The organism is Rhodococcus sp. 06-156-4, assembly GCF_002259345.1.
Lineage (GTDB): Bacteria > Actinomycetota > Actinomycetes > Mycobacteriales > Mycobacteriaceae > Rhodococcoides > Rhodococcoides fascians_E.
In genome coordinates, this window is sequence record NZ_NPGB01000018.1 from 288,357 (window position 1) to 346,027 (window position 57,671).

52 protein-coding genes and 6 tRNA genes (2 of these 58 cut by a window edge) are annotated in these 57,671 nt (G+C 65.6%); 22 read left to right on the forward strand and 36 right to left on the reverse strand.

Annotated features, from left to right (window positions below; all coding sequences use genetic code 11):
• The 9 genes from CH290_RS12100 to CH290_RS12140 all read right to left on the reverse strand — a co-directional run.
• A protein-coding gene (locus CH290_RS12100) for a shikimate dehydrogenase (protein ID WP_020110132.1) crosses the window boundary here: on the reverse strand, positions 1 to 215 show its start. Its footprint begins 595 nt before the window's first position; only the first 215 of its 810 coding nucleotides appear in the window; the start codon lies at positions 213 to 215; its stop codon lies off the left edge, out of view.
• Positions 216 to 218: 3 nt separating this feature from the next.
• The gene (locus CH290_RS12105; protein ID WP_033189681.1) at positions 219 to 1,544 is read right to left on the reverse strand and encodes an endolytic transglycosylase MltG; all 1,326 of its coding nucleotides are present in this window, start codon (positions 1,542 to 1,544) and stop codon (positions 219 to 221) included.
• Entirely contained in the window at positions 1,541 to 2,113 is a 573-nt protein-coding gene (gene ruvX / locus CH290_RS12110) for a Holliday junction resolvase RuvX (protein ID WP_033189680.1), read from the reverse strand. The genes CH290_RS12105 and ruvX overlap by 4 nt, the downstream gene beginning before the upstream one ends.
• Positions 2,114 to 2,115: 2 nt before the next feature.
• Positions 2,116 to 4,785 (reverse strand): alanine--tRNA ligase, encoded by a 2,670-nt coding sequence (gene alaS, locus CH290_RS12115; RefSeq protein ID WP_033189679.1) that lies wholly within the window; start codon positions 4,783 to 4,785, stop codon positions 2,116 to 2,118.
• A 55-nt stretch (positions 4,786 to 4,840) separates the two neighbouring features.
• A complete protein-coding gene (locus CH290_RS12120) occupies positions 4,841 to 6,247 on the reverse strand; it encodes a replication-associated recombination protein A (protein WP_019666403.1) in 1,407 nt (468 codons plus the stop codon).
• Positions 6,248 to 6,254: 7 nt separating this feature from the next.
• Positions 6,255 to 7,433 (reverse strand): protein kinase family protein, encoded by a 1,179-nt coding sequence (locus CH290_RS12125; protein WP_019666404.1) that lies wholly within the window; start codon positions 7,431 to 7,433, stop codon positions 6,255 to 6,257.
• 80 nt (positions 7,434 to 7,513) lie between these two features.
• Positions 7,514 to 8,422, reverse strand: coding sequence for a transglutaminase family protein (locus CH290_RS12130; protein WP_019666405.1), 909 nt, complete (start codon positions 8,420 to 8,422; stop codon positions 7,514 to 7,516).
• On the reverse strand, positions 8,419 to 11,154 hold the full coding sequence (locus CH290_RS12135; protein WP_033189678.1) for a circularly permuted type 2 ATP-grasp protein: 2,736 nt from the start codon (positions 11,152 to 11,154) through the stop codon (positions 8,419 to 8,421). The genes CH290_RS12130 and CH290_RS12135 overlap by 4 nt, the downstream gene beginning before the upstream one ends.
• 48 nt (positions 11,155 to 11,202) lie before the next feature.
• Positions 11,203 to 14,601, reverse strand: coding sequence for a transglutaminase family protein (locus CH290_RS12140; RefSeq protein ID WP_033189677.1), 3,399 nt, complete (start codon positions 14,599 to 14,601; stop codon positions 11,203 to 11,205).
• Positions 14,602 to 14,807: 206 nt separating this feature from the next.
• On the opposite strand from CH290_RS12140, the gene CH290_RS12145 reads away from it, so the two are divergent.
• From CH290_RS12145 to CH290_RS12155, 3 genes are all read left to right on the forward strand, one after another.
• Positions 14,808 to 15,458: an RDD family protein gene (locus CH290_RS12145; protein ID WP_249277808.1), complete on the forward strand. Its 651-nt coding sequence runs from the start codon at positions 14,808 to 14,810 to the stop codon at positions 15,456 to 15,458.
• A 142-nt stretch (positions 15,459 to 15,600) separates the two neighbouring features.
• Entirely contained in the window at positions 15,601 to 16,590 is a 990-nt protein-coding gene (locus tag CH290_RS12150) for a DUF2189 domain-containing protein (RefSeq protein ID WP_033189676.1), read from the forward strand.
• A gap of 143 nt (positions 16,591 to 16,733) precedes the next feature.
• Positions 16,734 to 17,939, forward strand: coding sequence for a DUF2189 domain-containing protein (locus CH290_RS12155; RefSeq protein ID WP_141216244.1), 1,206 nt, complete (start codon positions 16,734 to 16,736; stop codon positions 17,937 to 17,939).
• Positions 17,940 to 18,002: 63 nt separating this feature from the next.
• Here the strand turns inward: CH290_RS12155 and aspS are convergent, their stop codons facing one another.
• A complete protein-coding gene (aspS, locus tag CH290_RS12160; protein ID WP_019666411.1) occupies positions 18,003 to 19,814 on the reverse strand; it encodes an aspartate--tRNA ligase in 1,812 nt (603 codons plus the stop codon).
• A 178-nt stretch (positions 19,815 to 19,992) separates the two neighbouring features.
• On the opposite strand from aspS, the gene ypfJ reads away from it, so the two are divergent.
• A complete protein-coding gene (gene ypfJ, locus CH290_RS12165) occupies positions 19,993 to 20,919 on the forward strand; it encodes a KPN_02809 family neutral zinc metallopeptidase (protein WP_033189674.1) in 927 nt (308 codons plus the stop codon).
• Between the two features lie 21 nt (positions 20,920 to 20,940).
• Here ypfJ and CH290_RS12170 read toward each other — a convergent pair whose 3' ends face one another.
• Positions 20,941 to 21,972, reverse strand: coding sequence for an Rv2578c family radical SAM protein (locus CH290_RS12170; protein WP_033189673.1), 1,032 nt, complete (start codon positions 21,970 to 21,972; stop codon positions 20,941 to 20,943).
• Positions 21,973 to 22,077: 105 nt separating this feature from the next.
• On the opposite strand from CH290_RS12170, the gene CH290_RS12175 reads away from it, so the two are divergent.
• Complete coding sequence (locus tag CH290_RS12175; RefSeq protein ID WP_033189672.1) at positions 22,078 to 22,545, forward strand: DUF3237 family protein; 468 nt, start codon at positions 22,078 to 22,080, stop codon at positions 22,543 to 22,545.
• Positions 22,546 to 22,548: 3 nt separating this feature from the next.
• On the opposite strand, the gene CH290_RS12180 is transcribed toward CH290_RS12175, so the two are convergent.
• From CH290_RS12180 to CH290_RS12190, 3 genes are read right to left on the reverse strand one after another with little or no spacing between them, the layout of a single operon-like run.
• Positions 22,549 to 23,175 carry a hypothetical protein gene (locus CH290_RS12180; RefSeq protein WP_033189671.1) on the reverse strand — a complete coding sequence of 209 codons (627 nt, stop codon included), beginning with the start codon at positions 23,173 to 23,175 and terminating at the stop codon, positions 22,549 to 22,551.
• Entirely contained in the window at positions 23,165 to 24,436 is a 1,272-nt protein-coding gene (hisS, locus tag CH290_RS12185; RefSeq protein ID WP_033189740.1) for a histidine--tRNA ligase, read from the reverse strand. Before hisS ends, CH290_RS12180 begins: the two co-directional genes overlap by 11 nt.
• Before the next feature lie 2 nt (positions 24,437 to 24,438).
• Complete coding sequence (locus tag CH290_RS12190; protein WP_019666418.1) at positions 24,439 to 25,131, reverse strand: MBL fold metallo-hydrolase; 693 nt, start codon at positions 25,129 to 25,131, stop codon at positions 24,439 to 24,441.
• A gap of 220 nt (positions 25,132 to 25,351) precedes the next feature.
• On the opposite strand from CH290_RS12190, the gene CH290_RS12195 reads away from it, so the two are divergent.
• On the forward strand, positions 25,352 to 26,209 hold the full coding sequence (locus CH290_RS12195) for a peptidylprolyl isomerase (RefSeq protein WP_033189670.1): 858 nt from the start codon (positions 25,352 to 25,354) through the stop codon (positions 26,207 to 26,209).
• Positions 26,206 to 27,003, forward strand: a complete 798-nt coding sequence (locus CH290_RS12200) for a peptidylprolyl isomerase (RefSeq protein ID WP_027498532.1) — start codon at positions 26,206 to 26,208, stop codon at positions 27,001 to 27,003. The genes CH290_RS12195 and CH290_RS12200 overlap by 4 nt, the downstream gene beginning before the upstream one ends.
• Positions 27,004 to 27,052: 49 nt before the next feature.
• Here CH290_RS12200 and CH290_RS12205 read toward each other — a convergent pair whose 3' ends face one another.
• The 12 genes from CH290_RS12205 to CH290_RS12260 form a co-directional block, all read right to left on the reverse strand.
• A complete protein-coding gene (locus tag CH290_RS12205; RefSeq protein WP_026347584.1) occupies positions 27,053 to 29,422 on the reverse strand; it encodes a RelA/SpoT family protein in 2,370 nt (789 codons plus the stop codon).
• A 143-nt stretch (positions 29,423 to 29,565) separates the two neighbouring features.
• The gene (locus CH290_RS12210; protein ID WP_033189669.1) at positions 29,566 to 30,111 is read right to left on the reverse strand and encodes an adenine phosphoribosyltransferase; all 546 of its coding nucleotides are present in this window, start codon (positions 30,109 to 30,111) and stop codon (positions 29,566 to 29,568) included.
• Positions 30,108 to 31,820: an ABC transporter substrate-binding protein gene (locus CH290_RS12215; protein ID WP_033189668.1), complete on the reverse strand. Its 1,713-nt coding sequence runs from the start codon at positions 31,818 to 31,820 to the stop codon at positions 30,108 to 30,110. The genes CH290_RS12210 and CH290_RS12215 overlap by 4 nt, the downstream gene beginning before the upstream one ends.
• Complete coding sequence (gene secF, locus CH290_RS12220) at positions 31,820 to 33,013, reverse strand: protein translocase subunit SecF (protein ID WP_019663989.1); 1,194 nt, start codon at positions 33,011 to 33,013, stop codon at positions 31,820 to 31,822. Before secF ends, CH290_RS12215 begins: the two co-directional genes overlap by 1 nt.
• Before the next feature lies 1 nt (position 33,014).
• Positions 33,015 to 34,772 carry a protein translocase subunit SecD gene (secD, locus tag CH290_RS12225; protein WP_170947575.1) on the reverse strand — a complete coding sequence of 586 codons (1,758 nt, stop codon included), beginning with the start codon at positions 34,770 to 34,772 and terminating at the stop codon, positions 33,015 to 33,017.
• 143 nt (positions 34,773 to 34,915) lie between these two features.
• Positions 34,916 to 35,332 (reverse strand): preprotein translocase subunit YajC, encoded by a 417-nt coding sequence (gene yajC, locus CH290_RS12230; RefSeq protein ID WP_019663991.1) that lies wholly within the window; start codon positions 35,330 to 35,332, stop codon positions 34,916 to 34,918.
• 150 nt (positions 35,333 to 35,482) lie between these two features.
• A complete protein-coding gene (gene ruvB, locus CH290_RS12235) occupies positions 35,483 to 36,559 on the reverse strand; it encodes a Holliday junction branch migration DNA helicase RuvB (RefSeq protein WP_019663992.1) in 1,077 nt (358 codons plus the stop codon).
• A complete protein-coding gene (gene ruvA / locus CH290_RS12240) occupies positions 36,556 to 37,164 on the reverse strand; it encodes a Holliday junction branch migration protein RuvA (protein ID WP_019663993.1) in 609 nt (202 codons plus the stop codon). Before ruvA ends, ruvB begins: the two co-directional genes overlap by 4 nt.
• Positions 37,161 to 37,790 (reverse strand): crossover junction endodeoxyribonuclease RuvC, encoded by a 630-nt coding sequence (ruvC, locus tag CH290_RS12245; RefSeq protein ID WP_019663994.1) that lies wholly within the window; start codon positions 37,788 to 37,790, stop codon positions 37,161 to 37,163. The genes ruvA and ruvC overlap by 4 nt, the downstream gene beginning before the upstream one ends.
• A 92-nt stretch (positions 37,791 to 37,882) precedes the next feature.
• On the reverse strand, positions 37,883 to 38,638 hold the full coding sequence (locus tag CH290_RS12250; protein WP_019663995.1) for a YebC/PmpR family DNA-binding transcriptional regulator: 756 nt from the start codon (positions 38,636 to 38,638) through the stop codon (positions 37,883 to 37,885).
• 101 nt (positions 38,639 to 38,739) lie between these two features.
• The gene (gene pdxT, locus CH290_RS12255; RefSeq protein WP_020110149.1) at positions 38,740 to 39,342 is read right to left on the reverse strand and encodes a pyridoxal 5'-phosphate synthase glutaminase subunit PdxT; all 603 of its coding nucleotides are present in this window, start codon (positions 39,340 to 39,342) and stop codon (positions 38,740 to 38,742) included.
• The gene (locus CH290_RS12260) at positions 39,339 to 40,190 is read right to left on the reverse strand and encodes an acyl-CoA thioesterase (protein WP_033189665.1); all 852 of its coding nucleotides are present in this window, start codon (positions 40,188 to 40,190) and stop codon (positions 39,339 to 39,341) included. The genes pdxT and CH290_RS12260 overlap by 4 nt, the downstream gene beginning before the upstream one ends.
• A 121-nt stretch (positions 40,191 to 40,311) precedes the next feature.
• On the opposite strand from CH290_RS12260, the gene CH290_RS12265 reads away from it, so the two are divergent.
• Positions 40,312 to 40,878, forward strand: a complete 567-nt coding sequence (locus CH290_RS12265; protein ID WP_020110150.1) for a nucleoside/nucleotide kinase family protein — start codon at positions 40,312 to 40,314, stop codon at positions 40,876 to 40,878.
• Positions 40,879 to 40,882: 4 nt separating this feature from the next.
• Here the strand turns inward: CH290_RS12265 and pdxS are convergent, their stop codons facing one another.
• From pdxS to CH290_RS12310, 9 genes are all read right to left on the reverse strand, one after another.
• Entirely contained in the window at positions 40,883 to 41,830 is a 948-nt protein-coding gene (gene pdxS / locus CH290_RS12270) for a pyridoxal 5'-phosphate synthase lyase subunit PdxS (RefSeq protein ID WP_019663999.1), read from the reverse strand.
• A 118-nt stretch (positions 41,831 to 41,948) separates the two neighbouring features.
• Positions 41,949 to 42,974 carry an NUDIX hydrolase gene (locus CH290_RS12275; protein WP_033189664.1) on the reverse strand — a complete coding sequence of 342 codons (1,026 nt, stop codon included), beginning with the start codon at positions 42,972 to 42,974 and terminating at the stop codon, positions 41,949 to 41,951.
• Positions 42,974 to 44,098 (reverse strand): glycosyltransferase family 4 protein, encoded by a 1,125-nt coding sequence (locus tag CH290_RS12280; protein WP_019664001.1) that lies wholly within the window; start codon positions 44,096 to 44,098, stop codon positions 42,974 to 42,976. Before CH290_RS12280 ends, CH290_RS12275 begins: the two co-directional genes overlap by 1 nt.
• Complete coding sequence (locus CH290_RS12285; protein ID WP_020110153.1) at positions 44,095 to 45,000, reverse strand: phosphatidylinositol mannoside acyltransferase; 906 nt, start codon at positions 44,998 to 45,000, stop codon at positions 44,095 to 44,097. The genes CH290_RS12280 and CH290_RS12285 overlap by 4 nt, the downstream gene beginning before the upstream one ends.
• Positions 44,997 to 45,683, reverse strand: coding sequence for a phosphatidylinositol phosphate synthase (gene pgsA / locus CH290_RS12290; RefSeq protein ID WP_019664003.1), 687 nt, complete (start codon positions 45,681 to 45,683; stop codon positions 44,997 to 44,999). The genes CH290_RS12285 and pgsA overlap by 4 nt, the downstream gene beginning before the upstream one ends.
• Positions 45,684 to 45,708: 25 nt before the next feature.
• A complete protein-coding gene (locus CH290_RS12295) occupies positions 45,709 to 46,251 on the reverse strand; it encodes an ATP adenylyltransferase (protein ID WP_019664004.1) in 543 nt (180 codons plus the stop codon).
• Positions 46,252 to 46,253: 2 nt separating this feature from the next.
• Positions 46,254 to 48,308, reverse strand: coding sequence for a threonine--tRNA ligase (gene thrS / locus CH290_RS12300; protein ID WP_094620658.1), 2,055 nt, complete (start codon positions 48,306 to 48,308; stop codon positions 46,254 to 46,256).
• 134 nt (positions 48,309 to 48,442) lie between these two features.
• Positions 48,443 to 48,835, reverse strand: coding sequence for a TIGR02611 family protein (locus tag CH290_RS12305; RefSeq protein WP_026347589.1), 393 nt, complete (start codon positions 48,833 to 48,835; stop codon positions 48,443 to 48,445).
• 140 nt (positions 48,836 to 48,975) lie between these two features.
• Positions 48,976 to 49,047 (reverse strand) — tRNA-Val (locus tag CH290_RS12310).
• A 253-nt stretch (positions 49,048 to 49,300) separates the two neighbouring features.
• Here CH290_RS12310 and CH290_RS12315 point away from each other — a divergent pair.
• The 9 genes from CH290_RS12315 (at position 49,301) to CH290_RS12355 (ending at position 51,781) form a co-directional block, all read left to right on the forward strand.
• Positions 49,301 to 49,372: transfer RNA gene (locus tag CH290_RS12315), tRNA-Gly, on the forward strand.
• An 84-nt stretch (positions 49,373 to 49,456) separates the two neighbouring features.
• Positions 49,457 to 49,527 (forward strand) — tRNA-Cys (locus tag CH290_RS12320).
• 40 nt (positions 49,528 to 49,567) lie between these two features.
• A tRNA-Val gene (locus tag CH290_RS12325) sits at positions 49,568 to 49,642 on the forward strand.
• A gap of 109 nt (positions 49,643 to 49,751) precedes the next feature.
• Positions 49,752 to 49,823: transfer RNA gene (locus CH290_RS12330), tRNA-Gly, on the forward strand.
• 16 nt (positions 49,824 to 49,839) lie between these two features.
• A tRNA-Val gene (locus tag CH290_RS12335) sits at positions 49,840 to 49,914 on the forward strand.
• A 123-nt stretch (positions 49,915 to 50,037) separates the two neighbouring features.
• Positions 50,038 to 50,274 (forward strand): hypothetical protein, encoded by a 237-nt coding sequence (locus tag CH290_RS12340; RefSeq protein WP_019664007.1) that lies wholly within the window; start codon positions 50,038 to 50,040, stop codon positions 50,272 to 50,274.
• On the forward strand, positions 50,267 to 50,926 hold the full coding sequence (locus tag CH290_RS12345) for an alpha/beta hydrolase family protein (RefSeq protein WP_033189663.1): 660 nt from the start codon (positions 50,267 to 50,269) through the stop codon (positions 50,924 to 50,926). Before CH290_RS12340 ends, CH290_RS12345 begins: the two co-directional genes overlap by 8 nt.
• A gap of 55 nt (positions 50,927 to 50,981) precedes the next feature.
• A complete protein-coding gene (locus tag CH290_RS12350; protein WP_033189662.1) occupies positions 50,982 to 51,254 on the forward strand; it encodes a ribosomal L7/L12 family protein in 273 nt (90 codons plus the stop codon).
• Positions 51,251 to 51,781, forward strand: coding sequence for a GNAT family N-acetyltransferase (locus CH290_RS12355; protein WP_019664010.1), 531 nt, complete (start codon positions 51,251 to 51,253; stop codon positions 51,779 to 51,781). Before CH290_RS12350 ends, CH290_RS12355 begins: the two co-directional genes overlap by 4 nt.
• Positions 51,782 to 51,783: 2 nt before the next feature.
• On the opposite strand, the gene zapE is transcribed toward CH290_RS12355, so the two are convergent.
• Entirely contained in the window at positions 51,784 to 52,800 is a 1,017-nt protein-coding gene (zapE, locus tag CH290_RS12360) for a cell division protein ZapE (protein ID WP_019664011.1), read from the reverse strand.
• A 34-nt stretch (positions 52,801 to 52,834) separates the two neighbouring features.
• Here zapE and CH290_RS12365 point away from each other — a divergent pair, with 34 nt between their 5' ends.
• From CH290_RS12365 to CH290_RS12385, 5 genes are all read left to right on the forward strand, one after another.
• A complete protein-coding gene (locus tag CH290_RS12365; protein WP_019664012.1) occupies positions 52,835 to 53,626 on the forward strand; it encodes a pyrimidine reductase family protein in 792 nt (263 codons plus the stop codon).
• An 82-nt stretch (positions 53,627 to 53,708) separates the two neighbouring features.
• The gene (locus CH290_RS12370) at positions 53,709 to 55,274 is read left to right on the forward strand and encodes an alpha/beta hydrolase (protein ID WP_020110157.1); all 1,566 of its coding nucleotides are present in this window, start codon (positions 53,709 to 53,711) and stop codon (positions 55,272 to 55,274) included.
• Between the two features lie 102 nt (positions 55,275 to 55,376).
• On the forward strand, positions 55,377 to 56,627 hold the full coding sequence (locus CH290_RS12375; RefSeq protein WP_019664014.1) for a glycosyltransferase family 87 protein: 1,251 nt from the start codon (positions 55,377 to 55,379) through the stop codon (positions 56,625 to 56,627).
• Between the two features lie 15 nt (positions 56,628 to 56,642).
• On the forward strand, positions 56,643 to 57,080 hold the full coding sequence (gene msrB / locus CH290_RS12380; protein WP_020110158.1) for a peptide-methionine (R)-S-oxide reductase MsrB: 438 nt from the start codon (positions 56,643 to 56,645) through the stop codon (positions 57,078 to 57,080).
• 13 nt (positions 57,081 to 57,093) lie between these two features.
• Positions 57,094 to 57,671, forward strand: partial view of a polysaccharide pyruvyl transferase family protein gene (locus CH290_RS12385; RefSeq protein ID WP_033189661.1) — the 5' portion only. The gene runs 322 nt beyond the window's last position; 578 of the gene's 900 nt are visible here — the first part of the coding sequence; the start codon lies at positions 57,094 to 57,096; its stop codon lies off the right edge, out of view.

The following is a 57,671-nucleotide window of genomic DNA, read 5'->3' on the forward strand; positions in this document are numbered from 1 at the left end:
TCGGCGTAGGTGAGGGCCGCGACCTTGCCCGGCATCGTCACCGACAGACCGATCCAGTCGGAGGCGAGCCCGTCGACGAGCCCGGGAAGCTGCTCCCCCGTGCATTCGATTCTCTCGTACGTCCAGTCGGTCAACCCGAGGGCGGCGTACGCAGCACGGTGGAGAAGCGGAGACTTCGAGTGCCCGATGGGGCTCCCCAGAACAGCAGCATGCACCGATCAGCGGCCGCTCTCGAGGAAGCCGTCCTCGACCAGTCCGATGTTCGCAAGGTGCTCGTCGTAGCTGCGGGTGAACAGCGTGTCGCCCGCCGCGTTGATGGTGACGAAGTACAGCCAGTCACCGTCGGCCGGCGCTTCGACCGCTTCCACCGCCGCGACGCTCGGCGCGGCGATCGGAGTGGCCGGGAGTCCTTCCATCGCATAGGTGTTCCACGGAGTAACGGTCGCCCGGTCGAGGTCGGTCGTCGCGACCTCGGTGGTGTCGAGCGCGTAGTTGACCGTCGAGTCGAACTCCAGCTTCTGAGGCTCGGCCAGGCGGTTGATGATCACCCGCGCGACCTTGCTGAAGTCCGCAGGCAACGACTCACGTTCGACGAGGGATGCGGCGACCAGAGTCTGATACGGATCGAGGCCGGAATTGGTTCCGGCGGTCAGGATTCCGGTGCTCTCGTACGTAGCGGCGCTCTCGGACACGAGCTGACTCAGGATCTCGCCCGGCGTGGCGGTGGGATCGATGTCCCAGCTGCCTGCCGCGATCAGTCCTTCGAGTTGACGATCACGATCGGGGACCCCACGTACCTGATCGGTTGCCCATGCCGGGACCCCCAACGCAGTCGGGTCGTCGACGCCACCCGCGGCGTTGAAGTCCTCGTACGAGATGCAGGTGGGGGTTCCGCTTCCCGTCGCGTCGACGCAACTGGCCTCGGACAACAGCGTGTAGATGCCCTTCTTGACCGCGTCGGTGTTGACGTCACGCGAGTCGTGCAGCTGGCGTCCCTCGGAGATCACCACACTTCCGACGCGCGACGCCGGGTCCACCAGAGTGGCGACGGCTTCGGATGCCGGCACATTGCTGGGCAGCAGGTAGTAACCCGGCTGCACCGACGCCATCGCGGAGTTCTGGACTGCGGCGCCCATGAACGCCCCCTCGCTGGCGACGACTCCCTTGGCGACGGCCTCGCCGCCGATCTGCTGCGCCGTGTCACCGGGATGGACCCGGACGACGACGGAGTCTCCGCGGGCACCGGCCGGGTAATCCTCCGCGACGACAGCGCCACCGGAGAACCGGTCGTACACGAAGTAGCCTCCGCCCGCGAGCACGAGAATCAGGACGAGGCCGAGTGTGGCCCCGATGATGCGGCCGCGCTTGCGCCGGCTACCGGCTTTGCGTGCGTGCCTTGTCTGCGCCCTGCTCCGGCCGACCTCCTGCGGCAGGCCTCTGGGGGCAGCGCCCTCGTGTACGGCACGATGGAACTCGCTGCCCTCCCCGGTCGGGTAGCCGATCGGATCGGTGTGGGCCTCGTCCTCGTGCTGCCTGTAGTTCACTCGCCGACCTCCGGGATGCGACTCTGCTCTTCCGACGGGGTGGAAACTGGGTGTTCTTGCCGAGCGAGATGCGCCGAACGTTCGTCCAGCCATCCCTGAAGGATTGCGACGGCCGCGGCCTGATCGATCACGCCGCGTTGGGCTTTCGCGCGAACGCCGCTGTCGCGCAGCGCACGCGACGCCGTCACCGTGGTGAGTCGTTCGTCGGCCATACGGATCGGAACGTCCGGTATGTGCCGTGCGAGTACGCGAGCGAAACCCTCGGCTGCTTTGACGGCGGAGCCGCTCTCGCCGCGCAACGTCCGCGGCAACCCGACGACGATCTCGACGACCTCGTATTCGCGGGCGAGCTCGACGACACGAGCGACATCGGATGCGTCCGCGCCTTTCGCCTTGGCTCTGGCCACGGTCTCGACCGGAGTGGCCAGTACGCATCCCGGGTCGCTCGATGCGACACCGATACGGACACTGCCGACGTCGATCCCGAGCCGTCTCCCTGGTCCCGGGTCGTCGAACCCTGGCCGATCCGGCGTCCGACCGGCGCCGGATCGGGCTGTGGATTCACTCACGATCAGGCGTCGACTGCTTCGGAGATACGAGCACGGACGGCCACGAGGGCCTGGGCGATGCCGTCCGGATCGGATCCGGAACCCTGCGCGGAATCGGCTTTACCGCCGCCACGTCCGCCGATCGCCGGACCGAAACTGCCGACGAGTTCGCCTGCCTTCACGCCTGCGTCCTGAGCGGCCTTGTTGGTGACGACGACGAACGGCACCTTGCCGTCCACCGAGCCGAACAGCACGACGACCGCCGGGTCACTGCCGAGCCTGCCTCGTACGTCGGTCGCAAGGGTCCGCAGGTCGTTTCCGCCCACACCGTCCGGTGCCCGAGAGATGACCGCCCGAACGCTGCCGATCCGCTCCGCGCCGGCGGCCAGATCCCCGGCCGAGGACAGAACCGCAGCAGCCTTGACGGCCTCGAGCTCCTTCTCCGCCACGCGGAGCTTCTCCACCAGCGTCTCGATTCGGGCCGGCACTTCCTCGCTCGGAACCTTCAGGGACGACGCAACTCCCGCGAGAAGCGCACGTTCCTTCGCCAGGTACCGGTACGAATCGAGTCCGACGAATGCCTCCACGCGGCGCACACCCGACCCGACCGACGACTCTCCCAGCAATGTGACGGGCCCGATCTGCGAGGAATGCTCGACGTGCGTGCCGCCGCACAGCTCCATCGAGAACGGCCCGCCGATCTCCACGACACGCACCTCGTCGCCGTAGTTCTCACCGAACAGCGCCATCGCGCCCATCGCCTTGGCACTCGCGAGATCAGTCACGGACGTGTTGACCGCGAAGTCGGCGCCGATCGCATCGTTCGCGACGGCTTCGATGTCGCTTCGCTGCGATTCCGTCAGCGCACCCTGCCACGAGAAGTCGAACCGCAGATAGCCGGGCTTGTTCAGCGAACCGGCCTGAGTTGCGTTGGGGCCCAGAATCTGTCGGAGTGCGGCGTGCACCATGTGCGTACCCGAGTGGCCCTGCGTCGCGCCCTTGCGCCACGCCGGATCGACGGACACACGTACCACGTCGCCTTCGGTGATCTGCCCTGTCTGCACCGTCACCTTGTGCGTCCACACCTTCTTGGCGATCTTCTGCACATCGTCGACCTCGACCGACAGTCCAGGCGCCGTGATGGTGCCGATGTCCGCGATCTGACCACCGGACTCCGCATACAGCGGACTCCGGTCGAGGATCACCTCGACAGATTCCCCGGCAGTGGCCGTCGGGACACGGACGCCGCCGGAGATCAGGGCGAGAACGTTCGCCTCCGAGGACAACTCGTCGAACCCGGTGAACTCGGTCGGCCCACGATCGACGAAATCCTTGTACACCGACAGGTCGGTGTGCGCATGCTTGCGGGCCCGGGCGTCGTCCTTGGCGCGTTGACGTTGCTCGGCCATGAGCGACCGGAACCCGTCCTCGTCGACGGTCAGCCCCGCCTCCGACGCCATCTCGAGCGTCAGGTCGATCGGGAATCCGTAGGTGTCGTGCAGCGCGAACGCTTCGGCACCGCCGATCGTCTTCCTGCCCGAGGACTTGACCGTCTCCGCGGCCGTGTCGAACAGCTTGGACCCCGAAGTCAGGGTCTTCAGGAACGCCGTCTCCTCGCCGACCGAGACGTTGAGGATGCGGTCGAACCCGGAGACCAACTCGGGGTACGACTCGGCCATCGTGTCTCGGACGACGGTGATCAGCTGAGCCATCGTCTGATCCGGTGCACCGAGCAGACGTGCGGACCGCACGATTCTGCGCAGCAGACGCCGCAGTACGTAACCGCGTCCGTCGTTGCCGGGGTTGACTCCGTCGGAGATCAGCAGTGCCGCCGTGCGGGCGTGGTCCGCGATGACACGAAAACGAACATCGTCGGTGTGATCGACGCCGTACGTGCGTCCGCTGAGTTCCTCGGCCTTGGCGATGACCGGACGTACCAAGTCGGTCTCGTACACGTTGTCGACGCCCTGCAGCAGGAACGCGACACGCTCGACGCCCATGCCGGTGTCGATGTTCTGCTTCGGCAGCGGACCGAGGATCTCGAAGTCGTCCTTGCTGATCCCCTGGCCGCGCTCGTTCTGCATGAAGACGAGGTTCCAGATCTCGATATAGCGATCCTCGTCGGCCTCGGGACCACCGTCGACTCCGTACTCGGGGCCACGGTCGTAGTAGATCTCGGAGCACGGACCGCACGGCCCGGGGATGCCCATCGACCAGTAGTTGTCCGCCATGCCGCGACGCTGGATCCGCTCGTCCGGAATCCCGGCGAGTTCCTTCCACAGCGCGATTGCCTCGTCGTCGTCGAGGTACGCCGTCACCCAGATGCGCTCGGGATCGAACCCGTAGCCACCGTCCTCGACGCTTCCCGTCAGCAGCGACCACGCGAACTTGATGGCGTCACGCTTGAAGTAATCGCCGAACGAGAAATTGCCTGCCATCTGGAAGAAGGTGTTGTGGCGCGTCGTGATCCCGACGTTCTCGATATCCAGTGTGCGGACGCACTTCTGGACGCTGGTGGCCGTTGCGTACGGCGGAGTCTGCTGACCCAGGAAGTACGGAACGAACTGCACCATGCCCGCATTGACGAACAGCAGGTTGGGGTCGTCGAGCACGAGCGAGGCACTGGGCACTTCGGTGTGCCCCGCCTTCACGAAGTGGTCGAGGAAGCGCCTGCGAATGTCATGGGTTTGCACTGGTACAGGTTAACCGGAGAACCACGGCGCCCGCGCATGCGCCGCGACCTGCGCGTCATCCACCGCGCACGATCCTGCGGAGCTTGCCGACGCGTGTGCCGATCTCCCGTTCGACTCCGTGATCGGTGGGTTCGTAGTAGTTCACCCCGACCAGCTCGTCGGGCGGGTACTGCTGACGAAGAACCCCACCGGGATCGTTGTGCGGGTACTTGTATCCGACCGCGTTGCCGAGCGCCTCGGCGCCCTTGTAGTGGCCGTCACGAAGATGAGGAGGGACGGTGCCGGACTTCCCTGCCGCGACGTCGGCCATGGCCGCACCGAGTGCAGCGATCACAGCACCCGATTTGGGTGCCGTCGCCAGATGGATGGTGGCCTGAGCCAGCGCCAGCCGCGCCTCCGGCATACCGATCATCTGCACCGCCGTCGCGGCGGCCGTCGCGGTCTGAAGCGCAGTGGGGTCTGCCATACCGACGTCCTCGCTCGCATGAACGACGAGTCGCCTGGCGATGAACCGAGGGTCCTCCCCTGCCGTGATCATCCGTGCCAGATAATGCAGTGCCGCATCGACATCCGACCCACGAATCGATTTGATGAACGCGCTGATGACGTCGTAGTGCTGGTCTCCGTCGCGGTCGTACCTCACCGCCGCCTTGTCCACGCTCGCTTCGACGGTCGCCAGATCCAGCACCGGCCCGGTAGCCGCACCCGCCGCTGCCTCCAGCGCGGTCAGTGCGCGTCGGGCATCACCTGCAGCGAGTCGGACGAGATGTTCCATCGCGTCCTCGTCGATGGACACCGCACCGTCGAGTCCGCGTGGATCGTTCGCAGCGCGGGTCAGCAACATCTCGATGTCCGACGACGCGAGAGGCTGCAACTGCAGCACGAGCGACCTCGACAGCAACGGTGACACCACCGAGAACGAGGGATTCTCCGTCGTCGCGGCGACCAGAAGCACGATGCGGTTCTCCACCGCGGCGAGCAACGCGTCCTGCTGTGTTTTGGAGAACCGGTGTACCTCGTCGATGAAGAGGACGGTCTGTTCACCCGCAGTCAATCGACGTCGCGCGAGATCGATGACCCCGCGGACTTCCTTCACGCCGGCCGACAACGCGGACAGGGCCTCGAACTTTCGTCCGGTTGCGCCCGAGATGAGCGAGGCGAGCGTGGTCTTGCCCGTCCCCGGAGGTCCGTAGAGCATGACCGACGACGCGCCGGAACCGTCGACGAGCCGGCGCAGCGGTGCTCCCGGCTTGAGCAGATGGCTCTGGCCGACGACCTCGTCCAGCGTGACGGGGCGCATCCGCACCGCCAACGGCGCCTCGGGTGGCGTGTACGGACGCGCCTGAAACGACTGTTCGGGGACCGAATCCAGCTCACCCGGGGTGGATGGCTCGTCGGTCGGCGCGTCGAACAGACCGTGTTCGTCGTTGTCGTCGAGACCGGAGCCGAAACTCGCGTTCATTCCCCGATCAGCGATCCCACTTGCTCTCCAGCGCCGTGACGACGCGGAGGGCGAACGCGGCGACATCGGTGTCACCCGTCCGAGTTGCTTGGTCGACGAGGACGTTCCATCGAGAGATGAGCGCATCCGAACGCGGCACCGACAGATGATGCGCGCGCGCAGCAGCGATACGGGTGTGGTCGTTCGGGAGGAACCAGTACGTCGTCAACCAGACCCAGATGAGCTGCGCATCCAGGATCTTCGACGCCAGAACACCGTCGTCGGCCAGATGCGGCCAGATGCCGACGACCTCGGCGCGCCACGCGTCGATCATGGCCTGCGCTCGGTCGGCGGACAGCTCGAAGTGGCACAGGCAGCCGGGGAACGACGCCAGCGCGTACGTGATGTCCAGTGTGGCGTCGCGGAAGCCACCCCACTCGTAGTCCAGGAAGCGGACACCTTCCTCGTTGACGAGGATGTTGTCCGGGCAGAGGTCGGACGGACTGAAAGCACGAAACGCACCGTGGGCGAACAGACGGCCGCTGCGCTCGACACGTTCACGCACAGCATCCGGAGTGTCGGTGATGCCGAGGTCCTCCTCGAGCATCCGGGGGACGGCGACGAGCGCGTCGGGGATCTGCGCCGAGATACCGTCGGCACTGGTCGGTACACCGGCCCGACGGAGCAGTGCCGCGAAATCGTCTTCTCGGCCCACCGTCGCAGCGTGCATACGCCCGAGCGCCTGCGCCATGGCCATCAGCGAGTTGGTGACCGACGCTGCATCGGAGTGCTTCAGTAGCGCCGTGATGGGGCTCGCGTCGCCGAGATCGCTGAGAATCAGCAGACGTGCACCCAGATCGTAGGCGAGCAGATCCGGACCTGGCCTGCTGTCGGTGGCGAGTGCCGTGGCGAATTGATACGACGCGGCTTCCCGAAGAAACGCCGAGGGGCCACCGGACTCGGTGTCGGCCGCCGAGTCGACCTCGGGACCGAGATCGGCAGACGCTTCCCTGACCTGCTTGATCACGAGAGTGCGTGGCAGCTGAAAGGGGTTTTCCGCCACCCGAACTCGGAGGACGGTTGCTTGACCACTGCCTCCGAGATCGACTGGGTCCACCAGCCTGACAGGTGCGCCGGTGCGCCTCGTCAGCAGGTGCTGAGCGGCGGCCACCACCTCGGATACAGGGTCTGCCAATGTTGCGGTCATCGGCTACCAAGATACCCGGTAGTTCCGACAGACTGTGGCGCCTGACGGCACCTACTGGAGGAACCTACGTACCGATTTCGTCACGACGCAGGAAAACCGACCGGAGCGACGTCCACGGACACCGAGATGCTGCTTTCCTCCGCCTCGGTGTAGATGACGCCTCGTAGTGGCGGAACGTCGGCGTAGTCACGGCCCCACGCCACCGTCGTGTACCGCTCGTCGACGAGTTGGTCGTTGGTCGGGTCGAAGGCGAGCCATCCAGCCGCGCCGGTCCACACGGCAGCCCAGGCGTGGGTGGCGTCCACCCCGATCATCCGTTCCTTGCCCGGTGGGGGTTCGGTGGCCAGGTAGCCGGACACGTATCGAGCAGCAAGACCTTTCGCCCGCAGGCACGCGATCGCGAGCCTGGCGAAATCCTGGCACACGCCCGATCGCGCCTCGAGCACGTCCGCGACTTTCGTCGACACCGTCGTGGAGCCGGACTGGTAGGTGAAATCGGTGAAGATGCGGTGCGTCAGATCGACGATCGCCTCTCGGAGTGGCCGACCTGCCGGAAAGCTCGCCTCCGCGTACGCCACGACGCCGTCGGTGATCTCCGGCGTGACGAGGTCGAGAACGAACTCCACGGCCGTGGCACGTGCACCGGACGCGGTGTACTCCCCCGGTGCCTGCGGCCTGGCCGTCTCCCACGGTTCCGTCGCACCCGACTCCAGGTCCCGAGTGGACGGCTCGTCGACCTCCACGAGCGAATCGGCGGTCACGACCAGTCTGTCGTGGTCGCTCGTCACGTGGAAGTACACGTCCTCGTTTCCGAAGACATCGACGCCGTAGGACTGATCCGTCGGCGCCGGCTGCACCTCGACCGACTTCTCGAGGCAACGCTGACCCTCGAACTCCCGCGGAGCGAGAAACCCGCGTCCGTACGACGAGGTCACGCGATCCGAATACGTGTAGGTGGTGATGTGCCGGATTCTGTACCGCCTGCTCATCGGAAATCACCACTTCCCGTCGTCTGACGTTGCGAGAGGTTACCGGCGACCGTCCCCCACAGCGGCTGAGTCCCGCCGGGAAGCACCATGTGCGTCGCAAGCACCACACGAGAGAGTTCCTCGAGCTGATCGTGAATGCCGTCCACCAACTCGACGAGGTCCACCCGCCTGCCCGAGGCGTCGACGCTTTCGAGGTCGCCCGGATCCACGCGTCGCAGCCGCACCGCGATCTGTTCGACGAGTTGTTCCGCCCGCGACGTGCCCGACGCGTCGGGAAGCGCTCCGAGATCGTCCTTGACTCGATCCAACTGATAGACCAACGATCGTGGGTTGTATTCGTCGAACAACAGCAGCTGCGCGACGGCGGCGGGGCGTGCACGGCCCCGGTTGCGGCGACGATAGATCACCGACGATTCCGCCGCGCCGAGCACGGAATCGATGACCGCCTGCTCGGTCGACGGTGTCAACGCATGGCTCAGCGTGGCGGACAGCAGTGCCGTCAGCTGAAGCCCGCGCTCGATCCGGCGGCCGCAGTCCATCAGGTACCAGCCCGCGTCACGCACCATCGACTCGGACGCCAGACCGGACAGTGACAGCAGACCGCGCAGCACCGAAGACTGCGACGCCGCCAGTTGTGCGCCGTCGGCGGTGTCGGTGTCGGCTAGCTCGCCCAGCGCTGCCTCGATCCGGCTCAGAACAGCCCAGGTGTCGTTCGACAGCTGATCCCTGACACCTCGCGCGGCTTGCTGCAGACGATCCACCGACTGTGCGACCGAGCCGAGTCGGTCCACGTCGAGCATCAGCGACCGAAGCTCGGCGACCGCGTCGGCGCAGACGTCCTCGTCGAAGAAGCCGGGGCCGGTACGAGACACCTTCGTCACGGCCTGCAGCAGGATGGGCAGGCTGTCGCTGCCGTCCAGCCACGGCATCGAGCGGTAATCCTGGTGTCGTTCGCGCGCCGCGATCAACAGACGTGTCATGTCCTCGGCGCGTTCGCTGTAGCGCCCGAACCAGAACAGATCGCCGAGCACGCGGGGCGAGCTGACGACGTCGACGTTCTCGGTCGCCGCGTACTGCGGCAACTCCTCGACCGAGGCGGGCGGCGTGTGGGCAGCCGAATCGGCCGTGGTCACCCGCTCGGCGGAACGCACCCACACGTCCTTCGACGCCACCGCGATCAGCGGGTCCGCCACGGGCGAGGTGACCAGGACCTGCCCCAGGCCGCCCGTCATCGGCGTGTATCCCGTTCGCTGGGCGACGCTGAACAGCCTCATCCCGACTTCGGCGGCACCGATCGTGCCGCCGAAACCCGACCCGGCGGGTGCACTGGAGAACTCGGGGACTTCCTGACCGACCCACGTCCACGGCTCGGCACGCAGACGATCGACGAATTCGCCTGCCGCGGCATCGGTCAGGTCGTGGCCGACGACTGTGTCACGAGTCGTCACGGATCGGAAGATCAACGAGCGAACGCCTGCCGTCAGACGCGAGACCCCGTGCTGCTCCCCGCCCCAGATCGACGGCGTCGACTCGAGCAGCAGGTCCTCGTCGAGCAACGCACGACTCAGCGCGGGTAGAAGAGAAGGAAGTGCCGGATTCTCGAGCACACCACTGCCGAGGGTGTTGACCACGGTGACTGCACCGCGACGTAGAACCTCGACCAGCCCCACGACACCCAACCGCGAATCGGGACGCAGATCCAACGGGTCGGTGAACTCGGCGTCGACGCGCCGCAGGACCACGTCCACCCGGCGAAGTTTGCCGAGCGAACGCATCCACAGGTATCCGTCGCGCACCACCAGATCGGCGTTCTCCACCAGCGGGAACCCGAGCACAGTGGCGAGGTACGCCTGGTCGAAAGCCGTCTCCGAGTGCGATCCGGGACTGAGGACCACGACGACGGGGTCCTCGGCAGCCGCGGGGGCGGCGTCGATGAGCGCAGACCGGACAGCGCGAGCGAACGTCGACAACGGGCGCGGATTCGTGTCCTGGAACAACTCGGGCGTCGCCCGCGACATCACACGGCGGTCCGCGAGCGCGTACCCGATTCCCGACGGCGCCTGTGTTCGATCGGCGACCACTCGGAACCGACCGTCGGATGCCCGGCCCACGTCGGCGGCGTGGAAGAACAGTTGCCGTGGACCTGGCACGGTGATCCCGTGCGCCTCACGGACGTACCCGGGGTCGCCGAACACCAGTTGCGGAGGAATCACACCGTCGGTGACCGTGCGCATGTCGCCGTAGAGATCGGTGAGAACTGCATCGAGCAGACGCGCGCGCTGGATCAGTCCGGCCTCGAGAACATCCCAGTCCTCGGCGGCCAGCACCAGCGGAATGCCGTCGAGGCCCCACCTCACCGGAGTCGTGAGCGCCTCGGACGCCCCCACCGACACGGGGTTGTACGTGATCCCGTGCTCGTCGACGAGGCTGCGAACTCGATTCTGCAGGGCGCGTTCGCCTCCGCGACCGGCCCGATCGAGCCCGACGATCAGTTCCGACCACTGCCGACGGAGGCCCGAGACTTTCCCGTCTCTCTCGCCGGCGCCGTCACTCAGCAGTTCGTCGTACCGGTCGTCCGAACCCGGCAACCCGCGCCGACGGCTGCGATACGCCTCGACCGCTTCCGTCGACGCGAATCCGACCGTCGAACCGGGCGCACCCGACGACGTCACCGACTCGGGCGACGCGCCGACAGGGGCCGCGCTGCTCGGTGTCGCATCCACGGGCACCATCGAGTCGTCATTCCTTCCGTCGGGCGTCGCGGGTGGCCGCGCGGGCCACTAGCCGGCGTAGACACCCGTACGCCGGAGATCCAACATGCCAGGCGCCGTCACGTCGATCGATTGGCGCGCCTGCAACTCGAGCAATCTTGCTACGTCCACCTTGCCGGAGGTGAACCCGCCCTCCTCGAATCGACCGTTGCGGCGCGCCTCGGCCTCGACCGAGTTCACCGGCGGCCCGTCGTAGGACCGCCCACCTGGATGAACCACGTGGTAGGTGCAGCCTCCGACTGCTCGTCCCGTTTGCTTTTCCACGAGGTCGAACCGAAGCGGACTCTGTACCTCGATGGTCGGGTGCAGTGCACTCGGCGGCTGCCACGCCCGGTAGCGGACGCCGGCGACCTGAACGTCCTGCCGTTCGGTCCGCAGCATCGGCACCGGAACCCCGTTGCACGTGACCATGTATCTGCCATCGTCCGCACCGGCGATCTTCACCTGAAGCCGCTCGACGGACGAGTCGACGTACCGGGCGGTGCCGGACGACGTCGACTCCTCACCCAGTGTGTTCCACGGTTCGATCGCGCCGCGCAGTTCCAATTCCGCATCACCGATCACGGTGGTCCCCAACCGCGGAAACCGGAATTCGGTGAAGGGGTCCAGCCAGCTGGTGTCGAATTCGATATCGTGCTCTCTCAGGTCCTCCGCGACTCGGCCGATGTCGCTGATCACGAAGTGCGGCAACATGTATCGGCCGTGCAGGTTCGACCCGTGCCGAATCAGCGGCGCGTCGAGCGGTGTGTCCCAGAACCTCGACACCATCGACCGCACGAGCAGCGACTGCACCATCGCCATCTGGTGGTGCGGCGGCATCTCGAATCCGCGCAGTTCCAGCAGACCCAATCGGCCGCGTGTGCTGTCCGGGCTGTAGAGCTTGTCGATGCAGAACTCCGCACGGTGTGTGTTGCCGGTGATGTCGGTCAGCAGATGGCGAAGCGCGCGATCCACCACCCACGGCGACGCAGTCCGGTCCGACCCCGTCAACCTCTGGATTTCACTGAACGCGACCTCCAGTTCGTACAGCGCCTCTTCGCGGCCCTCGTCGGCGCGCGGCGCCTGCGACGTCGTTCCGATGAAGCGACCCGAGAACAGATACGACAACGACGGATGTCGCTGCCAGTGAGTCAGGAGCGACACCAGCAGGTCCGGTCGGCGCAGAATCGGCGAATCCGACGGCGTGACGCCACCCAGAGTGATGTGGTTGCCGCCGCCGGTCCCCCGCGTCGTGCCGTCGTTGTCGAATCCTTCCGTGCTCAGCCGTGATCGGCGTGCTTCGCGGTACAGCGTCTCCATCAGCTCGTTCTGTTCCGCCCAGGACGACGACGGTTGAACGTTCACCTCGATGACGCCGGGATCGGGGGTGACTGTCAATGTCTGCACGCGTGGATCCGACGGAGGTCCGTAGCCCTCGATGACGACGGGCGTCTCGATCGCCGACGCGGCGTCCTCCACCCGAGCGACCAGATCGACGAAGTCCTCCAACCGGTCCACGGGAGGCATGAACACATGCAGGATGCCCTCCCGCACTTCGGCGACGAGCGCCGTCACGCCGTTGCCGCCGACGACGCCCCGATTCGACTCGTTCGCCAGTGCGAGTCGCGCGTATCGCGCCTCGGCCGGGTCGACGGGCCGAGGTGGACGCTGCGTCATCTGACGCGCAGGCAACGGATCCTTGCGGTCGGTCGGGTCCGACGGATTCTCCGGCGGACCACCGGTCCACGAGATGGCACTGAGCGGAAGCCGCAAGCCTGCGGGCGAGTCGCCCTCCAGAAGCACGATGCGACCACGGCGGAGAGTCCAATCCGCGCTGCGCCACCTCGTGCCGTCGGGAGTTCTGCCGATGGGCAGAACGAACGCCGCTGGTTCGTCGGTACTGGACTCGAGCTTCGCCAGCAACGCCGCACGGGCGTCCGGGGTGTCGGTGCCGGGTTCGATGTCGGCGTCGACGGGCGGATCGCCGTACGGCTGCCGGACGTAGTCGAGTAGCCGCACCAACGGATCCTCGAACGCCGGTCGTGCCTGCTCTGCCGGTAATCCCAGGCCTTCCACCAGTTTTTCCACCAGAGCCCGGGACGCGGAGTTGTCCACGTCGGCGGGCCGCTCGTCGGCAGGAAGCCACGGATCGGCGATCAGATCGGAGTCGCTCCACAACGATTCACCGTCGGTCCGCCAATACAGACCGACCTGCCACCGCGGCAACGGCTCACCGGGGTACCACTTGCCCTGGCTGCGTTGGACCAACCCGTCGGGTGCGTAGATGGTGCGCAGACGCTCGGCGAGTGCGCTGGCCAGGATTCGCTTGTGCGGACCGTCGGCGGTGGTGTTCCATTCGGGCGCGTCCTGATTCTCGATGGCGACGAACGTCGGCTCACCTCCCACCGTCAATCGAATGTCCTGCGCACTCATGCGGGCATCGAGCGTCGATGCAGTCCGCCGGATGGCGTCCCACTGCTCCTGGGTGTACGGCAGTGTCGTGCGCGGGTCCTCGTGTACCCGAACCACGGTGTTGGAGAAGTCCAGCTCTGCAGTGCATTTGCTCGTGGCGCCGGAAATGGCTGCCGCCGTGGACGGGTGCGGCGTCGCCGACAGAGGGATGTGGCCTTCGCCCGCGAACAATCCGGAGGTCGGGTCCATCCCGACCCACCCCGCACCCGGGAGGTAGACCTCCGTCCACGCGTGGAGGTCCGTGAAGTCGGCTGCAGGCCCGGACGGACCGTCGAGAGACTTCACGTCGGACGCGAGCTGCACGAGGTACCCGGACACGAACCGCGCGGCCAATCCCATCTGGCGCAGAACGGACACCAGCAACCACGCCGAGTCTCGACACGAACCGACAGCTGTGGTCAGCGTGTGGTCCGGGCTCTGCACACCCGGTTCCATCCGCACCGAGTAGCCGACGTCGCCGAGGACGGCTTGGTTCGCCATCACCAGAAAATCGATGGTGCGCAGCGTGTCACCGCGTTCGCGTGCGGCCGCCTCCAACTTCTCCACCCACGTGGACACGACCGGCCCTGGGCCACTTCCTTCTTCGTCCTCGTCGACGGGCCGCAGATACGGCTCCAGATCCGGCAGGTCCGCCTTGTCGTACTGAAAACCGAAATGCTCCGCCCAGTCCTCGACGAAGAAGTCGAGCGGGTTGATGACGGCCATGTCGGCGACGAGCCCGACAGTGATCGACATGTGATCGGTTCGTTCCGGAAAAACGACGCGTGCCAGAAAGTTTCCGAACACGTCCTGCTGCCAATTCACGAAATGCTCGGCAGGTTCGATCTTCAGCGAATACGCTTCGATCGGTGTCCGAGAATGCGGCGCAGGCCGCAGTCGGATCTCGTGCGGAAACACTTGGACCGTGCGGTCGAACGAGTAACTTGTTCGATGTTCCAGAGCGACCTTGATGCCCACGGCGAGCCCCTCACAAATCTCGAATCGGTAAGAACCACCAACCTTAGAGGTCCTCAGCTGTGCCCGCTCGGTGGAGAATCGACGACGAAACCAAACGGGCGGTGGGCGCGTAGTGCTTGACACGCACCCCCGGGTGCGGTTCGCTCAGCGTCGAAATCCAGACATTTGTCAACGACTCAACATCACGTCAGTCGAGGGGAACATCAGTGAGCGAGAACCCGCCCAACGGACCTCAGTACGGTTCGGATCCGAATCAGCCTCAGTATCCCCAGAACCCAGCCGGCGGGTACCCGCCTCCCGGAAACGCCGGTGGATATCCGCCTCCCGGTAGCTACCCTCCCCCCGGCAACTACCCACCACCTCCGGGCAACTACCCGCCGCCGCCGGTCGGCGGTAACGCCGCATACGGGTCCGGTTCACAGTTGCCCGGAGGCGGGCAACCAGGGAGCCTCGGACTACGTTTCGGCGCACGTCTGATCGACGGCATCATCGTCGGAATCGTGCTCGCGGTCTTCTACGTGATTCTTCCATCCGGGTTCTTCGGCAGCCTCCTCTTCGGAATCATCTCCGCAGTCCTCGGATTCTCGTATTTCGTCTTCCTCGAATCGTCCCGCGGACAAACCTTCGGCAAGCAGTTGCTGGGACTGCGCACGGTGGGAGTCGCCGGAGGCAACCCAACTCAGGCAGAGGCTGCGAAACGCAACGCCTTCATGCTTCTCAATATCGTCCCCCTTCTCGGCGGACTCCTGGTGTTCATTGCATACATCGTCATCGCGGTGACCATCAATTCCAGCCCGACCAAGCAGGGCAAGCACGACGAGATCGCCGGCGGAACCCAGGTCATCACCACGAAGTGACCCGCTGAACGATCAGCGAGCGGGCCCGCCTCCACATCGGCGGGCCCGCTCGCTGCGTTTCACCCGTCGATTCACCTGCCGGTTCGGTCCGCAGACGCGGATCGGTGCGGCACAATCGATCGACCACTGATGAGGAGACATCGTGAGCGAGAACCCACCGAACGGACCCCAGGACGGCAAGGACAACAATCCCGAGCAGTCCGGTCACCCGGGCAGTAACACGCCTCCGGGCAATTACCCACCGCCTCCGGGCAATTACCCACCGCCTCCGGGCAATTACCCACCGCCTCCGGGTAGTTATCCCCCGCCGCCCGGAAACTATCCGCCACCGTCCGGCTCCTACCCACCACCGCCCGGAAACTACCCGCCACCTCCGGGCAGCTATCCCCCGCCGCCCGGCAACTACCCACCACCGCCCGGCAACTATCCGCCATCCCCGGGTTACGGCGGCCAGGGTTACGGCGGACAGAGTTACGGCGGACACGGCGTCGGCCTGCCGCCCACGCTGAACGTCGGTGATGCGCTCTCGTTCGGCTGGAACAAGTTCAAGGACAATGCAGGCGTCTGGATCGGCATCGTCGTCATCGCAGCAGTCGTTCAGGTGATCTTGAACCTCGTTTTCGGTCGCTCGGGGAATTCGGGTGACGTGTCCGCGTTGTTCGGCATCTGGTCGATCATCGGCACCGTCGTCTCGGCGATCGTGGGGTACATCATCAATGCCGCGTTCATCCGTGGCGCTCTGCACGAGGTCGACGGCAACAAGCCCGCCATCGGGTCCTTCTTCCAGTTCGCCAACGTTGCCTCGATCATCATCGCCAGTGTTCTCGTCGCCATCATGGTTCTGGTCGGGTTCGTCCTGCTCGTCATCCCGGGTCTCGTTCTGACCTTCCTGTCGTGGTGGACACTGCAATTCGTCATCGACCGCAACGAGGACGCCGTCGCCGCCATCAAGTCCAGTTTCCGAGCGATCTCCTCGAACGCAGGACAACTGTTCCTCTTGGCCCTCGCCATCATCGGGATCAACATCCTCGGAGCCATCCCGTGCTTCCTCGGGTTGCTCGTGACCATCCCGATCTCCGCCATCGCGTCGACCTACGCGTATCGCATCGTGTCCCGCACGGCTGCGGTCTAGATCCCGGCGCGATTTCGAGCATCAGACTGCTCGGTATGGAATCGTCGGTCACTCGCCGTATTGTTCTGTCGTCGCCTGGGTCCACCGTCCGAAGACGGGCCGGTCCAGGCGACGACAGACAGGAAGATTCCGGCGAGAGGGAGATGTTGAACGACCACGACGGCGGCGGTACGAGCAACACCGGGGGCGGCGCCCCGGATCCAGAGCAGGGCGCACCGCAGGATCAGAACCCGCAAGAGGGGTACACCCAGCAACCGTACGACCCTCGGCAGCAGGGCCTCGGCGGCTACCCTCAGCAGCCCGGAAATCCGACACCGCCCCCGTATCCAGGCCAGCCCCAGTACCCAGGACAGACCCCGTATCCAGGCCAGCCCCAGTACCCAGGACAGGCCCCGTATCCAGGGCAGCCCCTGTACCCAGGGGAGCCCCCGTATCAGGGCCAGCCCACGTATCCAGGCCAGCCTCAATACAACCAGTCGCAACCGGGTTACGGGCCGCCGCCCGCGTACGGCCAACAGCCTGACTACGGACTGTCCGGCGGGGGCTATCCCACGTACCCGTCGACACAACCCTGGGACGGGTCCCAATTTCCACCGCCGTACGCGCAAGGGTCCTACGCATCGCCGCCCTTCTCGCACCCGCACTACACGCCACCGACGTCGCTGGGTGTCGGCGCGGCTCTGAGCTACGGCTGGAAGAAGTTCGGTGCCAACATCGGCGTGTGGCTCGGCTTCATGGGGGTCTTCGCGGCGGTGACCGTCCTGGGCTACGTCGTGTTGTTCGCCATCATCATCGCCAGTATCTCGAGCTCGACCGAGTACGAGAACACGATGTTCGCTCCGACCGCCGACGGAGGATTCTCGGTCGGCCTGCTCGTGATCACGTTCGTGGCCGGCGTCATCGGATTCTTCGCCGGGGCCCTGCTCATCCGGGGTGCGTTGCTGGAATTGGACGGTGCGAGGCCCGGCTTCGGCGAGTTCTGGCGTCTGCCCAACCTGGTGCAGCTGACCCTGTTCGGAGTCGTCGTCTCGTTGATCAGTGCCGTGGCCCCGTCGCTGCCCACCCTGGCATCCCTGTCGATCAGTCTGCTTCTCGGGCTCTTGATCTGGTTCGGTCCGCATTTCATCATCGACCGTGGTGCATCGGCGGTGACTGCGTTGACCGCCAACATCAGGTTGCTCGGTGTCAGCCCGGGCAAGCTCGTCCTGCTGTACCTTGCGGTGGCCGGAATCAACATCGTCGGAGCAGTGCCCTGTGGGCTGGGGCTTCTGTTCACCGTTCCCACGAGCGTGATCGCGGTGACCTACGCGTACCGCGTCCTGTCCGCGGGAGCTGTCTCGCCGGCGTAGGCCTTCGAACAGAAAAACCCCCGCAGCTCTGGCGGCTGCGGGGGTTTCTGCTGCGGTGGGCTTCTATTCCGCGGAGGGCGCGTCCGTAGTGTCGTCCTTCTTCTCCTGTGCAATCTTCTCCGGCTTGGCATCGATGCCGGATTCCTTGCGCTGCAACGGGGTAATCGGTGCCGGGGCATCCGTCAACGGGTCCACGCCACCGCCGGACTTCGGGAAGGCGATGACCTCGCGAATGGAGTCGACGCCTGCCAGCAGCGCGGTGATGCGGTCCCACCCGAACGCGATTCCGCCGTGCGGAGGCGCGCCGTAGCTGAACGCGTCGAGCAGGAAGCCGAACTTCTCCTGCGCTTCCTCGTGGCCGATGCCCATGATCGCGAACACTCGTTCCTGAATGTCTTTGCGGTGGATACGAATACTTCCGCCGCCGATCTCGTTTCCGTTGCACACGATGTCGTACGCGTACGCCAGGGCCGAGCCCGGATCGGTGTCGAAGGTATCGATGGATTCCGGCTTCGGCGATGTGAATGCATGGTGAACCGCGGTCCAGGCACCCGAGCCGACCGCGACGTCGCCGCTCGCGGTGGCGTCGGACGTCGGCTCGAAGAGCGGTGCGTCGACGACCCACACGAACGCCCATGCCTTCGGATCGATGAGGTCGAGCTTGCGCGCGATTTCGCCTCGGACAGCGCCGAGGAGAGCTCGCGAGGACTTGACGGCGCCGGCGGAGAAGAAGATCGCGTCACCGGGCTTCGCGCCTACATGGGCGGCAATTCCGTCCCGTTCTTCGTCCGTGAGGTTCTTCGCGACCGGTCCGCCCAGAGTCCCGTCCTCGCCGACCAGAACGTAGGCCAGACCCTTGTGCCCGCGCTGCTTCGCGAACTCCTGCCACTTGTCCAACTGCTTGCGCGGCTGCGACGCCCCGCCCGGCATGACGACGGCGCCGACGTACGGCGCCTGGAACACGCGGAACTCCGTGGCGGAGAAGAAGTCCGCGCATTCGACCAGTTCGATGTCGAACCGCAGGTCGGGCTTGTCCGAACCGTAGCGACGCATCGCGTCGGCATACGTGATGCGCGCAATGGGCGACGTGATGTCGTGTCCGACGAGCTTCCACAGCGCGGCGAGGATCTCCTCGGCGAGCAGAATGACGTCGTCCTGGGTGACGAAGCTCATCTCGACGTCGAGCTGAGTGAACTCCGGCTGGCGGTCGGCGCGGAAGTCCTCGTCGCGGTAGCAGCGGGCGATCTGGTAGTACCGCTCGATACCGCCGACCATCAGCAGCTGCTTGAACAGCTGCGGGCTCTGCGGCAACGCGTAGAAACTACCGGGCTGAAGGCGTGCAGGGACCAGGAAGTCGCGGGCGCCTTCGGGCGTCGACCGCGTCAGCGTCGGTGTCTCCACTTCGACGAACTCGTGATGCGCCAGGACACCACGCGCCGCAGCATTGACCTGCGATCGCAGCCGGATTGCATGGCCGGGTCCTTCTCGACGCAGGTCCAGGTAGCGGTACTTCAGCCTCGCTTCCTCACCCGGCTGATCGTCGAGCTGGAAAGGAAGCGGCGCGCTTTCCGACAGAACCTCGATGTCGGTGGCATCGACCTCGACCGCACCGGTGGGGATTTCGTAGTTCTGGTTGCCTTCGGGGCGACCCTCGACCTTGCCGGTGACCTTCACGACGTACTCGGCGCGCAGGCGGTGTGCCTTCTCGGCCACATCGCCCTCGCGAAACACGACCTGGGCGACGCCCGATGCGTCACGAAGGTCGATGAAGATGACACCGCCATGATCGCGGCGACGCGCAACCCACCCCGTCAGGGTGACAGTTCGGTCGACGTGCTCGGATCGAAGTGAGCCGGCGAGGTGGGTGCGCAGCACTGGTGTCCTTTCACAAAAATGGAACAAAGCGTGTTCGTCGGTCACCAATCCTACGGAGGCGACGTCCGGACAGGAAACGCGATACCGCTTCAGGCATGGGAAGCTGCAGTTCGACAAACGTCGGATCGGGCCGTGCAACTCGCCCGGGGGGACGTTCTTCCTGGAAGGATGACGAGGCATGACGTTCAGAGAAGGCGCTCGACTCGACTCGAAGCGTGTGTCCTCCGGTGGCGGTGGCCGAGGCGGCAAGATCGCGCTCGGAGGAGGTGCGGGCGGTCTGGTGATTCTGGTGCTGGCGCTGCTGTTCGGCGGAGACCCGGGATCGATCCTGGGGCAGCTGACCGACGGAACGGACAGTTCGTCGCAATCCGCCGGGACCGACGGTTCGCTCGACAAGTGCCAGACAGGGGCCGACGCCAACAGTGACGTCGACTGCCGCATCGTCGGGACGATCGGGAGCCTCGACGATGTCTGGCAGTCCGAGCTCGGCACCCAGACCGGAGTGAACTACGTCGAGCCCGCAGTACGACTGTTCAGCGGCTCGATCAACACCGGCTGCGGCAATGCGACCAGTGCGGTCGGACCGTTCTACTGCCCCGCCGACTCGACGGCGTACTTCGACACCAGCTTCTTCCAGGTCCTCGTCGACCGGTTCGGATCCAGCGGTGGCCCGCTGGCGCAGGAATACGTCGTCGCCCACGAGGTCGGCCATCACATTCAGAATCAGTTGGGCGACATCGGACGAGCACAGGCCGATCCGCAGGGCGCCGAATCCGGTGCGGTTCGGGTGGAGCTGCAGGCCGACTGCTACGCCGGTATCTGGGCACATCACGCCGCGCTGATCCCTGACCCGAACACCGGCCAACCCTTCCTGGAACCTCTCACCGACACCGATGTTCGCGATGCGCTGTCGGCAGCGTCGTCGGTCGGTGACGACCGGATCCAGCAAGCGTCGAGCGGTCGGGTGAACCCGGAGGGCTGGACCCATGGGTCCTCGGAGCAGCGTCAGGCGTGGTTCGTGGCGGGGTACAGGACCGGGCAGGTCGGTGCCTGCGACACGTTCTCCGCCCGCGACCTGAACAGTCCGGCCGCCCTCACACGGTGACAGCCCGAGACACGAGCGTTCTCAGAACAGGGTGAGCGCCGGGTCGCGCGCCTCCGACGCGGGCGAATCCGGTTCGACGGGAACGTTCTTGGGCATGGAACGTGCGTCGCCGACATCGAATCCGTGGCGCTCCAACATGGGATCGATACGTCCTCGCAGCCACGCCTTGTACTCGGGTGTCACGTATGCGCCGTGCCCGTACAGCTGACGGTAGCGACGAACCAACGCTGGGTGATGTTCCGCCAACCACGACATGAACCAGTCCTTCGTCGACGACCTCAGGTGCATCGGCATCGCGGACACCGAGGTCGCTCCTGCGTCGGCGAGCGCTTCGACGAGGGACTCGAGCTGCCGTGCCCCGTCGGTGAGGAACGGAATCACCGGTGCCACCAGGACACCACACGGCAACCCTGCGTCGCGGACTGCTCTGATCAGCTCGAGACGAGCCTTGGGGCTCGGCGTGCCCGGCTCGATCTGCTTCTGCAAGCCGGCGTCGAAAATGGCGAGACTGATGTTGATGTGCACGTCGACCTGGCGAGAGGCAAGGGCGAGCAAAGGCAGATCCCGCCGCAGCAGCGTTCCCTTCGTCAGGATCGAGAACGGCGTGCCGGATTCCACGAGTGCGCCGATGATGCCGGGCATCAGCCGATATCGCCCCTCGGCGCGCTGGTAGGGGTCGGTGTTGGTGCCCAATGCAACCGGCTCCCTCTTCCACGATTTACGCGCGAGTTCTCTGCGAAGCACCGCGGCAATGTTCGTCTTCACGACGATCTGCGAATCGAAATCGCTGCCGGCGTCGAGGTCGAGGTACTCGTGGGTGGGCCTGGCGAAGCAGTACGTGCACGCGTGGGAACACCCGCGCGCAGGATTGACCGTCCACGAAAACGGAAGCGAATCACCGTCGATCTTGTTGAGCGCACTCTTGCACAGCACCTCGTGGAACGTGATGCCCTCGAATTCGGGCGTCTGCACGCTGCGAACCAGGCCGGCACGCTCGAGACCGGGCAGTGCGCCGTCGTCCGCGGCGCCGAGTGTCTGTCCCGCCCATCGCATGCACACAGTCGAACATGTGTTCTACATCGGTGTCAAGCGGGTCGGCGCCGCCGAGAACGAGTGTCACGCGGACGGCAGCATCGGGCCTGCCGCTACGGTGGAGGCGTGACCGCACCGATCGTTCCCACACTCGAACCCATCCTCCGCCTCGGACTCAGCCTGGGAAGCCCCATCACCGTCGGCTCGGTACCCGACGGCGAACGAGTGGTGACGCCCATCCTCGGCGGCGCCGCTCCAGGACCGGACATCGAAGGGACGGTTGCTGTTTCGACGTCCCTTGCCGGAGTGACGCGCGTCGACGGCCGCACCGAGTTCGCCGCTGACATCACTCTCGAGCTCGCCGAGGGCGGTCACCTCGCGTTGTCGTTCCGCGGACTTCAGTTCGGCCCGGCCGAGGTCATCGAGTCGCTCGCCGGAACCGAAGAAGTCGACCCCGCGACCTACTACTTCCGTGGGACTCTCGAAATCTCCACGGCGGTACCACAATTCACCTATTTGAACCGCGCCCTGGTCGTCACGTCGGGCACCCGCTCCGCAGAATCTGTCGTCCTCGATGCTTTCCTGGTCACGTAGCCGCTAGTTGCCCAGCTCGGCGACCTCACGGTCGGTCAGGGTGGCGAGAGGGGTCCTGCCCGCCGCCTTGACGAGCTCCGCCGCTCGATAGAGCGGCCGCTCCCCCAGCCCGGCATCGCGGGCTTCCGCTTTCAACTGATCGACGAGAAGCGAGGCGATCGCTGCAGCCGGGACCAGTTCGCTCGTCCACAATGCGTCGGCGAGTTTGCGGAGCGACAGAATGGGGAGCTCACGGCCCCCGCCGTTCGTGTAGAGCGCCAACGCGAGAGTCAGTTTCACGTTGCCGTCGTACAGGCGCAGCGAGATCTGATCTATCCGCGCCGTTCTGACCTGCAGCTCCGCCGACACCAAGTTCGGCACCGACAGAGCGCGAGTACGCACCCCACCGCGGGCGTGAACGATGTTGCCGTCGAGCCATGTTCGACGTCGGATGCCCACCCACGCCGACGCCGCAGCCGGTATTCCGACGACGACGCCGAGGACGACCGCAACGGTGGTAGGCAGAAAGAACGAGGTGATCACGGCGACGAGGACACCGACCACCAGCGCACCGATCGCGACCTTCCTGAGCCGGGGAACGATCAGCTCGGTAGGTATCAGATCCAGGTCGACGCGCTCGTCACCGGCCAAGTCGAGCCTCCAGGTGCGACACGATCTCGGACAGTGCCACGTCGTGCTGCTCCCCGGTCGACAATTCCTTGACCACGACGTTACCGTCGGCCAGCTCTTTGTCGCCGAGAACCAAGGCGAACTGTGCGCCGGAACGATCGGCGGCTTTCATGGCGCCCTTGACACCACGATTGCCGTAGGCGAGATCGACGCTGATTCCCTTGCCGCGCAGTTCGCCTGCGATCGCCACGATGCGCGCTTTCGCGTCCGATCCCAGCGGAACGCCGAACACGGCGCAGCGCGCGGGAGATCCGGCCGACTTCCCCTCGGCTGCGAGGGCAAGCATGGTTCGGTCGACGCCGAGCCCGAATCCGATGCCGGACAGTTCCTGGCCACCCAGTTGCGCCATCAACCCGTCGTATCGGCCACCGCCGCCGATTCCGGATTGCGCGCCCAGTCCGTCGTGGACGAACTCGAACGTCGTCTTCGTGTAGTAGTCGAGTCCGCGGACCATCCGCGGGTTCACGACGTACGGAACCTTCAACGCGTCGAGGTGTGCGAGCACCTCGTCGAAGTGCGCCCGCGCAGTGTCGGACAGGTGGTCGAGCATCAGCGGGGCGTCCGCCGTCATCTCGCGCACTTCCGGACGTTTGTCGTCGAGGACTCGAAGCGGGTTGATCCGAGCGCGCGTGCGGGTCGCCTCGTCGAGCGGAAGGCCGAAGAGGAACTCCTGCAGCAATTCTCGATACTGCGGGCGGCAGGTGTCGTCCCCCAGCGACGTGATCTCCAACCTGAAGTCCGTCAGACCGAGCGACCGAAATCCGTTGTCCGCCACGGCGACTACCTCGGCGTCCAGCGCGGGATCATCCATTCCGATGGCTTCGACTCCGACTTGCTGCAACTGTCGATAGCGTCCCGCCTGCGGGCGTTCGTAGCGGAAGAACGGCCCTGCGTAGGCAAGTTTCACCGGGAGAGCTCCCCGGTCGAGGCCGTGCTCGATGACGGCGCGCATGACGCCTGCAGTTCCCTCCGGACGCAGGGTGACGGATCTGTCGCCCCGATCGGCGAAGGTGTACATCTCCTTGCTCACGACGTCCGTCGACTCGCCGACACCGCGTGCGAACAGCCCGGTGTCCTCGAAAATGGGCAGTTCGATGTGCCCGTACCCGGCGTTGCGAGCCGCGGTCAGCAACCCCTCACGGACGGCGACGAACTCCGAGGAATTCGGGGGGACGTAGTCGGGAATGCCCTTGGGCGCAGAAAAGGTACTCGGCTTGCTCACGGTCACAGTTTTCCTTGTTCGGGGCCTGCGAGTCCAACGAGAAAGGGATTGGAGGCGCGTTCCTGGCCGATGGTGCTCTGCCCGCCGTGTCCCGGCAGCACCACGGTGGCGTCGTCGAGCGGCAGCAGCGTCGTCGCGATCGAGCGAAGCAACTGTTCGTGGTCACCTCCGGGAAGATCGGTTCTCCCGATGGACCCCGCGAACAGCGTGTCGCCGGTCAACGCGATCGCCAGTGTGCCGTCCGGTGTCTCGACGTCGATGGTGAACACGACCGACCCCTGCGTGTGGCCGGGCGTGTGAAGCACACCGAACTCGATGCCTGCCAGTTCGAGAGAGGTCCCACCGTTCAGGTCGACCACACGTTCGGGCTCGTGGAACTCCGCGTCGCCGAGCAGAGCGGCGAGGGTCGGGCCGGTGCCACGCAGTGGATCGGACAGCATGAACCTGTCCTCGTCGTGGATGTAGGCAGGAATACCGAACTTCTCGCACACCGGTTCCACGGACCACGTGTGGTCGAGGTGACCGTGGGTGAGCAACACCGCTTCGGGAGTGAGCCCGGATTCACCCAGAAACCGCAGGAGCGGTTCCGTCGCATCCTGCCCGGGATCCACCACGACGCAGTCCGACGAGCCCTCCTGGGCGAGCACGTAACAGTTCGTCTGAAACATTCCCGCCGGGAATCCGGTGACGAGCACAGCTGCCGCTCCTAGTTTTCGTACGCCAAGGTCCGTTCCACCCTAGTTGGACCGTGTCCACCTGCGCGTGCGCAGTCCGCCCCCGGAACGACGCCGCCATGCCAGTCGGAAACTTCTCAGGATGTAATGGCACACTCACTCACGGTCGGTTTCGGCTCGCCGACCGGCGGGAAGAGACGTAGGCCGAGCCGGCGGACGACACAAGCGGGAGGACACGCAATTGCCCAGCAACGAGCAGCGGCGCGAGGCAGCGAAGAGAAAGCTCGAGCGACAACTCGAACGCCGAGCCGAACGAGCGAAGAAGCGTAAACAGCTGACCATCGCCGGATCGGTGCTGGGTGTGGTGGTCGTGGTCGGTGCGGTTGCCGTCGTGTTCGCCCTCACTCGCGGCGGAGACGATCCCGAGACGACGGCGTCGTCGACGCCCAACGGCGACACACTGATCGCCGACGGCCGCGCCGAGCCGCTCCCCGAGACCGTCGACTGCAGCTACCCCGCGGCCGCACAGCCCGCCGCGAAGGAGAACACTCCTCCGCGCACCGACGGCGTGCCGACGAGTGACGAAGCACTCAGCTACAGCATGGAGACGACGCAGGGCAACATCGGCCTGACGCTGAACAATCCGCAGTCACCGTGCACGGTGAACAGTTTCGTCTCTCTCGCCAACCAGGGCTACTTCGACGGCACGCAGTGCCACCGACTCACCACAGGCGCTGGTTTGCAGGTTCTGCAATGTGGCGATCCCGCAGGCACCGGCATGGGCGGACCGGGCTACCAGTTCGCCGACGAGTTCCCGGCCGATCAGTACGCCGAAGGCGACCCGGCCGCCGACGAGCCGATCAGTTACCCACGCGGAACGATCGCGATGGCCAACGCGGGACCCGGCACGAACGGCAGCCAGTTCTTCCTCGTCTACGGCGACTCCACGCTGCCGCCCGCCTACACGGTGTTCGGCACCATCGACGAGACCGGTCTGCAGACACTGGACAAGGTCGCTGCGGCGGGCGTCGAAGGTGGAGCCGCGGACGGCAAGCCTGCACTTCCGGTGGACATCACCAGTGTCGTGAGCGACCTGTGAAGCGCACGTTAGCGGTGCTCGCCGCGTCGGGCGCGTCCGTCCTCCTCGTGGCAGGTTGCTCGTCCGACAACTCCGGTACCGCAGCGACGACCGAGTCCGCGTCGGCCACGACCAGTGCCGCGGCCCCGACCACTCAGCCGCCGCTGGATCTGAGCCTGTTCGGAGTCCTCCCCCCGGTTCCTGCGCAGGAGGTGTCGAGCACCACCTGCGAGTACCCGGAGGCGACGCCCGCGATTCGCGAGAACACCGCGCCGCAGCAGTACGGAGTGTCCACCGTCGGGCTGGTCGACGTTGCGGTGACGACGAGCCAGGGCCCCATCGGCCTGTCGCTCGACCGCGCCGAAGCGCCCTGCACCGTCAACAGTTTCACGTCACTTGCCACGCAGGGGTACTTCGACGACACCGTCTGTCACCGGCTGACCACCACCGAAGGGCTACAGGTCCTGCAGTGCGGGGATCCGTCCGGACAGGGAAACCGTGGCCCCGGTTACGAGTTCGCCAACGAGTACCCGACGACGGCGTTCCCGGCCGGCGACGCGGCGCTGTCCAGCCCGGTCGTCTACCCCCGCGGCACCGTCGCCATGGCGAACGCAGGACCCGATACCAACGGCAGCCAGTTCTTCCTGGTCTACGAGGATTCCGTCCTTCCTCCGCAGTACACCGTCTTCGGAACCATCGACGACGCCGGACTGGCGACGCTGGACGCGGTGGCAGCGGCCGGAGTCTCCACACCGGGCAACGACGGACCACCCAACGCGGCGGTCACCGTCGAGTCGGTCGTCGCCGCTCAGTGACTGTGAGTGGAAATGTAGGTCCTGACCTACATTTCCACTCACGTGGGGCTCAGGCAGCCGACGTCAGGCGATAGACGTCGTACACCCCTTCGACGTTGCGCACGACGTTCAGGACGTGGCCCAGGTGCTTCGGGTCGCCCATCTCGAAGGTGAACTTGCTGATCGCCACCCGGTCCCCCGATGTGGCCACGGACGCGGACAGAATGTTGACCTTCTCGTCCGCGAGTGCCTTGGTGACGTCCGAGAGCAGGCGATGCCGATCCAGCGCCTCGATCTGAATCGCGACGAGGAACACCGACGATGCCGACGGGGCCCATTCGACGTCGATGAACCGTTCCGACTGCTCGCCCAGCGACTTCGCGTTGGTGCAGTCGGTTCGGTGGACACTGACCGACCCGCCGCGGGTGACGAACCCGAGGATTTCGTCGCCCGGCACCGGGGTGCAGCACTTGGCCAGCTTCGCGACGATCCCTTCGGTGCCGGACACCAGCACACCGGCGTCACCGACCTGACGCGGACGAGTCGGGATGGTGGACGGTGTGGACCGCTCCGCCAGTTCCTCTTCCACGTCTCCGACGCCGCCGAGGTGAGCAACCAACCGCTGCACCACGTGCTGCGCGGACACGTGACTCTCGCCTACTGCGGTGTACAGCGCCGAGACGTCGACGTAGCGCAGTTCGTGCGCGATCGTGGACATCGACTCGGCGTTCATCAACCGTTGCAGCGGTAGTCCGCCGCGGCGCACTTCTTTCGCGATGGCGTCCTTGCCCGCTTCGAGTGCTTCTTCGCGGCGCTCCTTGGCGAACCACTGGCGGATCTTCGTCTTCGCGCGGGGCGAGACGACGAAGCCTTGCCAATCGCGGCTCGGCCCGGCGGTGACGGCCTTCGAGGTGAACACCTCGACGACCTCGCCGTTCTCGAGCGTGCGTTCGAGCGCCACCAGTCGACCGTTGACGCGGGCTCCGATACAGCGGTGGCCCACCTCGGTGTGCACGGCGTACGCGAAGTCGACGGGACACGACCCCGCGGGCAGCGTGACGACGTCGCCTTTCGGTGTGAAGACGAAGATCTCCTTGACGGCCAGGTCGTAGCGCAACGATTCCAGGAATTCGCCTGGATCCGCTGCCTCCCGCTGCCAGTCGAGCAATTGGCGCATCCACGCCATGTCGTCGACCTCGGCGTTGTCGTTGCCGTGTTTGCCGCGCGTCTCCTTGTACCGCCAGTGCGCGGCGATACCGAACTCGGCCGTGCGATGCATGTCTCTCGTGCGGATCTGCACCTCGAGCGGCTTGCCTTCGGGGCCGACGACCGTGGTGTGCAGCGACTGGTAGACGCCGTAGCGAGGCTGCGCGATGTAGTCCTTGAACCGGCCGGCCATCGGCTGCCACAGCGAGTGCACGACGCCGACGGCGGCGTAACAGTCGCGGATCTCGTCGCACAGGATGCGTACGCCCACCAGATCGTGGATGTCGTCGAAGTCGCGACCCTTGACGATCATCTTCTGATAGATCGACCAGTAGTGCTTGGGTCGTCCTTCGACGGCCGCACTGATGCGGGAGGCCGACAGCGACGCGTTGATCTCGGCGCGCACCTTTTCGAGGTACGTGTCGCGGGAGGGTGCACGATCGGCGACGAGTCGAACGATCTCGTCGTACTTCTTTGGGTGCAGAATCGCGAATGCGAGATCTTCGAGTTCCCACTTGACCGTCGCCATGCCGAGACGGTGTGCGAGTGGCGCGATGACCTCGAGGGTTTCTTTCGCCTTTCGTGCTTGTTTCTCGGGCGGCAGGAAGCGCATGGTGCGCATGTTGTGCAGGCGGTCGGCCACCTTGATGACCAGAACGCGAGGATCGCGGGCCATTGCGATGATCATCTTGCGGATGGTCTCGCCCTCGGCCGCGGTGCCGAGAACCACCTTGTCGAGCTTGGTCACCCCGTCGACGAGGTGCGCTACTTCCTCACCGAACTCGTCGGTGAGTTGTTTCAGCGAGTAGCCGGTGTCCTCGACGGTGTCGTGCAGGAGAGCCGCGACCAGCGTCGTGGTGTCCATGCCCAGTTCGGCGAGAATGTTCGCCACCGCCAACGGGTGCGTGATGTACGGGTCCCCGGACTTGCGCATCTGGGTGGCGTGGCGCTCGTCCGCGACGTCGTATGCCCGTTGAAGCAACGCGAGATCCGCTTTCGGATAAAGCTCACGGTGCAGACTCACCAGCGGTTCGAGGACAGGCTTGACCGCGGCGTTGCGGCCGGCCGTGATGCGCCTGGCCAAGCGGGCGCGGACGCGTCGGGACGCGGACGTCGGGACGGCGGGTGCCGAGCCCTTTCCGACGACCAGCGGAGCGGAGTCCGGTGTCGCCTGCGGAGTGTCCGCAGTAGCCGCCTTTCCCGATTCCGATTCGGACGCAGGTCGATCCGGCAAGGGTTGGTCGAGGTAACGGGTCACAATGTTCGCCTCCTGCCGCGTGGTCTGCTCTCGTTCGCTTGGCTCATGGCCCCTCGGTCGACCGACACCGACCTCGGTTACGGATCTTCGACAACAGCAGTGTTCACCAACTTTAGTCCTCAGACCTGCCGAAGGCAGACAAGCGGGTAGCCCTCGCACTTGCCTCGACCCTCGAGGACCGCGATCTCGAGCGCGACCGCAGCACCGACGACCTCGGCGCCGCAGGCCCGCAACAACTCCGCGGTGGCCGCGATGGTGCCACCGGTGGCGAGGACGTCGTCGACGATCAGGACCTTCCGGCCCGAGATGTCGACGTCGGCCGGGATCTCGAGTTCCGCCGACCCGTATTCCAGTTCATAGCTCTGCGCCACCACGGGTGGCGGGAGCTTGCCTGCCTTGCGGACCGCGAGAATGCCGGTGTTGAGTTCCAACGCGACACCCGCGCCCAGCAAGAAGCCGCGCGCATCGATTCCCGCAACGAGGTCGGCTCCCGAACCGGCCTCGGCCAGTGCCGCTACCACGGACTTCAGACCGTCTGGATCTGCGAACACCGGCGTCAGATCGGCGAACCGCACCCCGTCGACCGGGAAATCGTCGGCCCATCGGGTGAGTCGGTCGATGTGGTCCGACGCAATCGACGCTCTCTCTTCGGAAACTCTGTTCACCTGTGCAGTATCCAACGATCCATGTTCCACCCTGCACCCGCCACCGTCGGATTCACGACGACGTTGGTCATACCGTCCGCCACGGCCAACGTTCGAGGCTGGTTGAACAGTGGAAGCGAGGGCATCTCGTTCCAGAGGATCCGTTCCCCTTCGGTCGCGAGAGACAGCACGGTCCCATCCGACGGCGCCGTCGCCAGCTCGTCGACGATCGCATCGATTCTGCCGTTGGTGAATCCACCGACGTTGCTGCCGTTCCCGCTGTGCACGCTGTAACGCGCCGCTTCCTCGGACACCGCTCCCGACGGTCCCGAGGCCGACGCAGTGGCTCCGAGAACGGCGTCGACCGCCCCCGTGCGTAGTGCACTCGGCGAGAAGTCCGGAGACCCTGCGTCGGTGACGGTGATCCCGGCGGGCGCGCATGCGGACGCGATGTCGGCCACGATCCGTGCGCGCCGTGGATCGGGTGCGAGGTAGCCGACTCGAACGGTGAGGCTGTCCAGATCGGCGTTGTTTCGCTCGGTCGTCGACGCCGCGACGTCCGCTTGCCGGTAACGGCCGTCCGCGGTGGCGGCCACCGGTCCGTAGAGCAGCGCGCTCGGACGGACGAGTCGGGAATCGACGACGGCCGAGCCGATGCCTGCGGACTCGTCGTATCCGGGGTGGCCGACGCCGTCGAACAGTTGCTCCCGCGGCACACACGCTGCGATTGCGCGGCGCGCAGCGGACGCCGCGAGCGAACCGCTGGTCGCGAACGTCAATTGCTCCACGCCGTGGGACGGAAAGTCGGTGCGCTCGAAGCCGTCCGATGGGATGTCGCCGCCTGCACCGTGATCGACGACCTCGAGGTCGCCCTCGGTTGCGCGTGCGGCGACGTCGGTTCCCTTCGGCCATACGACGATGCGGTCGGTCTCGGGCGGAACCCCCCACCACGACTCGTTGGCGACGAGTACGAGGCCGTCCTCCTGGGTGTAGGAGTCGACGCGGTAGGGCCCGTTGGACGGCAGCAGGGACGTGTCGATCTGTCCTGGAACGAGATTCCAGCCCGTGTTCCAGAACTCGGCGATCCTCCCGACGGCCGCGAGGTCGCCGGACAGGATCGGGTCGACGACATTGGGGACCCCGGCGACGCGAGCTGCCACATGGGAGGGCAGAAGATCGGTTGCGCCGAACAAGGACCGCCAGCCGTCGTAGTTCCGACCCGCACGGTAGACGACCGTGGCGTCCTTGCTTCCCGGGATGCAGTCGACTCGTTCGATGTCTCGGTATCCCGCGCTCGACGCAGCGTCGAACAGGGGCAGGTCGTTCTCCCCCGCCACGAAGCGCCCACTGTTCGCTGCCCATGTCAGCACCAGGTCGTCGCACGTCATCGGGACGCCGTCGGAGTACGTCGCCTGCGGCGCGATCGTGTACGACACCGTGAGGACGTCGGCCGGTACGACCGACACCCCGCCCACGTCGTTGTCCGAGAGCGCTTCGCCTTCGGGTCCGACGTAGCCGAAGCCGGTCTGGACCCGAGGGAACGCCTGCCGGGCCGCCGATGCGGCGCCGTCGACCGTATTGGCGTTGTACGTGGTCAATACCGTGTCGACGGCGTATCCGATGGACGGGACCTGGTCCTCTGCCGTCGAGCACCCTGCGAGAGCGCCTGCTGTGACGGCGACGACCGCCACCGCTGCCGTCGTCCGCGACCTCTGGACTCGCACGTTCATCAACGCCTCTTCTTGGCACGCTTTCCGGTAGGCCGCGAGCCCACCCGAGGGGTCACCGGCGCGTCGGGGACTGTGCCCGACCCTGCTACGACCGGAGTGTCCGACCCTACGCGCTTCGCGGCCTCGGCACGCTTGCCCAACACCTTCTTGGTGTGGGCCGCGACGGGACCCCACTTCTCCTTGATGGACACCAGCAACGGCGTCGCGAAGAAGATCGACGAGTACGCGCCGACGATCATGCCGACGAGCTGGACGAGCGCGAGGTCCTTGAGTGTGCCGACACCGAGCAGCCAGACGGCGACGATCATCAGCGCCAACACCGGCAGAACGCCGATGACGGTGGTGTTGATCGACCGCATCAGGGTCTGGTTGACGGCCAGGTTGGCCTGCTCGGCGTAGGTCTTCCGGCCCAGGTGAAGGATTCCGCGCGTGTTCTCCTCGACCTTGTCGAAGACCACGACGGAGTCGTACAGCGAGAACCCGAGGATGGTGAGGAGGCCGATGACCGTCGCGGGCGTGACCTCGAACCCGACGAGCGAATACACACCGGCGGTGACCAGCAGGTCGAAGAACAGTGCGGCGAGTGCTGCTATCGCCATGTCCCTCTCGTATCGGATCGCGATGTAGATACTGACGATGACCAGGAACACGACGAGCGCGATCAGTGCCTTCTGCGTGATCTGCCCACCCCACGTCTCGCTGACGTCGGAGAAGCTGATGGCGTTGGGGCTCGCCGTTCCAGTGCTGTCCACCGGCTGGAAGGCGTCGAACAGTGCAAGACGCACCTGGTCGACCTGTCCTGCGTCGAGTGCCTCGGAACGCACCTGCACCGTGGCAGCCGCACCGGAGCCGACGGTCTGCACTGCTTCGGGGCCGAACCCGAGAGCGTCGGTGAACACCGTCTCCACCTGCTCGGAGGTGACACCGCCGTCGGCGGGAACCTGAATCTTGGTTCCGCCTTCGAAGTCGATTCCGAGGGTGAACCCACGGAAGACCATGCTGAGCAGGCACACCAGGACTATCGCCGCGGTGAGGATGTAGTAGAACCGGCGCCTACCGACGACCTCGAACGCGCCCGTTCCCGTGTACAGCCTCGACAGCCAACCACGCGCGGGTTGCGCGCTCTGATCGACGCCGGAGTCCTGCAGCAGGACCGACCCGGTGCCCTCGGTGTTCTCGGATGAATCGGACATCTCAGGCCCCCTTCGTCGCAGCATCGGATGCGGATTTGCTTGCCATGGCACGTGCGGCGGCGCGCTTGCGTTCCTGCGCGATCTGCGCGACGGCGCCGAGCCCGTTCACGCCGGGCTTGGACCAGAACTTGGACTTCGACGCGAGGTAGACCAGCGGCCAGGTGACCAGGACGACCACCATGACGTCGAGGATCGTGGTGAGGCCGAGCGTGAACGCGAAGCCCTGCACCTGACCGACGGCCAGGGCGTAGAGCACCGCGGCGGCGATGAAGCTCACGGCGTTACCGGACAGAATCGTCTTGCGTGCACGCGTCCAGCCTCGCGGAACGGCGGATCGGAAGCTTCTGCCTTCCCTGATCTCGTCCTTGATGCGCTCGAAGAACACGACGAACGAGTCGGCCGTCATGCCGATGCCGATGATCAGACCGGCGATGCCGGCAAGGTCGAGGGTGAAGTTGATCCATCTGCCGAGCAGAACGAGAATTCCGTACACCATCGCACCCGCGAGCACCAGCGACAGTGCGGTGAGAAATCCGAGCGCACGGTAGTACACGAGGCAGTAGACCAACACGAGCGCGAGGCCGATCGCTCCGGCGAGCAGACCCGCTTCGAGCGAAGCCAGCCCCAGCGTCGCGGACACGGTCTCGGCTTCCGACGACGCGAAGGACAGCGGAAGCGATCCGTACTTCAAGGTGTTCGCGAGGTCCGATGCACCTTGGGCGGTGAACTGTCCGGTGATGGACGTTGCGCTACCGGCCGGCGTCGCGCCCTGGATCACCGGCGCGCTGACGACCTTGGAGTCGAGCGTGAACGCAGCCTGGCTGCCGATGTTGGCTCCGGTGAACTGCGCCCACGTGTTGCTGCCTTCGGAATCGAAGCTCAGGCTGACCTCGTGACGCGACTGCTGGGAGTTGAATCCGGAGGTCGCATCGGAGATCTGCTGACCGTCGATGATGCTCGGCCCGAGGACGTACACGGCGGCACCGTCGGTGGAGCATGCGACCAACGGCAAGGCCGGGTCGTCGTTGCCCTGCAACGGGTCGGGAGCGTTGCAGTCGATCGTCGCGAGGGCAGCCTGCTGGACCTGAGGGTCCTCGCTCTGACGAAGCGCCTTCGCCTCGGCGATCTGGTCGGCGGCCTGCTCGGCCTCGGTGCCCGCGGGCTCGTCCGCAGCCGGGTCCTCCGCAGCAGGATCCTCGGCGGGGTCGGCGGGTGTGGGCGCGGGTGTCGGATCGACCGCGCTGGGATCCTGTGCCGGAAACGGGCGACCCTGAGGCACCGCATCTCCGGACGGCGCAGGAGTGTCGGCAGCGGGCGTCTCGGCGGGTGTTCCACCTGCCGGGGCCTGCTCGGTTTCTCCCGCGGGGGCGCCTGCCGCGGGCTGTGCAGCTTGAATCACCGGGCGGATGAACAGCCGCGCGGTCTGGCCGAGAGTGCGTGCCTGCGAGCTGTCGTCACCGGGAACGGTGATGACGAGGTTCTCGCCGTCGATGAGCACCTCCGAGCCCGCGACACCGAGACCGTCTACGCGAGTGGTGATGATCTGCTGTGCCTGGATCAGGCTCTCACGGCTCGGCGCGCTGCCGTCCGGCGTCCGCGCCGTCAACGTGACACGGGTACCGCCTTCGAGGTCGATACCGAGCTTGGGCTCGGGGGACTTGTCTCCGGTGAAGAAGACCAAGGCGTACACAACGGCCATCAGGACGCCGAACACGGCGAGATAGCGGGATGGATGCACCGATCCGCTTGAAGGTGCCACGGTGTGTGATTCTCCTCTTGGCGTTTGAGGGTGAGGTGACGAGAGGTGACTCGCGGGAGGTTCAGGGCATACCGGGCGCCTGGACCCTTGCACGCGAAACCGCTGCCGGACCGTGTCCGACAGCGGCTGAGATCATCGCGAAGTCACTCCTTGTCGAGGCGACGCGTGCTCTGTTCGACGGTGTCGTCGGCGGAGGGCTGCGACGACACGGTCTTGTCGAGCGACGGTCCTGCACCTTCCACACCGGACAGGTCGTCGGGTGCGGTGATCGCGTCGCCTGAACGATCGTCGAACTCGTCGTCGGTCTCCGGTGGGAGAACCTCACGGACGACTGCCCGGGACCAGGTGGTGATGATGCCGTCGGCGATCTCGAGGTCGACGGTGTCCTCTTCCACCAGCGCGACGCGGGCGTAGAGGCCTGCGGTCGTCACGACCTCGTCACCGACCTTCAGCGAGTCCTGCAATGCCTGGGTGTCGGCGAGGACCTTCTTCTGCTTGCGCACGTTGAGGAACATCGGTACGAGCAGCGCCACGATCAGCAGCGGAAATAGCAGTTCCATCTTCTACGTCAGTCCTAAGAGGTGTCGTTGTTCTTGTCGTGTCGGCGTCCGATAGCGAGCGCGTCGCGCGCATTCGGAGTGCCGTGCGTCGGGTCCAGTGTGCCATTACCTCACTGCCGACTTGTCCGGCTCCTGAGCTTTGCCGGGCAATTACTCGAATAATCCCTGCTGAGCTTCGTTCGTTCGCACGGAAATACCGCCGATGGCGAGGTCCGGTGGGGGCACGAGACCGAGATGCTGCCACGCTGCTGCCGTCGCCACCCGTCCACGGGGAGTCCGTGCAACCATGCCCGCGCGTACCAGAAAAGGCTCACACACTTCTTCCACCGTCGACGGTTCCTCTCCGACGGCGACCGCGAGTGTCGACACGCCGACGGGCCCGCCTCCGAAGCTCCGGATCAACGCGCTGAGAACCGCTCGGTCCAGCCTGTCCAGACCCAACTGGTCGACGTCGTAGACGACGAGCGCTTCCTGCGCCGTCTGTTTGGTCACGGTTCCGTCCCCGCGCACCTCGGCGTAGTCGCGCACTCGGCGAAGCAGGCGGTTGGCGATACGTGGGGTACCGCGCGAGCGTCCGGCGATCTCGGCGCATCCTGCCGCGTCGATCGGCACGCCGAGGATGCCTGCCGAGCGCACGAGTATCCGCTGCAGTTCCTGGGGTTCGTAGAAGTCCATGTGCGCGACGAAGCCGAAGCGATCCCTCAGTGGTCCGGTGAGGGCGCCCGATCGGGTGGTGGCTCCGACCAGGGTGAACGGCGCGACTTCGAGAGGGATGGAAGTGGCGCCCGGCCCTTTGCCCACCACCACGTCGACACGGAAGTCCTCCATGGCGAGGTACAGCATCTCCTCGGCCGGGCGCGCGATGCGGTGGATCTCGTCGATGAACAGCACGTCGCCCTCTACGAGGTTGCTGAGCATGGCGGCGAGATCACCAGCCCGTTCGAGCGCGGGCCCCGACGTCAGTCGCAACGACGTACCCAGTTCCTGGGCGATGATCATCGCCATCGACGTCTTGCCGAGCCCGGGTGGGCCCGACATCAGGATGTGATCGGGTGTGCCGCCACGAAGCTTCGCACCGGTCAGGACGAGTTGGAGTTGCTCACGCACTCGCGGCTGACCGATGAAGTCCGTCAGCGATTTCGGGCGCAGACTGGTCTCGACGTCGACGTCGTCCGCGGTGACCTCCGCGGTCACCTGTGAGTCCTCGAGGTCGGCGTCGTCGGTCATCTCGTCTTACCCAGGTACGCGAGCGCGGAGCGTAGCGCAGCCGACGTCGACGCGTCGGGCTGAGCGGCCAGTACGGATGCTGTCGCGTCCTCGGCTTGTTTGACCGCGAATCCGAGTCCGGTGAGGGCTTCGACGATCTGATCGTGCACCGCGCCGCCGCTCGCGCCTGCGGTCGGCGTCGCGGACGCTCCCCCTCCGCCGACGATGGCGTCGACCTTGTCCCGCAGTTCGACGACCATCCGTTCGGCACCGCGTTTTCCGATCCCGGGTACACGCGTCAACGCAGTGACGTTGCCGTCCGCCAAGGCGGTCCGCAACGCCGCCGGATCGAGCACGGCGAGGGTGGCCATCGCGATACGAGGCCCGACACCGGACACCGTCAGCAACAGTACGAACAGGTCCCGTGACTCGGTGTCCGAGAACCCGTAGAGGGTCATCGAGTCCTCGCGGACGATCATGGTCGTCAGCAGTCTGGACTCGGATCCCCGAGTCAACGACGCGAGTGTCGAGGGTGTCGCGTTGACTCGATATCCGACCCCGGACGCTTCGAGGACTGCGTGGTCGAGCGCGATGTCCAGTACTTCCCCGCGGATGGATGCGATCATCCGACGCCCGCCTCTCCGACAGCCCGAGCCGCTACGGCTCGGGCGCTCTTCTTCGCCGCGGCTGCCCGTGCTTTACGCTCCTCGGCCAGCCGTACCTCGTACTTGCGCCGCTGTTCTTTGGCCATCGCCTCGGCCTTCGCCATCCTCGCGATCATCGGCGCGCGCCAGCAGTGACAGATACCCAGAGCGAGAGCATCGGCCGCGTCGGCGGGAGTCGGTGCGGTCTGCAGTCCGAGAATCCGCATGACCATGGCTGTGACCTGCGCTTTGTCCGCACTACCGTTGCCCGTGACCGCGGCTTTCACCTCGCTGGGAGTGTGAAAGCAGACGTCGATGCCTCGGCGGGCTGCGGCGAGCGCGATCACTCCCCCGGCTTGCGCCGTGCCCATCGCGGTGCGCACGTTGTGTTGCGCGAACACGCGCTCGACGGCGACGACGTCAGGCTTATGAGTATCGAGCCAATACTCCGCGGCCTCGGAGATTCGGAGCAAACGCTGCGCCAGATCCATGTCCGCCGGAGTGCGCACGACATCGACGTCCAATGCGATGACACTGCGCCCCGAACCGCCCTCGATCAAACTCAACCCGCACCGGGTCAAGCCTGGGTCGACGCCCATCACTCGCACGTGTTCACCTTCCGCTTACGAACTGTTGTTCGATAGCGTAGCGGAGGGCAGGCCGAGCGGGCGTGTGCGACACCCGACCGGCCGCCGACGGGTCAGTCCTCGTCGAGTTGCGCGAGAACCTCGTCCGACAGTTCGACGTTGGAGTAGACGTTCTGAACGTCGTCACTGTCCTCGAGCGCGTCGATCAACTTGAACACCTTGCGTGCACCGTCGACGTCGACGGGAACGCTCACCGACGCCTGGAAGCTGGCCTCGGCCGAATCGTAGTCGATCCCGGCCTCCTGCAGCGCCGTTCGGACTGCAACGAGATCGGTTGGCTCACTGACGATCTCGAAGGTGTCGCCGTTGTCGGTGACTTCCTCGGCACCGGCGTCGAGAACCGCCATCAGGACGTCGTCCTCGGACTGACCGTTCTTCTCCAACGTCACCAGACCCTTGCGCGAGAACAGGTACGACACCGATCCCGGGTCCGCCATGTTGCCGCCGTTGCGGGTCATCGCCACCCGAACCTCGCCCGCGGCGCGGTTGCGGTTGTCGGTGAGGCACTCGATGAGCACCGCCACACCGTTGGGTCCGTAGCCCTCGTACATGATGGTCTGCCAGTCGGCGCCGCCGGCTTCCTCGCCCGCGCCGCGCTTGCGCGCACGCTCGATGTTGTCGTTGGGAACCGACGTCTTCTTCGCCTTCTGGATGGCGTCGAACAGCGTCGGATTGCCTGTGGGATCGCCACCACCGGTGCGGGCCGCCACCTCGATGTTCTTGATGAGTTTGGCGAACGACTTGCCACGCTTGGCGTCGATCACCGCCTTCTTGTGCTTGGTGGTGGCCCATTTGGAGTGGCCGCTCATGCGATGGAGCCCCTTTCGTACTTACAACAAGTGTTCGTAGTTTACGCGTGCTCGACCGGCACCGACTCCATACACGTCCGCAAACGTGCGAACGTCGCCGCTCAGACCCCACGCACGAGGTCGACGAAGAGTCCGTGTACGCGACGGTCACCGGTGACCTCGGGATGAAAGCTGGTGGCCATGACGGGCCCCTGGCGCACCGCGACGACGCGACCCGCGGCGGGACCGTCGGGAACGGTGGCGAGGACCTCCACGCCGTCGCCGACGCGTTCCACCCACGGCGCTCGGATGAACACCGCGCGCAGGGGGTCGCCGTCGATTCCAGCGAACTCGAGATCGGTTTCGAAGGAGTCGACCTGACGACCGAAGGCATTGCGCCGCACGGTGATGTCGAGGGCGTCGAGATGCTGGGCGTCCTCTCTGGTATCGAGAACTTCACTCGCCAACATGATCATTCCCGCACACGATCCGTAAGCGGGTAGTCCGTCACGCAGCCGGGCACGCAGCGGTTCGAGCAGTTCGAAGACCGTCAGAAGCCTGCTCATCGTCGTCGATTCGCCGCCGGGAACGACGAGTCCGTCGACGCCGTCCAACTCCGCGGGCCGGCGTACCGCGACTGCCTCGGCGCCGCTCGAGCTCAGCGCGGCGAGGTGTTCTCGGACGTCGCCCTGCAACGCGAGTACACCGATGCGAGGCCCGGTCACCTGGGCTTGAACGGATCGGTGGCCGATTTCGTTCGATCCCGCTCGAAGCGCATCAGACCTTCCTGCACTACGGCGGCGACCATGCGACCCTGCCGGTCGAAAATTCGGCCCTGTGCCAGCGCACGCCCGAAGTCCGCGGACGGCGACGTCTGGTCGTACAGCAGCCATTCGTCGGCGCGGAACGGGCGCAGGAACCACAACGCGTGATCGAGTGACGCCGTCTGAGTCGCCACGCCCGGGTGTGGGACCTTCGCCGAGCCGATCAGGGTCATGTCGGACATGTACGCGAGCGCGCAGACGTGGAACACCTGATTGTCCGGCAACCGATCGCGGTAGCGAAACCACACTCGCTGCTGGGCGGCGAGGCTCGGGTATTTCTCGGTCTGCTCATCGGGGACCTTGCGGATGTCCCATTCCTTCCACTCCTCGTAGAACGAATTGTCGAACTCCGGAAGGGTGCGCGGGTCCGGCAAGGTCTCCGGATCGACGACGCGGGGCATCGTGTCCTGGTGCGAGATGCCGTCGTCGTCGACGTGGAACGACGCGGACATGGTGAAGATCGCCTTGCCGTCCTGAATTCCGGTGACACGGCGCGTACAGAAGGACCTGCCGTCACGGATGCGCTCGACCATGTAGACGGTCGGCTCCGTGGGGTTGCCCGGCCGGATGAAGTAACCGTGCAACGAGTGCACGCGGTAGTCGTCGGCGACTGTGTTGACGGCCGACACCAGAGCCTGCCCGGCGACCTGCCCGCCGAACGTCCGCTGCAACAGGCTCGGGAAGGTTCGACCACGGAAGATGTCGTTCTCGATACGTTCCAATTCGAGAATGTCCTCGATACTGGCCATTGTTCACCTCTCGTCGCTGCTGGTGAAGGCTAACAAGCGCGGAAACAGGCAAGATGAACCGGTGCCGAACCGAGACCTGCCGACGCCTGTGCCGATTTTCCCGGAACTACTCGCCCGGGCAGTGGCCGATCGAATTCCCCACGGCCGCCGCGCAATCGGTGTGATCGACGGCGTCGACGCCGCTGGTCCGGTCGATTTCGCCGGGACGGTCCGTGACCTCGTGGGCGCATCCGGACGGCGTTGTGACGTGATCGATCTCCACGATTACGTGCGGCCCGCCTCACTGCGATTCGAGTACTCTCGGACCGACGAGTTGACCTATCGGACAGCCTGGTTCGACTTCGCCGCGGTGGAGCGTGAGGTCGTTGCCCCGATGCGTCCCGGAGGCCGAGGAACGTTCCTACCCCGGCTTTGGGACGAGGTGGCCGATCGGTCCGCGAGGGCGAGCCTCGTCGACGCGGCTCCCGACCATGTTCTGCTGATCGCCGGTCCGACGGCCCTCGGACGCATTCCCGATGCAGCGGTGACGGTGCACCTGAAGATCAGCGAAGCCACCATGCGGCGCCGGACCCCCGAGGCCGACGCATGGACGGTTGCACCGCTGCTCGAGTTCTACGACGAGGCACCGACTGCGGACGTCGTGGTCCGCTGGGATCACCCGGACCGGCCCGCGATACTCCAGGCCTGAGACGTCACCAGCCGCGTTCGGCCAAACGGTGAGCAACCGGAAGATCGTCGACGTTGATGCCCACCATGGCCTCACCCAGGCCACGCGAGACCTTGGCGAGGACGTCGGGGTCGTCGTGGAAGGTCGTCGCCTTGACGATCGCCTCGGCACGCTCCTTCGGGTTGCCGGACTTGAAGATTCCGGATCCGACGAAGACGCCCTCCGCACCGAGTTGCATCATCATCGCAGCGTCAGCCGGCGTAGCGATGCCGCCGGCCGTGAACAGGGTCACGGGCAGCTTGCCCGCACGTGCGACCTCCACGACCAGGTCGTGGGGAGCCTGAAGTTCCTTTGCCGCGACGTACAGCTCGTCTTCGGGCAGCGACGTGAGTCGGCGAATCTCGTCGCGGATCTTGCGCATGTGCGTGGTCGCGTTGGACACGTCGCCGGTACCCGCCTCGCCCTTGGACCTGATCATCGCTGCGCCTTCGGTGATCCGACGCAGCGCTTCGCCGAGATTGGTTGCGCCGCACACGAACGGGACGGTGAAGTTCCATTTGTCGATGTGGTTGGCGTAGTCCGCCGGGGTCAGCACCTCGGATTCGTCGACGTAGTCGACGCCGAGACTCTGGAGTATCTGCGCTTCGACGAAGTGGCCGATCCTCGCCTTCGCCATGACGGGGATGGACACCGCGGCGATGATGCTGTCGATCATGTCCGGATCGCTCATCCGCGACACACCACCCTGCGCGCGGATGTCCGCCGGAACACGTTCGAGCGCCATGACCGCCACGGCCCCTGCATCCTCGGCGATCTTGGCCTGATCGGCGGTGACCACGTCCATGATCACGCCGCCCTTGAGCATTTCGGCCATGCCGCGCTTGACGCGTGCTGTCCCCCGGCCGTTGTCTTCGACGTCTGATGCGGGAACGATGGGCGTACTCAAAGGACTCTCCTGCAGCTGAGGGAACACGGGACTACCTCGGAGCGAGGCGTGCCCGAGAGTAGACCGAACTGGCATTCGTTCCCATAGCCAGTCGAGAATTGCTGGACCCCTGACCGAGCGCTCCGTTCCGCCGTGTCCGTCGGCCTCAGCGGATAGCGCGTACGTCCGGTTCGGTTCTACGCGCAAGCACGATGTTGACCTCGTCGAGCAGTTCGGCGAGATCCTGCGGATATACCGTCTCGCCGATCGCCGCGAGTGACCTGATGTCGTCCTCGGTGCACCACTTGTGGCCCGTCACCGTTCGACGCTCGAAGTCGGTGAATCCCGAATGTTCGGGCTCGAACTCCTGAGTCCTCGACGCGAAGAACAGCTCCTCGGACCGCAGGAGCACTCCGTTGAACGGGAACGTGGCCACACGCCGCCACATCGGCCCCTTCAACTCGGTCGACGCCACGCCCAGACCCGTTTCCTCCCGGACCTCACGGACAGCGGCCTCGCGGAGGCTCTCGCCGGACTCGACGGCGCCGCCGATGGTGAACCAGAAATACACGTCGGGAACCGTCGGATCGTGGCCGCGCAGAAGAAGCACCCGGCCTCGTTCGTCGACGAGAACGACTCTCGCCGAGGTGCGCTGCACCGCTCGCCCCTCGGACCCGAAGGTGTCGGACGCCGACCGCTCGGCAATCTCGAAGTACGTCGGCAGGGGCGCAGTTCCGCCCAGGTGCAGTGCACGAACCGCCGCGGTCGTGCGCAGCGCCAACGTGTCTCGCACCGCATCGTTGTGGAACCTGCGCGCGATCAGCACCCGGGCTTCGGCGTCGGCGAGCTCGGCTACCAGTTGCGGGGGCAGATCGGCAGGATCGAGCGCCGCCAGCGCCACCGACACCGCGTTCTCGGCCGCCTCACGATGTGCGCGGTCGGCGCGTTCGGCGGCGCCGGCCAGCGCCGCCAATCGCCGACTGTCCTCCAGCTGGGCCCTGGTCGCCGACGCCACGGCTCTGGCCACCACGGCGCGGCGCGCCAGTGCGGAGTCGAGCGACTGCCACGACAGGTCCGAGCGGACGTGCAGCCGATCGAGACGGTTGGCCGTCGCGTAGGCCCACAGCCCGATCACCAGGACCAGTACCGCGACGAGACCGACGATCAGAATCGTCAACGCGGACAGTGTCATCAGCTCGCCGCCCGCACTTTCTGTCCCCCGACAGTCACGGTCTCGTAGACCCGCATGATCTGCTCGGCGACGACCGGCCAATCGTATTCCGCCACAGCCCGGGTCGCCGCCTGCACCACACGGTCCCTGACATCGTCCGAGGACAGCACCGCGTCGACGGCATCGGCGAGGGCGACGTCGTCGTCGATCGGCACCAACAGGCCGGCGGTGCCGTCGCGAAGGACCCGCCGGAACGCGTCGAGCTCACTGGCCACCACAGCGGTACCCGACGCCATCGCCTCCACGAGCACGATCCCGAAGCTCTCGCCGCCGAGGTTGGGGGCGCAGTACACGTCGGCACTCCGCATCGCCGACGCCTTCTCCTCGTCGTCGACCTGCCCGAGGAACCGCAGATGCGACGCTGCCGCGCCCGCTTCCTTTCGTAGTTTGTCCTCGTCACCGCGTCCGACGACGAGTATCTCGACGTCGGGGTGTCGCTCGACGAGTGTCGGAAGCGCGCGCAGCAGCACCGCCATGCCTTTGCGTGGTTCGTCGAAGCGGCCGAGGAACAGTACGGTGCCGCCGGCTCGGGGATACCCGGGAAGCAGCGGTGCGCGTCGGAAGGCCGGTACGTCGACACCGTTGGGGATTTCGACGGCATCGCTGCCGAGTGCCTCGACCTGCCACCGGCGGGCGAGTTCGGATACCGCGATCCGTCCGCTGATCTTTTCGTGGTAGGGACGGAGAACACCCTGAAACGTACTGAGTACCAACGACTTCGTGGTGGAAGTGTGAAAGGTCGCCACTATCGGGCCGTCGGCGGCCTTGAGTGCCAGCATCGACAGGCTCGGGGCATTCGGTTCGTGAATGTGCAGGACGTCGAAGTCGTTCTCGGCGATCCACTTCCGAATGCGCGAGTACGTGACCGGCCCGAACCGGAGCCTCGCCACCGAGCCGTTGTACGGAATGGCCAGGGCCTCACCCGCGGAGACGACGAAGTCGGGTAGTTCGGTGTCGTCGGACGCCGGTGCGAGGACGCTCACTCGGTGACCCCGTTCGATGAACACCTCGGCGAGCTGCTGCACGTGTGCCTGAACTCCACCCGGCACGTCGAAGGAGTACGGACAGACCATCCCGATCTTCACGTGCCCTCGATCCGTGCTCGCCGCGAATCGGACAGGTCGTCCATCCACAGAGGTTGGAGCATGTGCCAGTCGGCGGGATAGGTCGCGATGTTGTCGGCGAAGCGGTCGGCGAGCTGCTGCGTGGCGGTCTCGACTCCCTCGCCCACGTCGATGCGCGGTGAGATGGAGAAGCCCCAGGCATCGCCGTCGAAGTAGCAGTGCACGGGCAGCAAGTGCGCGCCTGTGTCGATCGCGAGGCGAGCCGGGCCCGCCGCCATTCGTGTCGGCTCCCCGAAGAACGTGACGGGCACACCGTGCCTGGCCAGATCGCGTTCGCTCAGCAGGCAGACGACTTTGTTCTCCCGCAGACGTTCCGACAGCGCCGCGAACGGCGGCACCTCCCCTCCGCTGAGCGGGAAGATCTCGAAACCGAGGCTTTCTCGGTAGGCCACGAACCGCTGGTAGAGCGATTCGGGTTTCAACCGTTCCGCGACGGTCGCGAAGGTGCCGTGAGTCCGTGCCAGCCACACACCGGCCATGTCCCAGTTTCCGCTGTGCGGCAGCGCGAGCACCGCGCCGCGACCGTCGGCGAGCGCAGCGTTCAGGTGTTCCTGGCCGTGGATGCTCGAATCGAGCGACGCCGCCAACTCATCGAGGTCCATCGATGGAAGGCGGAATGCCTCTCGCCAGTATCGGGCGTAGGAGCGCAACGACGCACGGATTAGCTCGTCGGGCACCTGGTCCGCTGTGGTGCCCAGCACGCGTGAGAGGTTTCGACGGAGTTGAGCCGGGCCGCCGCCCCGACGGGCCGCGACGTCCGCTCCGGCGTCGAACAGTCGGGTCGCCAGCCCGGCCGGAAGCGATCTCACCAGGCGCCAGCCCGCGGCGTACCCCGCGTCGCCGACGCGCTCGCCGAGAGTCACGGCGTATCGGTCTTCGCGTCGCCGTCGGTCGTGGCCGCAGGTTCCTTGCTGATGATGTCCCTGGCGCCCTCGGAGCGGCGCACGGCAAGCACTCGTTGGAACACCGTGACCACGCTGAGCACGGCGAGAACCCACATTGCCGGGTAGATGAGGCTGTCGAGCCAGGGAACGTCGTAGTGCCGACCGATTCCGGTCAGTCCTGCACCGACCAGAACGATGACCAGGCGGTCGGGCCGTTCGATCCATCCACCGTCGGCCGACAGACCGCTGGCTTCCGCGCGCGCCTTCGCGTAGGAGATGACCTGCGACGTCACGAGGCACACCAGAGTTGCGATCAGCAGCAGCTTGTCCTGCTCGCTGTACACCGCCCACCAGGCGAGGCCGGCGAAGATCGCGCCGTCCGCGACGCGGTCACAGGTCGCGTCGAGTACCGCTCCGTACTTCGTTCCGCCACCGCGTGCGCGCGCCATCGCACCGTCGAGCATGTCGAACAGCACGAACAGCGTGATCACCATCGTGCCCCAGAAGAGGTACCCGGCCGGGAACATCGTCACGGCGGCAGCCACCGTCACGACGGTGCCGATCAGCGTGACCGAATTGGGAGTCAGTCCGGTGGCGTTGAGCGCTCGACCGAGCGGTGCCGTCACCTTGGACATCGGAGTCCTACCGAGAATGCTCAGCACCGCGAACCCCCCTTTCGACGTATGTTCATTCGGCCCAGGCCGACGCCAGCAGAGCCCGCGTGTCACGCAGCAGCTGCGGCATGACCTTCGCTCCACCGACGACGGTGATGAAATTCGCGTCGCCGCCCCACCTGGGAACGATGTGCTGATGCAGATGCTCGGCCAACGATCCTCCGGCTGCCGCACCCAGGTTCAGTCCGACGTTGAAACCGTGCGGGTTGGACACGCGCTTGATGGTCCTGATGGCGTGCTGAGTGAACGACATGAGCTCGGCGCTCTCGGCGGGCGTCAGATCCTCCAACGCAGCGACGCGCCGGTACGGGACGACCATCGTGTGCCCGGGGTTGTACGGGTAGAGGTTGAGCACCGCGTACACCTGCTCGCCTCGCGCGACCACGAGCCCGTCCTCGTCGCTCATCTTCGGAATGTCCGAGAACGGTTCGCTGGACTTGCTGTTCTCACCGGGAGCTTCGGTGATGTAGGACATGCGGTGCGGCGTCCACAGACGTTGGAGTCGATCGGGGTCACCGAAACCGGTGTCGACGATCGCCGCGTCCTTGTCGGGCATGGTCAGCTCACTCCTGAGGTCTCGGCGACGAGGGTTGCGGTGGGAGATGCGTTGTTGCGCGAGCTGATCCAGTCCGCGATCAGCTCGACAGCTCGGTCGGTCGCGACTCCGTTGACCTGAGTGCCGTCGCGGAACCGGAAGCTGACCGCTCCGGCTTCCACGTCACGTTCGCCGGCGAGGAGCATGAACGGCACCTTCTGCGCGGTCTGGTTGAAGATCTTCTTCTGCATGCGGTCGTCCGACGCATCGACCTCTGCCCGAATTCCGCGCTTCTTCAGTTCGGCCACCACAGCGAACAGATGATCCTGATGCACCTCTGCCACCGGGATACCGACGACCTGCACTGGTGACAGCCACGCCGGGAACGCACCCGCGTAGTGCTCGGTGAGTACACCGAAGAACCGCTCGATCGAGCCGAACAGTGCTCGGTGAATCATCACCGGGCGTTCTTTGCTTCCCCCGGTAGCGGTGTACTCGAGCTCGAAGCGCTCGGGCAGGTTGAAGTCGAGCTGGATGGTGGACATCTGCCATGTCCTACCCAGTGCGTCCTTCGCCTGAACCGAGATCTTCGGGCCGTAGAACGCCGCGCCACCCGGATCGGGAACCAGATCGAGACCGGACGCGGCTGCCACCTCGGCGAGCGTGTTGGTCGCTTCCTCCCACACTTCGTCGCTGCCGACCGACTTGTCCGGGTTGCGAGTGGACAACTCCAGATAGAAGTCGTCGAGCCCGTAGTCCTTGAGCAGACCGAGAACGAATTCGAGCGTCGTGGTCAATTCGTCGCGCATCTGCGCACGAGTGCAGAAGATGTGGGCATCGTCCTGGGTCAGACCTCGAACGCGGGTGAGTCCGTGGATGACTCCGGACTTCTCGTAGCGGTACACGGTTCCGAACTCGAACAACCGCAAGGGCAGTTCACGATACGAGCGCCCCCGCGAGCGGAAGATCAGGTTGTGCATCGGGCAGTTCATCGGCTTGAGGTAGTAATCCTGGCCGGGTTTGCGCACAGCACCGCTCTCGTCGAGCTCGGCGTCGAGATGCATGGCCGGGAACATCCCGTCGCGATACCAGTCCAGGTGGCCGGACACCTCGTACAGGTGCCCCTTGGTGATGTGCGGGGTGTTGACGAAGTCGTATCCCTCTTCGATGTGCCGCTGCCGGGAATAGTTCTCCAGCTCGTTTCTGATGATGCCGCCCTTGGGGTGGAACACCGGGAGCCCGGATCCCAGCTCGTCCGGGAAGCTGAAGAGGTCGAGCTCCGACCCGAGCTTGCGGTGGTCGCGGCGCTCCGCCTCGGCCAGCAGCTCCAGGTGGCGATCGAGAGCCTCGGAAGATTCCCACGCGGTTCCGTAGATGCGCTGCAAACCGGCGTTGTCCTGGTTGCCGCGCCAGTAGGCGGCGGAACTGCGGGTCAACTTGAACGCAGGGATGTACTTGGTGGTCGGTATATGGGGGCCGCGGCACAGGTCGCCCCAGATTCGGTCCCCCGTCCGCGGATTCAGATTGTCGTACGCGGTCAGCTCGCCGCCGCCGACCTCCATGATCTCGGGATCGTCGATGCCGGACTTGTCGTTGACCAGTTCCAGCTTGTACGGCTCGTTCGCCAGTTCCTCTCGGGCCTGATCGATCGAGTCGTAGACGCGACGCGAGAATCGCTGGCCGGCCTTCACGATCTGCTTCATCTTCTTCTCGAGCGCGGTCAGGTCCTCGGGAGTGAACGGCTGCTCGACGTCGAAGTCGTAGTAGAAGCCGTCCTTGATGAACGGGCCGATGCCCAACTTCGCACCGGGAAACAGGTCCTGGACCGCCTGCGCCAGGACGTGCGCGGCGGAATGCCTGATGACACTGCGGCCGTCCTCGGTGTTCGCGGCCACCGGCTCGACCTCGGCATCACCGTCGGGAGCCCAGGACAGATCGCGAAGCTTGCCGTCGGCGTCACGCACGACGACGATCGCGTCAGGTCCCTTGTTGGGCAAGCCCGTGTCCCGAAGTGCCGTTCCGGCAGTCGTTCCGGCCGGCACCATGATGCGGGCGGGCGAGACGGCGGTTACGGGCATGGTCACGGCGATGTACTCCTTGGTCGATCCTCGCAGGGAAGATCCCGGTGTAAGTGGATAGCGGCGGTCGGTGAGACCGAGGACAGCCTATCGGCTCTCGGGTGCACGTTCGCCGTCACATCGCGGACGCGTCGTCACAGTGGACTGGACAGCCAACTCCAGTCGAGACCGAACCACCCGCCGATGAGCGAGAACGTACCGAGCAACCACAACGTCACCAGCACGACGGCCGTGGTCAGCAGTACACCGAGCCCTTTGACGAACACGGACTGGTGCGAGAACCACTCCATGAATCGGTCGTAGTGCTTGCGCGCGAACTTCAGGAGCCGATGCGCCCACGTGAATTCCGACGCGAGAATGCCGAGGCCCGCGAAGACGATCAGCCACCCGGGACCCGGATACGGAATCGCCAGGATTCCGAGCCCCAGCACGATCAGCCCGACCACGCCGACCGTGATTCGGTACGCGAGATCGAGAGTGGGATTGGCTCTGATCTTGGCACGGAACTGGCGTCGTCGTTCCGACACCCGGTCGAATACGCCGTCGTCGTGCGCGGTTTCGGCGCGATCGTCTGCAGTCACCGCATCAGGTTACCGGCGCGTGAGACAACACAAGCCCCACGCTCGGTGCGTGGGGCTTGGTGCGGGGGCTCGTTGTTTGCTTCGAGTGGTCCCGGCTGGGATCGAACCAGCGACCTTCCGCGTGTGAAGCGGACGCTCTTCCACTGAGCCACGGGACCGTCATCGTCCGACAGCGATGTACGCCTCTCGAACGAGGCAGAACATTAACATGCGTACCGCGCGATACTCGAATCGCCCTGTTCGTCGAGCGTTCCGTACAGACTCTTCCCCGTGTCGGAGCTCGCCCCCGACCCGACAGTGACGCCACTCGAGCAACCGACAGCGGCACTGACAAGGCGATTTGTGAGTTCGCCAGAAGTTGGTCTAGTGTTTTCACCGCACCACGGAGACGGTAACGGTTCCGCGGGGCATGCGGATGTGGCGCAGTGGTAGCGCATCACCTTGCCAAGGTGAGGGTCGCGGGTTCGAATCCCGTCATCCGCTCGAGGCTGGAACAATCTCAGGGCCGAATCAGCGAGAGCTTGTGCCGATTCGGATCAAGGGCAATCGAGAGAACGCCTGGCCCATGGTGGAGTGGCCGAGTGGTGAGGCAACGGCCTGCAAAGCCGTGCACACGGGTTCGATTCCCGTCTCCACCTCGCAGTGTGTCGGAGGCAGCCGTCTTCGATGCAAGTACCTGCGCGATTAGCTCAGCGGGAGAGCGCTTCCCTGACACGGAAGAGGTCACTGGTTCAATCCCAGTATCGCGCACCACGCGAAGAACCCCGGTCTTGTGCCGGGGTTCTTTTCGTCCGACTGAATGTCGGTGGTTTCACCGCATCGCCCGCTGGATCCGTCCTCGGATGCAGCGTTCGATGCACATGCGGATGTGGCGCAGTGGTAGCGCATCACCTTGCCAAGGTGAGGGTCGCGGGTTCGAATCCCGTCATCCGCTCGTTCGATGTTCGCCTGCGCGATTAGCTCAGCGGGAGAGCGCTTCCCTGACACGGAAGAGGTCACTGGTTCAATCCCAGTATCGCGCACCATCCGAGAATGCCCTTCAGCCCCGTGCTGGAGGGCATTTGTGGTCTGGACCCGTGCAGGGGTGGTGATTCAGGTCATACACGTGCACTCTGGAGGGATATCCCCGACCGGAAGGAACCCCACCGATGGCCGACCGCACGAACGAGGCAGACAGTGGCGCCGAAGGTGTCGCACCGACCACGGATCCGAGCACCGAGGAGAAGGCGAAGTCCGACGCGGCGGAGATCGATGCCCAGTACGAACCCGGCGCACGGCCGACAGTCACGCTGCCCGGAACGGACGGCATGGTGTCCGGGACGGCATTCGCAGACATGGTCGACGACAACGGCGGCCTGAAGGAGGACTCGACGCCGGATGCCTGAGGCGCCCACCGACACCCACGAAGTGCACGGTGTCGACGGAGTTCGTGGGTATCTTCATCGGCCCGACGGGCCGGAGGTGGCCGCACTCGCACTGACGCACGGGGCCGGTGGTGACTGCTCGGCCAAGTTCCTCGTCGACGTCGCCACCACATGGTCCGCGCACGGGGTGACGGTTCTGCGGTTCGATCTGGCGTTCCGGCAGGCGAAGCCGTCCGGCCCACCGCATCCGTCGAAGTCCGCGGCCGATCGAAACAGTGTGGTGCTCGCGGTCGAATATCTCGGCAGCCTCACCGCAGCGCCTCTCGTGGTGGGAGGACACTCCTATGGAGGCCGCCAGGCATCGATGACGGTGTCGGAGGGGCTCTCCGCCGTCGGTGCGCTGCTGTTGTCCTATCCGTTGCATCCGCCGGGCAAACCCGACAAGGCACGTACCGCGCACCTACCCGGAATAGATATCCCCACCCTGTTCGTCTCGGGCACGAAGGATCCATTCGGCACACCCGACGAGCTGAGGCTGGCAATCGCATCGATCCCCGGCCCGGCGGAGTTGCTCGAGATCGACGGTGCAGGACACGACCTGTCCGCAGCCAAGCACCGCGTCGCCGAGCGATCGTTCGAGCACGCGTCACCCTTGTTCGGCACAGCCCGGTAATCGCGTCGGCGAGTCCCCGTGCGGTAGGAAACTGCTCGAATGTTCTACTTGTCTCATGCCCACCTGGGGATGGTTCGTCGTTGCACTCGTTCTGATCGACGCAGCGGTTCTCGCTGCGTGGCTGCTGGCTCGTAAACGTCCGGGCAAGCGCACGGATTCGACGGAACCCCCGGCGCCGCTCGCATCGACAGGGGTCCTGTGGGCCGACATCGAACCGACGCTTCGCACGCTCAAACACGAGGGAAACTCGCTCGCAGCGATCAAACTCCTGCGGTCCCGCACCGGGTTGCCGCTGCGCGAAGCCAAAGAGGCGGTGGACCGACTGTGACCGTGATCGTGGGCCGAGCCGGAATCTGGGAAGCCGAACAACTCGCCGACGTCGCCGCCGTGACGTTTCCGCTGGCCTGTCCACCCGGGTCGACCCAGGAGTCGATCGAAGCCTTCATCGGCGAGGTGCTCTCCCACGAACGGTTCGCCGACTACCTGGACGATCCGGATCGGACGATTCTCGCCGCGCGTGAAGACGACTCGATCGTCGGGTACGCCATGCTGATTCGCGGCGAGCCGGCCGACCCCTCGATCAGCGCCGTCCTGTCGACATCGCCGACGATGGAACTGTCCAAGATGTACGTTCTACCGGGTCATCACGGCAGTGAAGTGTCGGCGGCACTGATGGCGGCGACCGTGGCGTTGGCGGTCGACTTCGGCTGCGCCGGAATCTGGTTGGGCGTCAACCAGCAGAACGCGCGAGCTCAGCGCTACTACGCCAAGCACGGGTTCCACCGTGTGGGCACCAAGACGTTCACCGTCGGCGCCGAGGTACACGACGATTTCGTGTTCGAACGAGTCCTCTGACGTCAGCCGACGGCTGCGAAACGAGACAGTGCGAGCAGGCGCGAGGTGGCACGCAGGTACTTCTTGCGATACCCGCCTGCCAACATCTCCTCGGTGAAGATTTCGTCGAGCTTTCCGCCGGACGCCGTCACCGGGATGCTCGCGTCGTAGAGGCGGTCGGCCAACACGACAAGTCGGAGTGCGACCGCCTGGTCGGCAGCGGGGTGCACGTTCTTCCAGAAGACCGCCTCGACGCCGTCGAGCAGCTTGCCGTACCGCGACGGGTGCAACGTACTCAGATGTGCGAGCAACTCGTCGAAATCGTCGAGCGTTGCGCCCTCGACGTGGTTCGCGCGCTCGACCAGTTCGGACTCGGAGGTGGGATCGGGAGCAGGCGGAAGGTCGCGGTGTCGGTAGTCGGGGCCGTCGACACGAATCGACTCGAAGATCGACCCGAGCTTCTTGATCTCGCGCATGAAGTCCTCGGCAGCGAACCTGCCCTCGCCCAGCTGTCCGGGGAGAGTGTTCGACGTCGCGACGATGGACACTCCACGTGCGGAGAGCTCGGACAGCAGACGGGACACCAGCATGGTGTCACCCGGGTCGTCGAGTTCGAACTCGTCGATGCACAGGACACTGTGGTTCGACAGCTGATCGAGTGCCTGGTTGAAGCCGAGCGCCCCGACCACATGTGTCAGCTCCACGAACGTTCCGAATGCCTTGGGCTCGGGCACGCTGTGGAAGATCGACGCCAAAAGGTGGGTCTTGCCGACGCCGAACCCGCCGTCGAGGTACAGGCCCGCGCCGGTTGCCGGGGTCTTCTTGCCGAAGAGGCCGCGCTTGCCACCCTTTCCGCGGATCTTGGTGACCTTCTGCGCGAACGCCTCGGCTTTCGCGACCGCCTCGGCCTGGCTCGGCTCGTTCGGATCGGGAATGTACGACGAGAAGCTGACGTCGTCGAACATGGCCGGCGGAACCATTTGAGCGATCAACTGATCGGATGGAACGACGGGGTTTCGATCGACAAGACGTGCAGGCATTGAACGAGCGTAGCGACGTGGTGTTATCTACCTTATGCAGCTACTGGATATTGCGACCTACTTCACATCCGAGAGCGATGTGTCACGCGTCGCGAAGGGCCGGCTGGACGACGCCGACCTGTCGCGCCTGTACGCCTATCCCCCTCGACCCCGGCGCCCGTGGATTCGGGCGAACTTCGTGGCCAGCATCGACGGAGCAGTGACGGCCGACGGCGTGTCCGCCGGCCTCGGGACTCCCGCCGACCAGGCAGTCTTCGGGGTCCTACGGTCCTTGACCGACGCGGTCCTCGTCGGCGCCGGAACCGTGCGCGCCGAAAATTACGGAGGCGTCTCCCTGCCCGACGACACCCGCCGGGCCCGCGTCGACCGCGGGTTGGACGAACTCCCCCCAGTCGTGGTCGTGACGGCCTCCGCCGAACTCGACCCCGACGCGCGAGTGTTCACCGACACCACCGTCACTCCGATCGTCGTGACCACTGCAGCCGCGTCCGCCGACAAGAAGAAGGCACTGTCCGACGCCGGAGCCCGGATCGTCGAGGCAGGTGAGACGACCGTGACGACCGGCGACCTACTCGGCGCGCTGGACGGTCTCGGTCTTCACCGCGTCCTGTGCGAGGGTGGCCCGGGACTGTTCGGCCAGCTGATCGCCGACGACGCCGTGGACGACGTCTGCCTCACGGTGTCGCCTCTCCTCGTGGCGGGGTCTGCCGGCAGGATCTCGCACTCCGCATCCGGCGCGGTCCGGCGCATGACGAGGGCGCACGTCGTCGCCGACGACGACGGCACACTGCTGACCAGGTGGGTCAAGCACCGAACCGAACACTGACCGGCCTGGTCGGATGTGTCGCCGACCGCCTGGTCGGATGGGTCGCCGACCGCGCGGTGCGGGAACTAGATAGCCTCGCAGCGTGACGCAGAATCGATCGTTGCTGGTGTTCGTCGTGTGTCTGTCTTTGTTCGCGGCCGGGTGCGGGGCCGGGCCGTCCGGTCGACCCGACGTGGCGGTCGAGCAGAACTCACCGGGCCAGCCCGCCGACACCGAATCGGAGGACCCCGCGCCGGAGCCTCCTGCACTGCAGGTTCCGGTGACGGATCTGTCCTGGCAGGACTGCACGTCGGACACCCTCGGCCGATACGGCTACGCACCTCGTACCCCCGGCCTGATCCTCGAATGCGCGGATTTCGAGGCGCCCGTCGACGCGTCCGGTGAGATGTTCGGGTCCTTCTCCGTCGGTGCGCTGCGTGCGCGCCTGGATCGGACGCCTGCCGACGCTCCCCCGATGGTGCTGACGTCAGGGGCGGACCGCGCGTCGATCGAGACGCTTGCCGACATGGCAGCAGGGCAGGGCGCGACCCTTCTGGCAACCAATCCTGTGGTCGCGGTGGACCGACGCGGCATCGGCCGATCCACTGCGGTGGACTGCACCAAGTTCGACGCCCGCGCAGCCCTGGCGGATCTGGGACAGTTCGCCGGAGCAGGCGGTGACACCGTCGATCGAGCCGTCACCGCAGGCCGGGACGCGACCATCGAATGCACCGACCTTCTGCAACCACAGGAACTGGCCTTCGCGACGTCGTATGCAGCGGACGACCTGGAACGACTGCGACTCACGTGGGGCGTGGACAGCATCGGACTCATCGGCACCGGAAACGGTGCGTCCACCGCATTGGCATTCGCCGCGCAGTACCCGGACCGCCTCTCCCGACTCGTACTCGACTCGCCCACCGGACTCGGCGCGGATCAGATGACCGTTGCCGAACAGAAGACCCAGGGACGCGAAGCTGCCTTCACCGCCTTCGCCGGGCGATGCGTCGCGCTCGACTGTTCGCTCGGCCCGGATCCCCGTGCGGCCGTTGCCGAGCTGGTGCAGCGCGCACGATCGGGGGCCCTGAGGCCGCTGTCCACCCACGCGCTGCTCGACGGAATCGCCTATGCCCTCGCATCGTCGGCGGGCGATCCGACGCAGCGCGCACTCGCACTGTCCACCACACTCTCCTCTGCACGTTCCGGTGACACCGCAGCCCTGACCCAGTTGGCCGACCGAGCTGCCGACGCCTACGGCACGGACGGGCAGTTCGTCGCCCGCTGCACCGACGGACAGCAGTGGCCGTCGCCCCAGGCGGTGCGCGACGCCACCGGATCATGGTCGGAGTTGTATCCCGTCTTCGGCACCGACGCGGCTCTGGCCGCACTCGCCTGTGCGTCCTGGCCGACGGCTCCCGCAGCGCCGCTGCCCTCGGAACTACCGATTCCGGTGCTGTTGCTCAGCGGCGCGGCGGATCCCGTCGTCGGCAACGGAGGTTTCGCTGCAGTCTCCGGAATGATCGCGACGACGGGTACGCAGGCGGCGTCGATGACTTGGCAGGGCGCGGGTCACCCCACGGTAGGTGGTTCGGCGTGCGCTCAGTCCGCGGTCGCCGGTTACGTCGCCGACGCGGCCCTGCCGCCGGACGGCAGCGTGTGCCCTGCATGAGACGCCGTGGGCGGTCGAGGGCGGGAACAAGGCCCGAGGGGGTTGTCACGGCCGGGGTGTCTGACGTCGGTCCGACAGGGCGGTCAATGTACCGTTCCGTAGGTGTCACTTAGCTTCCTCGAGCCACGAACCGGCCGGTCCACCGCAGAAGTAGTCAAGTTTGCGTTGTGGCCGTTGGCCGTCATGACGGTGCTCAACCGGGTCCTGGTTCGAGCGATCAACGGCGACATCACCGACGACTTCACCCCGGTGTATCGCGCGGCACTGGCGTTTCTCAACCGGCAGCCGGTCTACACGGCGAACTTCGATTCGGTGGATCCGCACTACCTGTACCCGCCCGGGGCCACGATGCTGCTCTCCCCCGTCGCTGTGATCGACCCGGAACGCTCGCGGTGGCTGTTCATCTTCGCCAGCACCATCGCAATCCTGATTGCTCTGTACATTCTGCTGCGCATCTTCGGCTACGGCCTGAACTCCGTCGTCGCGCCGGTCCTGCTCTTCGCCGCATTCGCCAGCGAAACAGTGACGAACACTCTGGTGTTCACCAACTTCAACGGTTTCGTGTTGCTCGGTGAAGTCGCGTTCATCGGTTTCCTGTTGAAGCGGAAAGACCTGTGGGCAGGCGTCGCGATCGGTCTCACGATCGTGGTCAAGCCCATTCTCGTTCCCCTGCTGATCATTCCGCTGATGACCAGACAGTGGAAGGTGTTCGTCACCGCAATCGCCATCCCTCTCGTCTTCACCGCGATCGCGTGGCCGCTGTCCGTCGACCCCATGGACTTCGTGAACCGCACCGTCCCGTACCTGCTCGAGTCCAGGGACTACTTCAACAGCGCCGTCGTCGGAAACGGTCGCTACTACGGTCTGCCCGAGGTACTGATCTTCGGAATCCGCGGCGTTCTCGGACTGATGGTTCTGGCCTCGTTGTGGATTCTCTACAAGTACTGCCGCGAGGACCGGTTGTTCTTCGTCGCCACCACTTCCGGCCTTGTCCTCACCGCACACTGGCTTCTGGGTTCGCTGGGCCAGATGTACTACTCGATGATGCTGTTCCCGCTTCTGATGACGGTCGTCCTGAAGAACTCGGTGCTCCGGAACTGGCCTGCCTGGCTCGCGATCTACGGCTTCACCTGCTACGACCGCTGGCTGTCCGGCCGGTTCTACACCACGGGACGAGCATTCGACTACATGCGCACCACCTTCGGATGGAGCCTGCTGATCATCGTCATCTTCGGCGTGCTCGTCGGGCGCTACTACGCCGCCAGGCAGGACGGCCGACTCGACCGGGGAATCGAACCAGAGTATCCACTGGACGACCCGCGACCTGCGGAGACGACGAAGTCCGGCGGATAGTATTAGCGTGAAGGCATGAGTTCAGCGACGGACAAGAATCCTGCCCCAGCAGTACAGCTCACCGACGCGCAGTGGCGAGAGAAACTCTCTCCCGAGGAGTACGCGGTTCTGCGGCAAGCCGGGACCGAGCGCCCCTTCGTCGGCGAATACACCGACACGACCACCGAAGGTATCTACGAATGCCGCGCATGCGGCGCGGAACTGTTCCGCAGTACCGAGAAGTTCGAGTCCCACTGCGGCTGGCCGTCCTTCTTCGACCCGGCCGACAGCGACGCCGTGATTCTGAACGAGGACAACTCGCTCGGAATGCGTCGCATCGAGGTGATCTGCAAGAACTGCCACAGTCACCTCGGACACGTCTTCGAGGGCGAGGGTTACCCGACGCCCACCGATCAGCGTTACTGCATCAATTCCATCTCGCTGACCTTCAGCCCAGCAGCCGACGCACGGTAGGCGCGCGGGATTCGTGCCCGAGTTCGGCTCACGCCGCGAAGCCGACTACAGCCGGATCGAGTACCGCACGGCCTTGAAAACTCTGCGGTATCTTTCCGCTATGACTGCGGCGATCAAGACATTCTGGTGGCGTCAGCTCAAACTCACCGGCCTTCGACCGAACTTCGGGGACGAGTTGACTCCGGGGCTGGTGAAGTCTCTGTTCGGTCGGAAATGTGCGTGGAGACGGCCGAAGGGCAGCGAGTTCACCGGCGCCGGTTCGACGCTGGAGATGGTCCAGCTCATGAACGCGCCGAAGACGTTGAAGATATGGGGTTCCGGTTTCGGAGTGCGCGAGGGAACCACCGAGAGAAACTTCAGCAATCCTGGGTACGACATCTACGCCGTACGGGGGCAACTCACCCTGGGGCGTGTCGACCAGGACCGCGATATCGCAGTCGGAGATCCGGGCCTTCTGGCAAGCAGGGTCTACCCGCCCTCGCAACAGGTGCCCGGTCGAGTCGGCCTCGTCTATCACTGGATGCACAAGAGCGACACAGTCGTTCAGACCCTCGCACGTGAGGGAAACATCATGCTGATCGATCCGTCGAG

Bases quoted from the DNA above. Each gene is read 5' to 3' on its own strand.
- CH290_RS12120 (WP_019666403.1), bottom strand. From the start codon at position 6,247: ATGAACGCGAGTTTCGGCTCCGGTCTCGACGACAACGACGAACACGGT.
- CH290_RS12125 (WP_019666404.1), bottom strand. From the start codon at position 7,433: ATGACCGCAACATTGGCAGACCCTGTATCCGAGGTGGTGGCCGCCGCT.
- CH290_RS12130 (WP_019666405.1), bottom strand. From the start codon at position 8,422: ATGAGCAGGCGGTACAGAATCCGGCACATCACCACCTACACGTATTCG.
- CH290_RS12135 (WP_033189678.1), bottom strand. From the start codon at position 11,154: ATGGTGCCCGTGGATGCGACACCGAGCAGCGCGGCCCCTGTCGGCGCG.
- CH290_RS12155 (WP_141216244.1), top strand. From the start codon at position 16,734: ATGTTGAACGACCACGACGGCGGCGGTACGAGCAACACCGGGGGCGGC.
- ypfJ (WP_033189674.1), top strand. From the start codon at position 19,993: ATGACGTTCAGAGAAGGCGCTCGACTCGACTCGAAGCGTGTGTCCTCC.
- CH290_RS12170 (WP_033189673.1), bottom strand. From the start codon at position 21,972: ATGCGATGGGCGGGACAGACACTCGGCGCCGCGGACGACGGCGCACTG.
- CH290_RS12215 (WP_033189668.1), bottom strand. From the start codon at position 31,820: ATGAACGTGCGAGTCCAGAGGTCGCGGACGACGGCAGCGGTGGCGGTC.
- secF (WP_019663989.1), bottom strand. From the start codon at position 33,013: ATGTCCGATTCATCCGAGAACACCGAGGGCACCGGGTCGGTCCTGCTG.
- yajC (WP_019663991.1), bottom strand. From the start codon at position 35,332: ATGGAACTGCTATTTCCGCTGCTGATCGTGGCGCTGCTCGTACCGATG.
- ruvB (WP_019663992.1), bottom strand. From the start codon at position 36,559: ATGACCGACGACGCCGACCTCGAGGACTCACAGGTGACCGCGGAGGTC.
- ruvA (WP_019663993.1), bottom strand. From the start codon at position 37,164: ATGATCGCATCCATCCGCGGGGAAGTACTGGACATCGCGCTCGACCAC.
- CH290_RS12250 (WP_019663995.1), bottom strand. From the start codon at position 38,638: ATGAGCGGCCACTCCAAATGGGCCACCACCAAGCACAAGAAGGCGGTG.
- CH290_RS12260 (WP_033189665.1), bottom strand. From the start codon at position 40,190: ATGGCCAGTATCGAGGACATTCTCGAATTGGAACGTATCGAGAACGAC.
- CH290_RS12275 (WP_033189664.1), bottom strand. From the start codon at position 42,974: ATGACACTGTCCGCGTTGACGATTCTGATCGTCGGTCTCGTCGCGGTA.
- CH290_RS12295 (WP_019664004.1), bottom strand. From the start codon at position 46,251: ATGCCCGACAAGGACGCGGCGATCGTCGACACCGGTTTCGGTGACCCC.
- thrS (WP_094620658.1), bottom strand. From the start codon at position 48,308: ATGCCCGTAACCGCCGTCTCGCCCGCCCGCATCATGGTGCCGGCCGGA.
- CH290_RS12340 (WP_019664007.1), top strand. From the start codon at position 50,038: ATGGCCGACCGCACGAACGAGGCAGACAGTGGCGCCGAAGGTGTCGCA.
- CH290_RS12345 (WP_033189663.1), top strand. From the start codon at position 50,267: ATGCCTGAGGCGCCCACCGACACCCACGAAGTGCACGGTGTCGACGGA.
- CH290_RS12350 (WP_033189662.1), top strand. From the start codon at position 50,982: ATGCCCACCTGGGGATGGTTCGTCGTTGCACTCGTTCTGATCGACGCA.
- zapE (WP_019664011.1), bottom strand. From the start codon at position 52,800: ATGCCTGCACGTCTTGTCGATCGAAACCCCGTCGTTCCATCCGATCAG.
- CH290_RS12365 (WP_019664012.1), top strand. From the start codon at position 52,835: ATGCAGCTACTGGATATTGCGACCTACTTCACATCCGAGAGCGATGTG.
- msrB (WP_020110158.1), top strand. From the start codon at position 56,643: ATGAGTTCAGCGACGGACAAGAATCCTGCCCCAGCAGTACAGCTCACC.